The following is a 57,671-nucleotide window of genomic DNA, read 5'->3' on the forward strand; positions in this document are numbered from 1 at the left end:
GATCTTGCGGGCGCGGGCGACGATCAGCTTGTCTTCCTCGGAGAGTTCGTCCATACCGAGGATGGCGATGATGTCCTGCAGATCCTTGTAGCGCTGCAGGACGTACTGCACGTCGCGGGCGACCTTGTAATGTTCTTCGCCGACAACCTGCGGGTCGAGGATGCGGCTGGTCGAGTCGAGCGGGTCGACGGCCGGGTAGATGCCGAGCTCGGCGATCTGACGCGAAAGAACGGTGGTTGCGTCGAGATGGGCGAAGGTGGTCGCCGGCGCCGGGTCGGTGAGGTCGTCGGCCGGAACGTAGATCGCCTGGACCGAGGTGATCGAACCCTTGTTGGTGGTGGTGATACGCTCCTGCAGGGCGCCCATCTCCGTGGCCAGGGTCGGCTGGTAACCGACCGCCGAGGGGATGCGGCCAAGCAGCGCCGAAACCTCGGAACCGGCCTGGGTGAAACGGAAGATGTTGTCGATGAAGAGCAGCACGTCCTGGCCTTCTTCGTCACGGAAATATTCGGCGACGGTCAGCGCCGAAAGGGCGACGCGGGCACGGGCTCCCGGAGGCTCGTTCATCTGGCCGTAGATCAGGGCGGCCTTGTCGAGAACGCCCGAATCCTTCATCTCGTGCCAGAGGTCATTCCCTTCGCGGGTCCGCTCGCCGACCCCGGCGAAAACCGAGAAACCGCCGTGCTGCTTGGCGATGTTGTGGATCAGTTCCATGATCAGAACCGTCTTGCCGACGCCGGCGCCGCCGAACAGGCCGATCTTGCCGCCACGGGCGTAGGGAGCCAGCAGGTCGACGACCTTGATGCCGGTTTCGAACGCCTGCACGTCGACCGACTGCTCGACGAATTCGGGGGTCGGGCGGTGGATTTCCCACTCCTGTTCGGCCTCGACCGGACCGGCCTCGTCGACCGGCTCGCCGATGACGTTGAGAATGCGGCCGAGGGTCTTGCGGCCGACCGGCATGACGATCTGCTTGCCTGTATCGAGCACTTCCTGACCGCGCACCAGGCCGTCGGTGGTGTCCATGGCAATGGCGCGGACTGTGTTTTCCCCGAGATGCTGGGCGACCTCACAGACGAGGTTCCACTCCCGGTCGTCGATGGCCGGGTTGGTGATTCTCAGGGCGTGGTAGATTTCCGGCAGCTTATCCGACTCGAACTCGACGTCGACGACCGGACCGATGACCTGCGTGATTTTCCCTTTATTCATGGTGAACCGTTCCTCCGTTTTCCTATAAAAACGCTTGAATTCGCTACTTTTTCCTATTTGATCGCCTCGGCGCCGGAAATGATCTCCATCAGCTCCTTGGTTATGGCCGCCTGCCGTGCCCGGTTGTACTGCAGGGTCAGCTTGCGGATCATCTCGTTGGCGTTCTTGCTGGCGTTGTCCATGGCGCTCATCCGGGCGCCATGTTCCGACGCGACCGATTCGAGCAGCGCCCGGAAAATCTGGACCTCGACATGCTTGGGAAGAAGCTGGCTCAGCACCTCGGTCCGGTTCGGCTCGTAGATGTACTGGGCCACGTGCTGGCTTTCCTCCACCGACCGGGGCTCGACCGGCAGCAGCCGCTGAATGGTCGGAATCTGCGAAATGGCGCTGCGGAAGGCATTGTAGACCAGATAGACGGCGTCGTAGGAACCGGCCTCGTAGCCTTCGACGATCTCCTGTCCGAGCAGGGCCGCGGTCTGGTAGGTCACCTTGCCAGTGAGGTTTTCGTGCACCTTGCCGATCGGCAGTCGCCGGCTGCGCAGGAACTCGGCGCCCTTGCGGCCGATGATCATCAGCTCGTACTCTTCGTAGCCATCCGTCTTTTCGCGAATGAAGCGCTCGGCTTCCTTGGAAATGTTGGCGTTGAAGCCGCCGCAGAGGCCACGGTCAGCCGTAAAGAGCACCACCAGGGCCTTGCCGCGCCCACGATCCTGCAGCAGGGGATGGACGTCATGATCCTCCCGCGCCGCCAGGCTCGAAAGCACGTCGAGCAGCTTGTCGGCGTAGGGCCGGGCGGAAACGACGGCATCCTGGGCCCGACGCAGCTTCGCCGCCGAGACCATTTTCATGGCCTTGGTGATCTGGCTGGTGTTTTTGACCGTACCGATCCGTTTCTTTATGTCCTTGAGACTGGGCATCTATCCCACCTTAGTCGTGCGCGTTATCAGGCAACAAACTGGCCCTTGAATTCGTCGAGCGCGGCCTTGATCCGGCCCTCGAGCTCGTCGTCGATGGCCTTCTTCTCGGCCAGGTCCTTGAAGATGTCGCCGTGCCGCGTCTCGAAAAACTCCAGCATCTCCTTCTCGAAACGCTGGACCGCGGTGACCGGGTAGTCGTCGACGTAGCCGTTGTTGGCGGCGTAGATGGCGACGACCTGCTTCTCGACCGGCATCGGCTGATACTGGCCCTGCTTGAGGATCTCGACCAGGCGGGCGCCGCGGTTCAGCTGGCGCTGGGTGGCAGCGTCGAGGTCGGAACCGAACTGTGCGAAGGCCGCCATCTCGCGGTACTGGGCCAGCGCCAGGCGCAGGGTACCGGCAACCTGCTTCATCGCCTTGATCTGGGCACTGCCGCCGACGCGGGAGACCGACAGACCGACGTTGATCGCGGGACGGACACCGGAGTAGAAGAGGTCGGTCTCCAGGAAGATCTGGCCGTCGGTGATCGAGATGACGTTGGTCGGAATGTAGGCCGAAACGTCACCGGCCTGGGTTTCGATGATCGGCAGTGCGGTCAGCGACCCGGCACCGAGATCGTCGTTCAGCTTGGCGGCGCGCTCCAGCAGACGGCTGTGCAGGTAGAAGACGTCACCGGGATAGGCCTCGCGTCCGGGCGGACGGCGCAGCAGCAGCGAAAGCTGACGGTAGGCGACGGCCTGCTTGGAAAGATCGTCGTAGATGATCAGGGCGTGCTTGCCGTTGTCACGGAAATACTCGCCCATGGTAACGCCGGTGTAGGGTGAGATGAACTGCAGCGGAGCAGGGTCGGAAGCGGTCGCGGCGACAACGATGGTGTAGTCCATGGCGCCATGCTTCTTCAGCTTGTCGACCACCTGGGCCACGGTCGATCGCTTCTGGCCGATGGCGACATAGATGCAGATCATGTTCTGGCCCTTCTGGTTGATGATGGTGTCGATGGCCACCGCGGTCTTGCCGGTCTGGCGGTCACCGATGATCAGCTCGCGCTGGCCGCGGCCGATGGGAACCATCGAGTCGATCGCTTTCAGGCCGGTCTGCATCGGCTCGTGCACCGACTTGCGGGTGACGATGCCGGGCGCCTTGACCTCGACCTTGCGGAAGACGTCGCTGTCGATGTCGCCCTGGCCGTCGATCGGAATGCCGATGCCGTTGACAACGCGGCCGAGAAGACCCTCACCGACCGGAACCTGCACGATCTGCTCGGTCCGCTTGACGGTGTCACCTTCCTTGATGTGGTGGGCCTCGCCGAGAATGGCGGCGCCGACGTTGTCCTCCTCGAGGTTGAGGACCATGCCCATGGTGTTGCCGGGGAATTCAAGCAGCTCACCGGCCATGGCCTTGTCCAGGCCGTGGATACGGGCAATGCCGTCACCGACGGAGATGATGGTGCCGGTCTCGCTGACTTCAACCTCGCGACCGAAGTTCTCGATCTGCTTTCTGATGATCGCGCTGATCTCTTCTGCTCTGATTTCCATAGGACCTTCTCACCCCTTTTTTAAGGTATCTTCAATACGTTTCAGCTGAGTCTTGAGGCTGGCATCGAAGAGCCGGCCACCGATTTCGACCTGAATTCCGCCGATCAGCTCCTCGTCGACCTCGACGGTCAGCTCGATGCTCTTGCCGGTCTGCTTTTCGAGCCCGGCTTTGATCGCCTGCCGCTGCTTGTCGTCGAGTTCGGTGGCGGACACAACCCTGGCCCGCTGCACGCCCGCCAGGTCGTCGGCCAGCTGCCGATAGGTCTGGTCGATCTGGGACAGAAAGCGCAGGCGGTCCTTCTCCAGCAGCAGGCCGAGAAAGGCGCGCATCCCGTCGGAAATCTTCAGGGCGTCGACCAGGTCGGCGAGAATGGCACTCTTCTTGGCCAGCGGGAAGGTGGGGCTTTCGAGGATCAGGCGGAGAAACTCCTCGGTCGCGAAGGCCTCGCGGACTCGGGCGAGTTCCTCGCCGAACTGCTCCACCATCTTCTGCTCGGCGCCGATGCCGACCAGCGCCCGGGCGTATCGTTTCGCTATCGCACTGGTACTCAATGTAATTCTCCCACCTTCTGAATGTATTCATCCACCAGACGGGACTGGTCGTCGCGGCTGAATTTCTCGCGCAGCATCTGCTCGGCGATCTCGACGGCCATCTTCGATGCTTCCTCGCGCAAGGTCGCGCGGGCACGGGCGATCTCCAGCTCCGCCGACTTTTGGGCTTCGGCCTTGATCTTCTCGGCCATCTCCCGGGCGTTGGCCAGAATCCGCTCGCGCTCCCGTTCGCCGTCCTGGCGGATCTCCTGATAGATGGTTTCGATCTCCTTCGTAGCCTCGGCCAGCTTGCGGTCATACTCGGCAAACTTCGCTTCGGCCTCGGCCCTGACCTTCTCGGCCTCGGCCAGGCTGTCGGCGATCTTCTGCCGGCGACCGGCCAGCCCCTGCCGGAGCGGCTTGGTGACAAAATAGGCGAGAAGGCCGATGGTTACGGCAAAGTTGAGACAGCGCCAGAGAAAGTCCTTGAGCAGGACGCCGCTGTCGGCATGGTGTTCCCCGCCGGAGGCAACGGCCGTTCCGGCGCAGAGAAGCAGCAGCGCGATCGCCGCGGCCAGTTTCAACGTCGACTTCTTGTTCATCACGACAGAGACCTCCCGAGAACCTGGCTGGCGATCTGGGCGGCAATCGCTTTCGACTCGGCCGCAAGCGCCTTGCGGGCGGCCTCGGCCTCGCCCGCCACCTGGTCCTTGATCTTCTTCAGATTGCTGCTGGCCTCGTTGTGGGCAGCGGCCAGAATCTTGGCTTCCTCTTCCTGGGCGGCCTTGCGCAGGGCGGCACGCTCCTGGTTGCCCTTCAGCCGTGCCTCCTGGAGCTGCGCATCGTACTCGGCCATCTTCTCCCGAATCCGGGCTTCAAGCTCGGTGGCCCGGGCGTGCCCGCCCTCGATGCTTTCCTGACGCTCCTGCAGAACCTTTCGCAGCGGGCGATAGAGAATCAGGTTGAGGAGCACCATGAGAATGATGAAATTGACGAACTGGATGACGAGTGTCAGATCGAGACTTATCACGGGTCAACCTCTGCCTTCGGAACCTTGGTTCCTTGGTATACTGTATACAGACGATCAGGGTAATAAAAAAGTTGCCGGGCGGCAAATCAGCGCATACTAAACACAGCCCACCGACCATGTCAAGACGCTGTTTGTATTAATCGTTTCTTCTTTCGGTCTTTTCCCGGCACCCATTCGGGTCCGGTCCGGCCTGGCGGATGGACACCGACCGGGGGTCTGTATGTTAACCATCAGAAATCACTCGCTTTTTTCGGGGTCTTGCCCGGCGCGTTCCCCCATCTGCAGGGTGCTGTTGAGCAGTACGCCCTCCTCGACCACCAGCACGGGCGTCTCGATGTTCCCCTCGACCCGGGCCGGCGCCCGCAGGTCGACCTTGACCGAAGCCCTGATATTGCCCTTGAAGCGACCGGAGAGAACCAGGGTGCCAACGGTGACTTCCGCCTCGATGTCGGCCTCCCGGCCGGCGATCAGGGTGTCGCGACTGGCGATCTCACCTTTGAAGCGACCGTCGAGACGCACGATTTCGTCGAACTGCAGCTTGCCCTCGAAACAGCTGCCCGGACCGAGAAAGGCCTTGATATCGCCCTTTTCCACCGGATGATCCTTTTTCATGCCTGTCGTCCCCCTTTTCTCCCTGCGCATCTCGCCTCCACCTAGTCGACGCCGAGCAGGGCGAGAATCCGCTCCAGCTCCTCGGCGGAAAAGTAGCTGATCTCCACCTTCCCCCCCTTGCCGCGGGGCAGGATCCTGACCTGGGTTCCCAGGGCGCGCTTCAGCTCTTCCTCCAGCCGCTTCAGCTCCGGATCGACCGGGGCCGGCTCCGACTTGCTGCGCGACGGCTGGCCGAAGTTCTTGATCTTCTTGACCAGGGCCTCGCACTCACGGACCGAGAGCTTTCGGGCGACAACCTGGTCCCGGGCCTCGAGGATGTCCTCCTCGTCCTCCAGACCGAGCAGGGCGCGGGCGTGCCCCATGCTCAGTTCGCCGGCGATCACGTCGCTGCGCACCTTGCCCGGCAGCTTGAGCAGACGCAGCATGTTGGCCACCGTTGACCGTTCCCGTCCGACGCGCCTGGCCACTTCTTCCTGCGACAGATCGAAGCTCTCCATCAGATGGCGGTAGGCCTCGGCTTCCTCGATTGGATTCAGGTCTTCGCGCTGGATGTTTTCGATCAGGGCCATTTCCAGGGCCCAATCCTCGGAGACATCCTGGATCACCACCGGCACTTCCTTCAGGCCGGCCTTCTGGGCCGCCCGCCAGCGGCGTTCGCCGGCGATGATCTGATAGTGACCATCCTGCTTGCGCACCACCAGGGGCTGGATGACCCCCTTCTCCCTGATGGAGGCCACCAGTTCGGCCATCTTGGCGCCATCGAAGGTCTTGCGCGGCTGCCGGCCGTGCGGCTTCAGCTCTTCGATGGGACAGAGAAAATATTTGCTGGCACCGGCCGTTTCGTTGCCGGCCGCCTTGCCGGCGCTGCTGATCAGCGCTCCGATACCTTTGCCGAGTGCGGGTCGTTTCGCCATGGTCACACCTCCGCCTGGATGATTTCCCGGGCCAGATCGAGGTAGGCCTGCGCCCCCTTGGATGCGATGTCGTAGAGCAGAACCGGCAGGCCGTGGCTCGGTGCCTCGGACAGACGAATGTTGCGGGGAATGATGGTCTCGCAGAGCTGTTCGGGGAAATGGGTGCGGATCTCCTCGCCGACCTGGTGCGAGAGATTGTTGCGCCCGTCGAACATGGTCAGCAGGATGTGGTCGAGGGAAAGACGGGGGTTCAGCTCCTGCCGAATCAGGGAGATGGTGTTGAGCAGCTGGCTCAAACCCTCCATCGCATAGTATTCGCACTGCATCGGAATCAGCACCCGGTTGGCAGCGGTCAGGGCATTGACCGTCAGCAGGCCGAGCGACGGCGGACAGTCGATGAGAATGTAACTGAATTCATCCTCGATTTCGGCCAGCAGCGCCTTGAGCTTCTTTTCCCTGGCAATGGCCGAAACCAGCTCCACCTCGGCGCCGATCAGGTCAGGCGTCGCCGGCATCACCTGCAGATGGTCGAGCTGGGTTGGCTGCAGCAGTTCGGCGGCGGAACACTCGCCGAGCAGCCCATGGTAGACGGTCAGCTCGAGATTCTCTTTCTCCAGGCCGATTCCGCTGGTGGCGTTGCCCTGAGGGTCCATGTCGACCAGCAGAGTCTTCTTTTCCGCCGTCGCCAGTGACGCCGCCAGGTTGACCGCGGTCGTGGTCTTGCCCACGCCCCCCTTCTGATTGGCTATCGCGATGATCTGTGCCATTGAGAAACCTCTCCATCGGGCGGTTCAGGCCGCACAGGTTAGCATATTCGTTTCCGCCGTTGAAGTCTTAAAGGAGTACCCGGCCCGCCCGACGCCAGGCGTCATCCGTCGCATCTTCATGTTGCAACATATTGTTTTTACTGTTTTTTCCAAACAAGCAGCCACCTGGACGCCGCAGAGAAGGGCAAGACGAGTCCCACTTTTTTCTCCCGTACCAGTCCCGCAACCGGCAGGTCAGCCCACTCCGTTTCCCCTTCCGCGCCCTTCATGGCGATCAGGTATCCACCGTCCGCCAGCAGCGGCAGGACCAGGGGAGCGAAATCGGCTACCCGCCCGACGGCGCGAAAGATGACGCCGTCAAAGCTTCCCTGGCGCTCGGCGGCCTCGGCGAACCGCTCAAGCCGCTGCTGGACGACCTCCACCCGCCGCAACCGCAGTTGCCTGACGACCTGGCGCTGAAAGACCGCTTTTTTGCCCACCGACTCCACCGAGCAGAGCTCGATGTCGGGCCGGACGATCTTCAGCGGCAGCCCCGGCAGCCCCGCCCCCGAGCCGAAATCGAGCAGTCGCACTCCCGCGGGCAGCAAGGGCAGGGGAGTCAGGGAATCGAGCAGGTGTTTTTCCAGCGCCTGCCGCCGATCCCGAATGGCGGTCAGGTTGTGCCTGTCGTTCCAGCGCTGGAGCAGATCGAGAAATGCGATCAGACGTGGCAGCGATTCCGGTTCGACGTCCAGGCCCAGCTTCTCCAGCCCCTGCGCCAGCAGCCGCAGCTCATCCATCAACGCTCTCCCGGCGGCGCAGCAACACCGACAGCACGGCGATGGCGGCGGGGGTCACCCCGGGAATCCGCGAGGCCTGGCCGAGGGTCGCCGGCTGGTGCTTCTGCAGCTTCTCCCGCACCTCCAGCGACAGTCCGTCGATGCCGTCGTAGCGAAAATCGGCAGGAATGACCTTCTCCTCCAGCTTGCGAAAGCGGGCGACATCTTCCAGCTGGCGATCGATGTAGCCCTGGTACTTGGTGGCGATCTCCAGCTGCTCCAGCGCCTCGGACGACAGCCCGGCCAGTTCGCTGTCGATTCCTTTCAGCGATTCGATGCCGATTTCGGGCCGCCGCAACAGCTCTTCCAGGCTGAGCCCGTTTCTGAGCCCGTTCAGGCCGAGACGCTCGAGACGCTCACGATCGGACGGCGACACCCGAATCTGCTGCAGTCGGGTCCGCCCCCGCGCCACCTCCGCCATCTTCCTTTCGTAACGGCTCCAGCGCGCATCGTCGACCAGCCCCAGGTCGCGGCCGATCGGGGTCAGACGCTGGTCGGCATTGTCCTCCCGCAGCAGCAACCGGTATTCGGCACGCGAGGTAAACATGCGGTAGGGCTCCGGGGCACCGAGATTGATCAAATCGTCGATCAGCACCCCGATATAGGCCTGGTCGCGGCGCAGCACCAGCGGCGGCCGGCCGAGGACCTGCCTGGCGGCGTTGATGCCGGCCACCAGACCCTGGGCGGCGGCCTCTTCGTAGCCGGAGGTGCCGTTGATCTGTCCGGCGTTATAGAGACCGCGGATTCGCCGCACTTCGAGGGTAGGGCGCAGCTGGATCGGATCGACATAGTCGTACTCGATGGCATAGCCGGGCCGCATGATTTCGACCCGCTCGAGACCGGGAATGGTCCGCAGAAAGGCCAGCTGCACGTCCGGCGGCAACGAGGTCGAAACCCCATTGGGATAGATCTCGCCGCTGTCGGCCCCCTCCGGCTCGAGAAAGATCTGATGCCGGGTCTTGTCTGGAAAACGCACTACCTTGTCCTCGATCGAAGGACAGTAACGGGGACCGACACCCTCGATCACCCCGCTGTAGAGCGGCGACCGGTCGAGTCCTCCCCTGATGATCGCATGGGTCTCTTCACTGGTGTAGGTGATATGACAGCAGACCTGTTCCCGTTCGATCTGGTCGTTGAGAAAGGAGAAGGGACGCGGCTCCGGATCACCGGGCTGGGCTTCGAGCCGGTCAAAATCGATGGTTCTTCCGTCCAGCCGTGGCGGCGTTCCGGTCTTCAGTCGCCCCACCTGTAGACCGAGCTTCCGCAGACAGTCGGAAAGACCTTCCGACGGCGGTTCTCCGGCCCGACCGCCCGGATAGCTGTTGAGGCCGACATGGATCAGCCCCCGCATGAAGGTACCGGTGGTCAGCACCACCGCCGGGGCGCGAAATTCCAGCCCCTCACGGGTCGTCACCCCGACCACGCGTCCATCCTCGACCAACACGGCACTGACCGCGCCCTGTTTCAGATCGAGATTATCCTGTTTCTCCAGCGCCCTTTTCATGCGGGTGGCGTAGGCGTGACGGTCTGCCTGCGCCCGCGAGGCCCGCACCGCCGGCCCCTTCTTAGTATTCAGCTGTCGGAACTGGATGCCGGTTTCGTCGATGGCCAACCCCATCTCCCCACCCAGGGCATCGATCTCCCGCACCAGATGCCCCTTGGCCAGACCGCCGATGGCCGGATTGCAGGACATTTCCGCCACCGCGTCCAGGCTGAGATTGAGCAGCAGTGTCGCACACCCCATGCGGGCCGACGCCAGTGCCGCCTCACAGCCGGCATGGCCGGCGCCAACAACGATTACCTGATAGGATTTGCCGTAACTGAACATCCTGCGAACCTAAACCTTGCCCCATGAGACGAGAACAGCCACAACATGTTGTGGAAATGTTCCACGTGGAACACTACCCCTATTTACCGATACAGAACTGACTGAAAATGGTATCGAGAACGTCGTCGGGCGTGGTCTCGCCGGTGATCTCCCCCAGGGACCTGAGTGCATCCTGCAGATCGACGGCGAGAAACTCCGGACTTTCACCCTGCTCAAGGGACTGCAACAGGCGATCCAGGGCCTGACTGCAGTGCAGCAGGGCCTGGTAATGACGACTTTCATAGACCAGCAGCGACTCGCCGGCATCGCCCCTGTCGTCCCCCAGCAGCCTGCACAGAGCGTCGCCCAGGCGATCGATTCCGATATGATCACGGGCGCCAATGCTGACCCGGGGCAGTCCGGAGAGCCAGGAGGGGAGGGGAGACTGCTGCAGGTCGATCTTGTTGACAACCAGCAGGGTACGCTCGGACGGACAGAAGTCGAAAACCAGCCGGTCGTCGTCATCAATCGGCCGGCTACCGTCGACCAGAAACAGAACCAGGTCGGCAGAGCGAATCTTCTGCCGGGCCCGCTCAACCCCTTCCTTTTCGACCGGATCCTCGGTCTGACGGATACCGGCGGTATCGATCAGGCGCAGGGGAAAACCGTTGAGAACCAGGTTTTCCTCAATGGTATCGCGGGTCGTGCCGGCCCATTCCGAGACGATGGCGCGCGATTCACCGAGCATACAATTGAGCAGGGAACTCTTGCCGACGTTCGGCTTGCCGAGAATAAGCACCCGCACCCCGTCCTTGAGCATCCTCCCCGAGGTGTAGGTGGCGGCAATTTCCTCCACCTGCCGCCGCACGGCCGCGACCCGCTCGCACCACTTATCCTGGTCGGGAAGATCGATATCCTCCTCGACGAAATCGATATGGGTTTCAAGATGCGCCAGCAGCTCGACCAGGTCCTTCTTCAGAACTCGCAGCCGGCTGGAGAGCCGGCCCTCAAGCTGACCGAGAGCCGCGCGGCCGGCGGCCTCGGAACGGGCGTGGATGATGCCGGCGACAGCTTCGGCCTGGGCCAAATCGAGGCGTCCGTTGAGAAAGGCACGCAGGGTAAACTCGCCGGGCCGGGCCATAACCGCGCCCTGACGCAGACAGAGAGCGACGATCCGGCTGACGGGAAGGGGACCACCGTGACAGTGTATTTCAGCCACGTCCTCGCGGGTGAAGGTTTTCGGCGCCCGCATCAGCACGGCCATCACCTCGTCGACAACCTCGCTTCCGTCAACGGCATGGCCGTAGTAAAGGCGGTGCGACTCGAAACTGTCAAGCGGACGGGCCGGGCGGAAGATCCGGCGCAGGATCGATTCGGCCCGGTCGCCGGAAAGCCGGATGACAGCCAGCCCGCTTTCGCCCCTTGGAGTTGCCGGGGCGACAATGGTCGCATCGGTGCGCACGTCTACTTCCTCAGGCTGGAAATGCTGACCTTCTTGAGAACACCCTGTCCCTGTGAGCGTGACGTGCAGTCGGGAAATTTCTTGACCATCTGATGAATGATCTGCCGGTGTTCTGCCGGCAGCGGCTCACTGAGAACGGGACGACCGGTCTTGCGGGCCTTTTCGACCAGCTCCCGGGCCAGTCTCCTGATGTTCTCCTTCTGCCGCTGGCGAAAACGGCCACAGTCGAGCCGGAGGCGGACACCGTCGGGCAGGTACCGATCGACGATGCCGTTGACCAGATACTCGAAGCTGTCGAGGGTCAGTCCCTTCTTGCCGATGATGAGGGCATTGTGCGGCGACTCAATGATCAGAAGGTTGTCCCCTTCGTTGATGTCCAGCTGCAGTTCGTCGGCGAAACCGGCCAGCTCGAGCAGCCGGTGCAGCACGATCCGGGCCGCCGCCAGCCGGTTGCCGATCCGCAGGCGGAATTCGGCGTCTCGGCGACCGAAGAGACCGAACAGTCCCCGGCGGGCGGGAGTGACGATATCGACATCGAGATCGGTGCGCCGGCAATCGAACCGTTCTATGCCGGCCCTGACCGCGTCTTCGAGGCCGGCGCAGCGACAGCGAAATTCAAACAGGTTCTCCATCTCTCGTTCAACTGTACTGCCGCCGGATCATGTACTGCTGACCGATGGTCAGGATGTTGTTGACCAGCCAGTAGATGACCAGTCCCGACGGGAAGTTGAGGAAAAGAAAGGTAAAGACGATCGGCATCGCCATGAAGACCTTGGCCTGGGTCGGATCCATGGAAGAAGGCGTCATCTTCTGCTGGATGAACATGGTCACGCCCATGATGATCGGCGTAATGTAGTAGGGATCCTTGGCCGAAAGGTCGTTGAGCCAGAAGATGAAGGGCGCGTGGCGCAGGGCGATGTCGACCATCAACACCTTGTAGAGGGCGAAAAAGACCGGTATCTGGACCAGCATGGGCAGACAGCCGCCCATGGGATTGACCCGTTTTTCCTTGTACAGGGACATCATCTCCTTGTTCATCCGCTCCCGGTCATGGCGGAATTTCTCGCGTATCTTCTGCATCTCCGGCTGAATCTTCTGCATCTCCCGCATCGACTTGTAGCTCTTGTGGGTCAGCGGCCAGAAAATCAGCTTGATGATCACCGTCAACAGAATGATGGCCAGTCCCCAGTTGCCGGTATAGCTGTGGAAGAAATGCAGAACCACCCGCAGCGGCGCGGCGATCGGCGTAAAGAAGCCGAGATCGATCGCCTTGTCGAGCCTGTGTCCAGCCGCCTTGAGAATCTCGAAATCGAGCGGACCGAAGTAGAGACGATAGCCGAGACCGAGGCTCTGTCCGGGCGGAAGCTGCAGGTAGGGCGAAACGAAATTGTTGACGACGCTGTCGTTGCGGTAGAGGAGAACAACCTTGTCGGCCGCTTTCTCCAGCGGAACGCAAGCAGTGATAAAGTACTTGGTTTCGAACCCGGACCAGACCGGCTTGCTGTAGGTCTTGCTCTCTTTTTTCAGCGACTTGACACTGTCGGTCTCCAGCCCCTCGCCAACAAGGGTCGCCGGGCCGACGAAGCCGTAACGACTGACATTCTGGCTTTCGTCCCAGGGATGAACCAGACCGAGTGTCAGAGTCCCCTGAAGCTGTTGGCGACCCGGGTTGGCGATCCTGATTTCCAGGTCGATCAGGTACTCGTCGCCGCGAAAGGTAAAGACCTTGTCGACCGTCAGGCCACTGCCGGCATCGACATAGCGGAAAACGACCTGCTTCTGTTCGCCGGACTCGAGCACGATCGGGCCGTCGCCTTCCAGCAACTGAAAGGGTGCATCCGCCGGCAGATTGATGCTTTCACCGCCGCTGGTGACCAGACTCAGTCCAGTCTTGTCACCGGCGGCGTGCAGTACAACCGGCTCGGAATCCGGCTCGGCCTGCTGCCGGTATTGCTTGAGGGAGAAGCTGACCAGCCGGCCGCCAGAGGTGGTGAGTTTTGCCCGATAGAGGGAATTTTCAACCGTCAGCGTCCTTTCGACATAGTCGGCGGACATTCCGGCAGCGGATTTTGCAGCCGGCGGCAGAACCGGCGCCGGTACGGATGCCGGCGCCGTGTCGAGATGCTCGGCAGCAGCCTTCTGTTCGACGGCAGGAGCGGCACTCTTTTCGGAAGGCACCGGTGCCGGCGGAAAGAGAAGGTTGTAGCCGAACCAGACCACGGCCATGAGAACGAGCGCGATAATGGTATTTCTGTTTTCCATGAAGACTCCGGAACGTATCAGGGAACTGGGTCATAGCCGCCGGGATGCCAGGGATGGCATTTCGCCACGCGCCGCAGTCCGAGCAGCAGTCCCTTGGCCAGCCCGTGCCGAACCAGCGCTTCCTTGGCGTAGCAGGAACAGCTGGGATAAAAGCGGCAGACCGGCGGCTTCAGGGGAGACAGCAACCAGCGGTAGAGTTCGATGGCCAGAATCAGGATTTGCCGGAGCATGACCGCTTCAGCCTCTTCTTTTCGTAGACTTCGGGCCGCAGAAGAACCTCCAGCTCGCTGCAGACCGTGGCTAAATCGATATTCCCGGCATGCCCCTTGGCGATGATCGACAGATCGAAGCCCTTGGGCAGCTGCTGCTGACGGGTACGGAAAAACTCCCGAATCAGTCGCTTGACGCGATTGCGGGTGACGGCGCCGCCAACCCGGCGGCTGACGGTCACACCCAGCCGGACCTGTTCGTCATCCCTTTTCAGGGCAAAAACAAGAAAATGGGACGTGTGTATTATCCGTCCCATTTGCTTGCACTTGATGAAATCCCGCCGTTTCCTGAGGCGACGTTCGGCGGGAAAGCGGTTGTCGAGCTGTTCCACCAGCTCGCCCCTCTCTTTACTTCTGGGGGATGGTGACCGAAAGGACCTTCCGTCCCTTGGCGCGACGGCGACGGATGACGGCACGACCGTTCTTGGTCTGCATCCGCTTGCGAAAGCCATGGGTTCTCTTACGGCTGATACGACTCGGCTGGTAGGTACGCTTCATTTCTCCGTATCTCCTGTCTCATGAATACTCAGGCTTGCTTCAAGCAGCAAAGTGCACTTTTAACCGCAAATCAGTTTATCTGTCAAGAACTTATCGGAGTCAGACACAAGCCTGTGGAAAAAAGGGTTGCAAACGGCCTGCCCCTCTGTTAGCTTAATCTCCTGTCTGAGACTCTTTTTTTGATTGAATTTTTCCCCTTATTTCAATTAGTTACAAAGAATATCCACACCTGTTTACAGACTTGTGGATAAGTGGGCCTTGCCACTTTCCCCTCTGCCCAGCAAATCCAACCCATCAGGATACCGGTTCTCAATGAGTTCGATCTGGCAGGAAACACTGGAAAAGCTGCAGAAGGATCTCAATCCCCAGCATTTCTCCACCTGGATCAAGCCCATTCGCCTGGTCTCCATCGAACGGGACACCGTACGCATCGCGGTTCCCAACCGCTTCTTTCTGTCCTGGATCAGGGACAACTACGCCGATCTCATCCAGGAGACCCTCTCCGACATCGGCGCCGTCTCCTATCAACTGCAGATCGAAGTCGCCAGACCTGACGAGGAGAAGCAGGACGAACCGGCACCGGGCAAGGCGGCGCCGTCCATCGAAATCAAGCGGTCCGGCACCGCGGTCAATCCGGGCGTCTACAACCTGAACCGCAAGTACACCTTCGCTTCGTTCATTTCCGGCTCGTCGAACCAGTTCGCCTATGCGGCGGCCCGGGCGGTGGCCAGCAACCCGGCCACCACCTACAACCCGCTGTTCATCTACGGCGGTGTCGGCCTCGGCAAGACCCATCTCATCAACGCCATCGGCAACGCCATTTTGGAAGAGAACCCCGACATGCGAGTCTGCTACTACACGTCGGAAAAATTCATGAACGAACTCATCAACTCCCTGCGCTACGCCAAGATGGACGAGTTTCGCAAGAAATTCCGTTCCATGGACGTACTGCTGATCGACGATGTCCAGTTCATCGCCGGCAAGGAGCGGACGCAGGAGGAGTTCTTTCACACCTTCAACTCCCTCTACGAATCGCACAAGCAGATCGTCGTCACCTCCGACAAGTTTCCAAAGGAAATACCGGGACTCGAGGAACGTCTGCGCTCCCGTTTCGAATGGGGGCTGATCGCCGACATCCAGGCGCCCGACGTCGAGACCAAGCAGGCCATCCTCAAGATGAAGGCCGAGCAGAACGGCATCGATCTGCCGGAAAACGTGGCTCTTTTTCTCGCCAACTCGGTCAGCAGCAACATCCGGGAGCTCGAAGGCTATCTCGTCCGTCTCGGCGCCTACGCCAGCCTGACCTCGACTCCAATCACCCTGGCCATGGCCCGCGAGGTATTGAAGAACATCCTGGTGGAAAAACGGCGCGAACTCTCCATCGAGGAGATCCAGAAGACCGTCGCCACCCATTTCGGCATCAAGGTCAGCGACCTGAAATCGGCGAAACGTCTCAAGGCGCTGGTGCTTCCCCGCCAGGTGGCCATGTACCTGTGCCGGCAGTTGACCTCCTGCTCCTATCCGGAAATCGGGGAGAAGTTTGGTGGCAAGGACCATTCGACCATCATCCACGCCATCAAGAAGATCGAAAGCAAAATGGCCGAGGACATGCAGCTCAGCGCGACCGTCGCCTCGATCCGCTCGAGTCTGGAGAGCTGACCGGAAAACCTGTGGTTGCAGCGGAGCACAAACTGTGAACAAAGGGACAACATTCGAGCCATCCACAGAAAGGCGAAAAAAGGGGCGAGATTCTCAACAGCGCTGAAATTTTCAAACCAGTTGAAATTGCAACGGATTCAAGGCTATCAACAGCTTCAACAGGAACTATCTGTTACTACGATCCTTTTTAAGAAAAGATAGAAAAAGCTAGGTCCTGTCGACAGGAGGAGCCCATGCAGTTTTCCATCGAGCGAGAAATCTTTCTCAAGGCACTGGCCCGGGTGCAGGGCATCGTCGAAAAACGCAACACCATCCCGATTCTGTCCAATGTCCTGATCGTCGCCGAGCAGAACGAAATCGTCCTCACGGCGACGGATCTGGAAGTCGGCATGCGGGCCAGCTATCCGGCCGAGGTGAGCAAACCCGGCAAGGTGACGGTTTCGGCGCGAAAACTGTTCGAGATCATCAAGGAACTTCCCGAGGACCGGGTCAGTTTCCAGGCCAAGGAAAACTGCTGGATCGAACTGTCCTGCGGCAAGGCTCTCTTCAACATCGTCGGGCTGGCGGCGGACGAATTTCCCTACTTTCCCGAAGTCGACCAGTGTCGTTTTCTGACCCTGCCGAGCAAAGTGGTCAGCGACATGCTCGAAAAGACGGCCTTTTCCATGTCGACGGACGAGAGCAAGTACAATCTGAACGGCATTTTCTTCCAGACTCTGGATGTCGACGGTCGCCAGATGCTCCGTCTGGTCGCCACCGATGGTCACAGACTGGCCCTGGTGCAACGGGAACTGGAGGATTTTAAGAGCGAGGAGCTGGCCAAGGGGGTCATCTTCCCGAAAAAAGGGGTTCTGGAGCTGCGCAAGATCGCGGAAGAAGGGGAGAGCCGGATCGATCTCGGCTTTCTCGAGAACAACGCCATCATTCGCAAGGACACGACCACCATTGTCATGCGCCTGATAGACGGCGAATTTCCCGACTACAACCGGGTCATCCCGCAGGATCAGGAGATCAGGGCGCGCATCCCCCGGGACACGTTCTTCCATGCCCTGCGGCGCATGGCCATCCTGTCGAGCGAAAAATCGCGCGGAGTCAAGCTGTCGCTGACTGAAGGCAAGCTCGAGATTTCCTCCTCCAATCCTGAACTGGGCGATGCGCGCGAGGATTTCGAGGTCGACTATGCCGGGCAGGAGATCGCCATAGGCTTCAACGCCAGGTATCTGCTCGACATTCTGCAGGTGCAGGACGCCGACGAGATCAGCCTGCAGATCAGGGACAATATGTCTCCCGGCATGATCAGGCCCGTCGACGACGACAACTTTTTGGCGGTGGTCATGCCGATGCGGCTCTGATGGACCGCCAGCGCCGCAAACGCCGGCGAGCGACCGATCATGCGTCTTGAGCGGCTGGTCCTAGCCGGATTCAGAAACCTGGCGGAACAGGAGTTCGTGCCGGGCCCGGGCATCAACCTCATCTGGGGAAACAACGGCCAGGGAAAGACCAATCTTCTCGAAGCCGTCTACCTGCTGACGCAGCTGAAGAGCTTTCGCACCGCCCGGCTGCAGCAGCTCATCGCCTGGGACGGTGAGTCGGCACGCCTTTCGGCGCTGACGCGCAGCGGGCAGGTAGGGCACGAGCTGCGCCTGGTCCTGCACCGGGGAGAAAAGAGAGGCTTTGTCGACGGCGAGCGGGTGCGCAGTGTCGCCGATTTTCTCGGTCATCTGCAGACAGTTCTCTTCGCGCCGGAGGAGACGGCCCTGATCAGGGGAGGGCCGGCCGGCAGGAGAGCCCTGCTGGATCGGGCCATCTTTCTGACCGATCCGGCCTTTCTCCAGGTGGCCAGGGATTACCGGCGCTGTCTCGAACAGCGCAACCGTCTGCTCAAGAAGGATGTCGTCCGGGCGGAAGAGCTGCGGCCCTGGAGCGAAAGGCTGGCGGAAGCGGGCGCCCGGCTGCGCCGGGCGCGGCTCGATTTCGCCGCCCGGATCCGGCCCCACCTGGCCGAGTGCTACCGGTTCATCACCGGCGGCAAGGAGACGGCCGATCTCGCCTTCGGCCGGCAGGTGACGGCAGACGCTGCGGCCCTGCTGGAGGAGCTGGCCCGGGTCGAGGAAAGGGAGCGTCTCTGCCGCCAGACCCTGGCCGGACCGCACCGGGACGAGGTGGCGTTTTCCCTCGACGGCCGGCCGCTGCGGCACTACGGCTCACAGGGACAGCAGCGTTCCTTCATCCTGGCCTTCAAGTGTGCCCAGCTGCTCGACTACCGGCGCGAAAAGGGACATTTTCCGGTGCTGCTGCTGGACGATCTGACCAGCGAACTCGACCGGAACCGGCGCCAGGCGTTCTTCGCCTTTGTGCGCGAGAACAGTGGCCAGGTTTTTCTGACCACGACCGACAGGGAAACCTGCGTTCTGCCGGGAATGCAGGTCAACAGCTACTACGTGGAGGCGGGCCGGATCGAGCCGGACCGCCCTTGATGGGGATTTCTATGAGTGAAGAAAAACAACAGAAAGGTTACCAGGCCGACAGCATTCAGGTTCTGGAAGGTTTGGAGGCGGTCCGCAAGCGGCCCGCCATGTACATAGGCTCGACGGGATTGAACGGTCTGCATCACCTGGTCTACGAGGTGGTGGACAATTCGATCGATGAAGCTCTGGCCGGCCATTGCGACGACATTCTGGTCACTTTGCATGCCGACAGTTCCGTGACCGTGCTCGACAACGGTCGCGGCATTCCGGTCGACATACACAAGACCCAGAACAAGCCGGCAGCGGAGGTGGTCATGACGGTGCTGCACGCCGGCGGCAAGTTTGACGACAAGGGTGAGGGCGCCTACAAGGTATCGGGCGGTCTGCACGGCGTCGGCGTCTCGGTGGTGAACGCCCTGTCGAGCCATCTTGAGCTGAAGATCTGGCGGGACGGCCATGTCTGGACCCAGAGCTACGACCGGGGGGTACCGACCGGGCCGCTGACCCGGGGGGCCGAAACCAAACGCCACGGTACCAGCGTCACCTTCTGGCCCGATCCGGAAATTTTCGAAACGACCGAATTTTCCTTCGAGATTCTCTCCCGGCGGCTGCGCGAGCTGGCCTTTCTCAACGCCGGCGTCAAGATCCGCATCCAGGACGAGCGCACCGACAAGGAGCACGTGTTCCAGTACGAGGGGGGGATCATCTCCTTCGTTGAGTATCTGAACCGGGCCAAGAACGCCCTGCACCCGAAGCCGATCTACATCCGCGGGGTCAAGGACAACTGCGACATCGAAATCGCCATCCAGTACAACGACGGCTACGACGAGAAGATCTTCTCCTTCACCAACAACATCAACACCCACGAGGGGGGAACCCACCTGTCCGGTTTCAAGGCGGCCCTGACCCGGACGATGAACACCTACGCCAGCAGCAACAACCTGCTGAAAAACCTGAAGACCACCATCTCCGGCGACGATCTGCGCGAGGGGATGGCAGCGGTCATTTCGGTCAAGATCCCCAACCCGCAGTTCGAGGGCCAGACCAAGACCAAGCTGGGCAATTCCGAGGTCAAGGGCTACGTCGAGACGCTGATGAACGAGAAACTGGCGGAATTTCTCGAAGAGAATCCGACCATCGCCAGGCGGATTCTGGAGAAGGGGATTGAGGCGGCCCGGGCGCGGGAGGCGGCGCGCAAGGCGCGCGATCTGACCCGGCGCAAGGGGGCACTCGACTCCCTGGCCCTGCCGGGCAAGCTGGCCGACTGTCAGGAGAAGGACCCGGCGCTGTGCGAAATCTACCTGGTCGAGGGTGATTCGGCCGGCGGCAGCGCCAAACAGGGACGGGATCGCCGCTACCAGGCCATCTTGCCGCTGAAGGGCAAGATTCTCAATGTCGAGAAGGCCCGCTTCGACAAGATGCTGACCTCCAACGAGATCCGCACCCTGATCACCGCCATGGGGACCGGCATCGGCAAGGACGACTTCGACATCAGCAAATTGCGCTACCACCGGATCATCATCATGACCGACGCCGACGTCGACGGTTCCCACATCCGTACTCTGCTGCTCACCTTCTTCTTCCGGCAGATGCCGGAAATCGTCGAGCGGGGACATCTCTACATCGCCCAGCCGCCGCTGTACAAGGTCAAGCGCGGCAAGAAGGAGATCTACCTCAAGGACGAGATGGCATTGCAGGAGTACCTGCTGGCCGAAGGGGTCGAGGGGGTCAGCCTCGAGCTGCCGGAGATGGGGAAGACCCTGCGCGGCAAGCAGATCATTCCGACGTTGCGTCAGATCATCAGCTTCAACGCCCAGTTCGAACGCAAGGTGCAGAAGGGGATCAACCGCGAGGTGCTGCGCATCTTCGTTGAGGGCAAGATGCAGAACGGCTACGGCGATCTCGACGATCTGACGCCGGTGGCGGAGCAGCTGCGGCAGCTGGAGCCGCGCGGCGAGTACCAGGTCTTCGACGAGCCGCCACGGATTCTCTTCTCGCTCGGCAACGTGCGGGCGCGCATCGACCGCTCGACCCTCGAGCTGCTGTCGAGCCACGAGTACAAGCTGCTGCTGCAGGCCTACCGCCAGGTGGAGAACATCTGCCACCGGCAGGAAGCCAATGTCACCCTCGACGACGGCCGGGAAGAGACCTTCGACAACCGGCAGGACCTGCTCAACTTCTTCCTCGACCGCGCGCGCAAGGGGCAGTACATCCAGCGCTACAAGGGACTGGGTGAGATGAACCCGGAGCAGCTCTGGGAGACCACGATGGACCCGGAAAAGCGGGTATTGCTGCAGGTCAAGGTCGAGGACGCGGTCGAGGCGGACGAGATCTTCACCGTGCTGATGGGAGACCAGGTCGAGCCGCGCCGCGAGTTCATCGAGAACAACGCCCTGAACGTCTCGAACCTGGATATCTAGGCACAGAAAATCCGACGCGGAGGCGGAGAGAAAGAACAGCGGCCGCCGGGAAAATCCAAAAGGATGAATTTTCAGGTCTTTCGGCGTGCGCTTTCTCTTCCGCATATTGTGCGTTGCGAGGTTTTCCGGTTTTAACACCTTTCCGGAGGGAATTTCATGCTTTCCGAGCAGAATAGAGTGACAGTCAACATCGAAGACGAGATGCGCAAGTCCTACATGGACTATGCCATGAGCGTCATCATCGGACGCGCCCTGCCCGACGTGCGGGACGGCCTGAAGCCGGTCCACCGCCGGGTGCTGTTCGCCATGCACGAACTGGGCAACGACTACAACAAGCCCTACAAGAAATCGGCGCGCGTGGTCGGGGACGTCATCGGTAAGTACCATCCGCACGGCGACTCGGCGGTGTACGACACCATCGTTCGCATGGCGCAGGACTTCTCCATGCGTTACCCGCTGATCGACGGCCAGGGCAACTTCGGCTCCATCGACGGTGACTCGGCGGCGGCCATGCGTTACACCGAGGTGCGGATGAACCGGCTGGCGCACGAACTGCTGGCCGACATCGACAAGGAGACGGTCGATTTCGGACCCAACTACGACGATTCGCTGCAGGAACCGCTGGTTCTGCCCTGCCGTTTTCCCAACCTGCTGGTCAACGGCTCGGAGGGGATCGCCGTCGGCATGGCGACCAAGATTCCGCCGCACAACCTGGGCGAGGTGATCGACGGCCTGATCGCCGTGATCGACGACCCGAAGATCTCCTTCGACGAGCTGGTGGCAAAGATTCCCGGACCCGACTTTCCCACCGGCGGCTTCATTCTCGGCCGTGACGGCATCCGCGAGGCCTACCGCACCGGGCGCGGCATCGTGCAGATGCGGGCGCGGGCGATGGTGGAGAAGGACCGCCGCACCGGCCGGGAGAGCATCGTCATCACCGAAATCCCCTTCCAGGTCAACAAGGCCAGGCTGATCGAGAAGATCGCCGATCTGGTCAAGGAGAAGAAGATCGAGGGGATCAACGATCTGCGGGACGAATCGGACCGCGACGGCATGCGCATCGTCATCGAGCTGAAAAAGGACACCATTCCGCAGGTGATTCTCAACCAGCTCTACAAGATGACGGCGATGCAGTCGAGCTTCGGCATCATCATGCTGGCGATCGTCAACGGCCAGCCGCGGGTGCTTACCCTGCGCGAGGTGCTTGACAAGTTCATCGAGCACCGCAAGGAGATCGTCACCCGGCGCTGCATCTTCGAGCTGAAGAAGGCCGAGGCCCGGGCCCACATTCTCGAAGGTCTGAAGGTCGCCCTGGATAATCTGGACGAGGTGATCACCATCATCAAGGGCAGCGCCAGCCCGGCCGAGGCGAAGGAGAAGCTGATGGCCCGCTTCAAGTTCTCGGAGAAGCAGGCCCAGGCGATTCTCGACATGCGCCTGCACCGGCTGACCGGCCTGGAGCGGGACAAGATCATGGCCGAGTACCGCGACGTTCTGGCCCTGATCCAGCGGCTGAAGGAGATCCTCGCCTCCGAGGTAGAGATTCTCAAGATCATCAAGCAGGAGCTGGAGGAGATCCGCGATCGCTACGGCGACGACCGGCGTACCGAAATCGTCGAAAAATCGGGTGAGTTCTCCCTCGAGGATCTGATCGTCGAGGAAGACATGGTGGTGACGGTGTCACACGGCGGCTACATCAAGCGCAACGCCGTCTCCCTCTACCGGGCGCAGCGGCGCGGCGGCAAGGGCAAGACCGGCATGCGGCCCAAGGACGAGGACTTCGTCGAGAACATCTTCATCGCCTCGACCCATTCCTACATCCTGGTCTTCACCGACCGGGGCAAGGTCTACTGGTTGAAGGTACACGAGATTCCGCAGGGTGGCCGCGCTTCGCGCGGCAAGGCGATCGTCAACCTGATCCGCTGCGAGCCGGGAGAAAAGGTGAAGACCATCCTGCCGGTCAAGGCCTTCGAAGAAGGCAGGTACATCATCACCGCCACCGCCAACGGTATCATCAAGAAGACCGACCTGATGGCCTATTCGCATCCCCGCGCCGGCGGCATCATCGCCCTGACCATCGACGAGGACGACAGCCTGATCGCCGCCCGGCTGACTGACGGCGGCATGGACATCATCCTCGCCAGCCGCCAGGGCAAGTCGATCCGCTTTCCGGAGAGCGACGTGCGCCCCATGGGCCGCACCGCACGGGGCGTGCGCGGCATGAACCTGGAGAAGGGAGATCAGGTCATCGGCATGGAGACGGTGACCGACGCCACCAGCTCCGACCTGGTGACGGTGACGGTCAACGGCTACGGCAAGCGGACCGCCCTCGCCGAATACCGGCTGCAGAGCCGCGGCGGCAAGGGGATCATCACCATCAAGACCTCGGAGCGCAACGGCGAGGTCATCGACATCAAGCTGGTCGACGCCGAATCGGACCTGATGCTGATCACCGATCGCGGCAAGCTGCTCAGGACCCGGGTCAGTGATTTTCGCCAGATCGGACGCAATACCCAGGGGGTTCGGGTGATGGTGCTGGAAGAGGGCGAACGCATCGTCGCTGTCGCCCGACTGGCGGAGAAGGACGAGGAGGATGAGGGAACAGTCGCTGCGGAAGCTGCGCCGGAGGCTGCAGAAGGAGGAGAGGAAGCGACGGAGGAGTAACTCTCTCCGTTACCGCCGACTGCGGCGGCTGACCCTGATCCTTTCGGTTCTGTTGTTGGCGGCGGTCGCCGCCGGCTGGTTCGGCCGTGCCCCGCTGGCCGGCTGGCAGTTTCAGCAGGCGCAGCGTCTCTTTCACCGGGGAGAGCATGAAGATGCCGTGCACCGGCTCGGCTGGGTGGTGCGGATCGCGCCCGATAAGGCGCTGGCGTCCGCGGCGCGCCTGCTGAAGGCGGAAATTCTCGAGCTGCAGCTGAACCGGCCGCAGCAGGCCCTGCTCGCCTACCTGACCCTGGTGCGAGATGATCCCCGCAGCCCCCAGGCCGAAAAGGCGCTGCGGCAGGCGGCGCGGATCTACCGCAACCGCCTGCACGACTATGGCAACGCCCTGCCACTGCTGCAGCGGCTGGCCGATGCCGGCGTGGCCGATGCCGACCGCATCCGCTACCAGATCGCCGACTGCTACTTCAGGCTCGCCAACTACGAACAGGCCCGCATCGAGTTCGAAACCCTGCAGAAGCTCTATCCGCAGAGCCCCCTGCAGCCGGAAGTGAGCTACCGCATCGGCGTCGCCCTGTTGCTCGAGGGCAAGCCCGAGCGGGCCGCCGAGGTCTTCGAAAGGACGGCGAAGAGGTGGCCGGACGATCGTTTCGCCCTCGAGGCCCTGTGGTCGCTGGCCGGCATCTACGAGCGGCGCGACGAACTGGTCCGGGCCCGCCGGCTGCTCGCCGGCCTGCGCGGCCGCTATCCGCTGCCGGAGCTGCTGGAGAAACGCATCGGGCGGATAGACGACCGGATCCGGCGGAAGAAGAAGGCGATCTGACCGGCGGCACAGGACGTGATAAGATAGTTCGAAACGGCAAGGATCAGATGGACGAACGAGGTGTAACCAAATGAAGATCGGCGTGCTGGGCGGCGGCAGCTGGGGCACGACCCTGGCCAACCTGCTGGCGAAATCCGGCCACGAGGTGACGCTCTGGCTCTATGAACGGGAGCTGGCGGAGCGCCTGCCGCGAACGCGGGAGAACGATGTCTATCTTCCCGGCGTGATTCTGAACCAGAATCTGGCCTTCACCAACAGCTTCGACAAGGCGGTGTCCGGCTGCGAGATGCTGCTGTTGGTACCGCCGAGCCAAGTGCTGCGGCAGGTGTTCGCCGAAGCCTGCCGGTATCTGCCCGGGCAGGCGATCGTCGTTTCAGCCTCGAAGGGGATCGAGAACGACAGCCTGCTGCTGATGTCCGAGGTGCTGGAAGAGGTGGGGCCGGCCGGTATTCTCGAGCGCAGCGCCTTTCTTTCCGGCCCCTCCTTTGCCCGTGAGGTGGCGGCGGAAATGCCGACGGCGGTGGCGGTGGCCGCCCTGCGGCCGGCGGTGGCGACCCGGGTGCAGAAGGCGTTCAGCACCGATTATTTCCGGGTCTACACCAACAGCGACATCGTCGGCATCGAACTGGGCGGCGCGCTGAAGAACGTCATCGCCCTGGCTGCCGGCGTCTCCGACGGTCTCGGTTTCGGCCACAATACCCGGGCCGCCCTGATCACCCGCGGCCTGGCCGAAATCACCCGTCTGGCGACGGCCAAGGGGGGGCAGCCGGCGACCCTGGCCGGACTGGCCGGCATGGGGGACCTGGTACTGACCTGCACCGGCGATCTGTCGCGCAACCGCAGTGTCGGCGTCGAGCTGGGCAAAGGGCGCAGCCTGAGCGAAATTCTCGGCGGCATGCAGATGGTCGCCGAAGGGGTGAAGACCACCCTGTCCGCCTACCAGCTGGCGCGGAAACTGGAAATAGAGGCGCCCATCATCAGCCAGATGTACCAGATCCTCTACGAGGACAAGCCGGCGCGGACGGCGGTCATCGACCTGATGCAGCGGGATTTGAAAGCGGAATAGAGACACCTGAATCAGCGAACTCTCGCTGATTCAGGTACCAGGGAGGTCGACCATGCGTACGGTAGTGATTCTCTGTCTGTTGTTGCTGGCGGTACCCGCCGTCGCGGGAACCAGGGTGGTGATGAAAACCAGCATGGGAAACATCACCCTGGAGCTCGACGAGCAGAAGGCGCCGGAAACCGTGCGCAACTTTCTTGCCTATGTCGATGCCGGTTTCTACGACGGCACCGTCTTTCACCGGGTGATCGACGGCTTCATGATCCAGGGCGGCGGTTTCGACACCCGCCTCAGGCGCAAGCCGACCCGACCGCCGATCCGCAACGAGGCGGCCAACGGCCTGTCCAACCGGCGCGGCACCATCGCCATGGCGCGGACCAGCGTCATCGATTCGGCGACCAGCCAGTTTTTCATCAACCTGGTGGACAATGCCTTCCTCGACCATCGCGGCAACTCGCCGCGCACCTTCGGCTACGCCGTCTTCGGCCGGGTGGTCGAGGGAATGGATGTCGTCGACCGCATCGGCAGGACGCCGACTGTGCGCAAGAACGGCCTGTTCCAGAACCTGCCGCGCAAGCAGGTGGTGATCGAGGAGATCCGCCGTCTTCCGTGAGACGCGGGCTCTTCGGCCGGGGGGAGAGGTTGCCATGCCAGCCATACGGGTGATGACCTATCAGGTCAACGGCTGCCGGGGAAGCGACGGCAGGGTCGATCTGGAGCGGGTGCTCGACGTCATCCATGACGCGGCCCCGGATCTGGTGGCGCTGCAGCGTTTCGATGCGCCTGACGCAAAGGCCGTGGAACGACTCGCCGAGCGGCTCGGCATGTCCTGGTTCGGTGACGCCGGCGGTAATGTCATCCTCTCCTGCTATCCCCTCTCCGGGCTGCGGCCATACGACCTGGGCGGCGAAGGTTGCTGCCTGCGCGCCGACGTCGACATTCTCGGCCGGCGCCTGCACCTGTTCAATGTCTGTCTGTCGTCGCATCCCCGCATCCGCCAGGAACAGATCGGCCGCCTGCTGGGGCCCGACCTGCTGGGGCACGCCGATCTGGCCTGTCCGCTGATCGTGCTCGGGGATTTCGCCGATTGCGGCTGGGGACTGGGCAATCTCAATCTCGCCCTGGTGCTGCGCAGGGCGCGCCGGCCCCTGTGGTGTGGCACCTATCCGGCGCGCTTTCCGCTGCTCGGCCGTGACCGGGCCTATCTGCGCGGCGAGGTGCGGGTTCTGGAATCGTCAATCCCCCGCTGGGGGGTGGCCCGGCACGCCTCGACGCATCTGCCGCTGGTACTGACCCTGCAGGCGCGAGACCCTCGTGAATACCTGCGCACCAAAAGCCTGTCGCGCCGGCGGATGGAGATCGCGCCCGGTTGAACTGCCTGTGAACAAACCTGTGAATTGTGTTGATAACAGGGCCAGATTGCTGAAGGAGAGCCATGAATCGCCGCCAGACCGCCGATCTGCTCGACCGGCTCGAAGAACTCTATCCACAGGCCCGCTGCGCCCTCTGTTACCGCAACCCCTGGGAGCTGCTGGTCGCCACCATCCTCTCCGCCCAGTGCACCGATGACAGGGTCAACCGGGTGACGCCGGCCCTGTTCGCCGCCTTTCCCGGACCGGAGGCAATGGCCCGGGCCGGGCAGGACGAGGTGGAGGCGCTGATCCGCTCCACCGGCTTTTTCCGCAACAAGGCGCGCAACCTGATCGCCAGAGCCCGGGTGATTGTCGAGGAATACGGCGGCGAGGTTCCGGCCAGGCTCGACGAGCTGGTCCGGCTTCCGGGTGTGGGCCGCAAGACGGCCAACGTCGTGCTCGGCAACGCTTTCGGCATTCCCGGCATGGTGGTCGACACCCATGTCAAGCGCCTGTCACGCCGTTTCGGCTGGACCAAATCGCAGGACCCGGACCGGATCGAGAAGGATCTGTGCCGGCTCTTTCCCGCTGACCGCTGGGTGCAGACCGGCCACATCCTGATCACGCACGGCAGGGCCGTCTGCAAGGCGCCGATGCCGTTGTGCGGCGCCTGCCCGGTCAGCGACCTCTGTCCGCGCCTGGGAGTGGTCAAGAGCCGCTAGTCGCTCAGGCACCAACTCAGTTCTCTTCCAGATCGAGCTTGAAGAAGTCGCGGGCATCGGGACGGGATTCGTCCATGGCGAAGCGGGTGGGGGCGGTTCCCGGGGCGAAGGCCTCGATCACCGCGCCCGGAGTGTCCTCCGGCACCAGCAGACCGGTTTTGGGATCGATGGGACGGAACAGGATGCTGTCCGGCACCTTGAACTGGCGCACCGGGTAGTGGCTGGCTGCCTCTTTCATGAAGGCGACCCAGGCCGGAGCGGCAGCGCGGGAGCCGGTTTCGTGGTCACCGAGACTGCGTTCCTGGTCGAAGCCGGTCCAGGTCACGGCGACGAGATCGGGGATGAAGCCGACGAACCAGGCGTCCTTCAGGTCGTTGGTGGTTCCGGTCTTGCCGGCGACCGGGCGGCCGAGCGCCTTGGCCCGCCAGCCGGTGCCCTGCTGCACCACGCTCTCCATCAGATTGGTGATCAGATAGGCGGTTTCAGGGGAGATGACCCGTTCCCGCTTCTGCTGCAGCAGGCGCTGCCCCGGCCCGGCGCCGTCGGGAAAATCGGCCGGGTCGACCGAGGCGATGATACGCCCGTCGCGGTCGATGATGCGGGTGATGTAGGTCGGGGAGACGTGGATGCCGCCGTTGGCGAAGACGCAGTAGACCTTGGCCAGCTCCATCGGCGTGACCGCCGTCGAGCCGAGGGCCAGGGTCAGGTCGCGTTCGATCGGTGACTCGATGCCGAGCCGACGGGCGTAGTTGGCGGCGTAGTTGACCCCGATATCCTCCAGGATCTTGATGGTGATGATGTTGCGCGACTTGGCCAGGCCGGTGCGCAGGGAGGTCGGACCGTAGAATTTCTTGCCGTAGTTGCGCGGTTTCCACTCGGTTTCCTTGCCGGTATCCAGCTTTTCCCGGTAGATGATGGGGGTGTCGAGGATCACCGTCGCCGGCGTGTAGCCCTTGTCGAGGGCGGCGGCGTAGATCAACGGCTTCATCGCCGAGCCCGGCTGGCGGCGCGCCTGGATGGCGCGGTTGAACTGGCTTCTGGCGAAGTCGTATCCCCCGACCAGGGCCTTGACCTGGCCGCTGTGCGGATCGATGGCGACCAGGGCGCCCTGCACCTCGGGGGTCTGTTCGAGCTCGAGCTCGAGCGAACCGTCCGGCCGCACCTGTTTCACCCTCGTCTCCAGCAGCGAACCGACCGGCAGGGGAATGGCATCGCCCCAGGCTTCGTCCGGGGTCAGCAGGTAGTCTTCGCGGCTGAGCAACTTCAGCTCGCCGGCCCAGGCGAGGCCCTCGCGGGCGATCAGGCCGTGCCGGTCACCGACGGCGACCAGTAGCGCCTGGTCGTTCCAGCCGGTGAGCACCGCCTGCAGGAAGTGCCCCTGTTCAGGCGGGTTGTCGCGCAGGCGGCGGGCCTGGTCGGCGAGGAATTCGCTCGCCTCGCCTTCGCTGAGGATTTTGCCCGGCCCGCGGTAGCCGTGCCGCTTGTCGTAGTTGCGCAGGTTCTGCTGCACCGCGGCCTGGGCGGCGCGCTGCATGGCGAGATTGAGGGAGGTGTGAACCTGAAGACCCTGGGTGTAGACGGCCTTTTCGCCGTAGGTGGCGATCAGGTCGCGTCGCACCTGTTCGGTGAAGTAGGCCGCCTCGGGGACGTGCTGGCGGCTGCGCGGATGGATGGTCAGCTTTTCGGCGAAGGCCAGTTCGGCCTCTTCCTCGCTGATGTAGCCGTTTTCGACCATCCGTTTCAGCACGTAGCGCTGCCGTTCCTTGGCCCGCTGGAAGTGGCGGTAGGGGGAATAACGGCTGGGCGCCTGTGGCAGCCCGGCCAGCATGGCGCATTCGGCGAGGCTGAGGTCCTCCACGTTCTTGTCGAAGTAGTTCTCCGCCGCCGCCTGCACGCCGTGGGCGCCGTGGCCGAGATAGATCTGGTTGAGGTAGATGGACAGGATCTCCTTCTTGGAGAGCTTCTGCTCCATGCGCCAGGCGAGGATGGCCTCCTTGAACTTGCGGGAGAACTTCTTTTCCGGAGTCAGCAGCAGCGACTTGGCCACTTGCTGGGTGATGGTGCTGCCGCCCTGGACGATGCCGCCAGCCTGGATATTCTTGATGGCGGCGCGTAGAATGGAGACCAGGTCGATGCCCCGGTGCTGGAAGAACTTGGCGTCCTCGGCTGCGACGAAGGCGTTGATCAACGCGTCGGGCATCCGTTCGATGGGAACGACGACCCGGCGCTCCTTGTAGAGTTCCGCCAGCACGGAACCGTCGTCCGCCAGGATGCGGGTGATGACCGGGGGCCGGTAGTCGGCGAGGGTGTCGACCCTGGGCAGGGAGCTGGCGACCAGCAGGTAGGCGGTGACGAGGCCGGCGACGGCCAGCAGTGCGCCGCCGACGGCCAGCAGCATGATGTAGCGAACGATTTTGCGCAGCATGGAACCGGCAGGGTAAGGGTTTTTGTCGAAAAACCTGTCACTTATAGCACGCGGCCTGCCGCGGCGGCAACCTCTTTGCGGTTGCCGCATGCCGCACCTGTGCTATAGTCCTGAATCCGGATTCGCAATCTCCGTTCGGTCGTCGTTATGTCGATTGCGGGAGGCAGGAATGTCAGCAAGGTTTCGTCATACCAAGATCGTCGCCACCGTCGGGCCGGCCTGTGCCGGCAGGGAGCAGCTGCTCGCCCTGATGGAAGCGGGGGCGGATGTCTTCCGGCTCAACTTCTCCCACGGCGAGCACGAAGAGAAGGCCCTGATCATCGACCGGATCAGGGAGCTGTCGCAGCAGCGGCAGCGGGCTGTCGCCATTCTTGGCGACCTGCAGGGGCCGAAGATCCGGGTCGGGGACCTGGAAGGCGGCAGCATGCAGCTCTTTCGCGACGAAGAGGTGTGGATCACCACGGAGGATGTGCTGGGTCGCGACAACCTGATCCCGACCGGGTACGAACGGTTGCCTGGGGACGTGCGGCCGGGTGACCGCATCCTGCTCGACGACGGCCTGCTTGAGCTGCGGGTGGAGGAGGTGGCGCCGCCGAGGGTACGCTGCCGCGTCCTGGTGGGCGGCACGCTGCGCAACCGCAAGGGGATCAATCTGCCCGGGGTTAGGGTTTCGGCGCCGGCCCTGACCGAAAAGGACCGGCGCGATCTCGATTTCTGTCTCGAGCACGGCGTCGACTACGTCGCCCTGTCCTTCGTCCGCTGCGTCGACGAGGTGCTGGAGCTGAAACGGCTTGTCGGCGCCGCCGGGCCGCGAGTCATTGCCAAGATCGAAAAGCCGGAGGCGGTGGAGCACTTCGATCCGATTCTCGAGGCGGCGGACGGCATCATGGTGGCACGCGGCGATCTGGGGGTGGAAATCGATCCTGAGAAGGTGCCGCTGATCCAGAAGCGGATCATCCACCAGTGCAACCAGGCCGGCAAGCCGGTGATCACCGCCACCCAGATGCTGGAAAGCATGGTGAACAGTCCCCGGCCGACCCGGGCCGAGACCTCGGACGTGGCCAACGCCATCCTCGACGGTACTGATGCCGTCATGCTGTCGGCGGAAACCGCTTCCGGCAAGTATCCGGTGGAGGCGGTGGCGATGATGGAGCGGATCGCCCTTGACGTCGAGACCGACCCCCATCTGCGGCAGAAGATGTTCATGCCGCTGCCGGAGGTCGCCGGCTGGCGCTCCCTGCCCGAGGCGATCGCCCAGGCGGCCTGCCGGGTGGCCGAGAGTCTGGGGGCGAAGGCGATCCTTGCCTTTACCCAGACCGGCAAGACGGCGTCCCTGGTCTCCAAGTACCGGCCGGCCGTGCCCATCTATGCCGTCACCCCCTCGCAGCAGGCCCGCCGCCGGCTGGCCCTCTGCCGCGGGGTCCGTTCCCTTCGGGTCGACATCGAGGGGAGCACCGAGGCGCAGATCGACGCCGTGGAGGCCAGCGTACTCGCCTCGGGCCTGCTGCAGCGCGGCGACGTGGTGGTGATCACCATGGGCAGCCCGGTGTCCGCCCCCGGCACCACCAACCTGATGAAGGTCCACCGGCTGGGAACCGGCGATTTTTACGAGGTACACTGACATCCGGCACCGGGTGCGGGCACCTGGCTTCGGGGGAAAAGGCATTCTTCCATTGGCCTCGGGCGCCTGGTCCCGTGCCGACTTCGAGGTTTCCGATGAAAAAGAAAGCAGTTGTTCTTTACAGCGGCGGGCTCGATTCGACCACCTGCCTGGCCATCGCCCGCGACCAGGGGTTCGCGCCCCACGCCCTCAGTTTCTCCTACGGCCAGCGGCACACGGTCGAGCTGGAGAAGGCCCGCCGGTATGCCCCCCTGGTGGGCGCCGTCGAGCACCGGGTGGTCGACATCGACCTGCGCGCCTTCGGCGGCAGCGCCCTGACCGATGCGATCGAGGTGCCCAAGGACCGCCCCCTCGAGGCAGGGATTCCGGTTACCTATGTGCCGGCCCGCAACACCATCTTTCTCTCCTTCGCCCTGGCCTGGGCCGAAGTGCTCGGCGCCTTCGATATTTTCATCGGCGTCAACGCCCTCGACTATTCGGGCTATCCCGACTGCCGCCCGGACTATATCGCCGCCTGGGAGCGGCTGGCCAATCTGGCGACGGCGGCGGCGGTCGAGGGGAAGGGGCGCTACCGTATCCACGCGCCGCTGCTGCACCTGAGCAAGGCCGAGATCATCCGGCGCGGCCTTGAGCTGGGAGTCGACTACGGCCTGACCCATTCCTGCTACGATCCCGATCCGCAGGGGCGGGCCTGCGGCCGCTGCGATTCGTGCCGGCTGCGGCTGAAGGGATTCGCCGAGGCCGGGGCCGAAGATCCCGTCGCCTATCTCCGGCAGGACCAATAGGCGGCCGGCACCTGTTTTTCGCGGAGTCATCACCATGACCATGCCCGATATGCAGCAATCGCCCGATTCCCGCAATATCCCCATCGACAAGGTGGGGGTGAAGGGGATCCGCTATCCCATCGTCGTCCAGGACAAGACGCGGCAGTGGCAGCACACGGTGGCGCGGGTCAACATGTACGTCGATCTTCCCGAGCATTTCAAGGGGACGCACATGAGCCGCTTCATCGAGATTCTCAACCGCTATCACGGCGCCGTCAGCGTTGACAATCTGGAGGAGATCCTGGCCGAGATGAAGCGGAGGCTCGAATCGAGCTGCGCCCATCTCGAACTCGATTTTCCCTATTTCATCGAAAAGGCGGCGCCGGTTTCCGGCGCCAGGGGGCTGATGGAATACCAGTGCCGGATGGTCGGCAGTCTCGGCGAGCAGTTCGATTTCGTGCTCGAGGCGGCGGTTCCGGTCACCTCCCTCTGCCCCTGCTCGCGGGAGATCAGCGAGGCCGGGGCCCACAACCAGCGCAGCACCGTGCGGGTGCGCATCCGCTACCGCAAGCATGTCTGGCTCGAGGACCTGATCGCCCTGGTCGAGTCCTGCGCCAGCGCCCCGGTCTACTCTCTGCTCAAGCGCGAGGACGAGAAGGCGGTGACCGAACAGGCCTACGCCAATCCGATGTTCGTCGAGGATATCGTTCGCGAGGTGACCCGGCGCCTGCGCCAGGAGGAGAAGATCACCTGGTTCGCCGTCGAGTGCGAAAACTTCGAGTCGATCCACAATCATTCCGCCTACGCCCTGGTCGAGGACGTGCGGCCGGCGCCCGGCTGATCCACTGTGGAAAAGTCTGTGGAAATCGTGGAAAAGTCGGTAAATCCACACGGGGTTCCCAGTCCTGATGATGGATCACAGGTTCTGGGCGTCTTCGCCAAGGAGCCGCGTCCCGGGATGGTCAAGACCCGGCTCTGCCCCCCTCTGACGCCACGACAGGCCGCCGATTTCTACCGCGTCTGTCTGCTGGAGACCCTGCGTCGGGTCGGGCGGGCCGGCCGTCGCCTGGTCCTGTTCTATGCCGGCTGCCGCGACTGGTTTGCCGAGCATTGTCCCGGCTGTGAGCTGCGGCCACAGGTCGAAGGCGATCTCGGCCGGCGCATGGCCGCCGCTCTCGACTCTCTGCTCGAAAGCGGTGCCGGTGCCGCTGCCCTGATCGGCACCGACAGTCCGGATTTGCCCCTGCCGCTGATCGACCGGGCCTTCGCCGCCCTGGCAGCGCACGATGCAGTCACCATTCCCGCCGACGATGGCGGCTACGTGCTGATCGGCTGCCGCCGTCCCTGCCCGCAGCTCTTTGCCGACATTCCCTGGAGCAGTGACCAGGTGCTGGCGCTGACCCGGCGGCGGGCCACCGACGCCGGCCTGAGCTATACCGAGATCGACTGTTGGCAGGATCTCGACGACGCAGCCGCCCTGTGCCGGTTGCTGGCGCGCAGCCCCGACGGCGAAGCGGCGCGTTATCTGCGCCGCATCCGTCCGGACCTGGCCTGAGAGAGCTGTTGACCCGGGCGCAACCGCCCGATCGACCGGAAGCGGGCTGTGGTTCCGCACGTTGACTTGCCCTTTTCGATGGTCGATAATCGCACACTCCGGCATCCGCCGGGCATTTCCAGCCAGCCGGCGCAGGCCGCAAAGGAGGGATTCCTTGGAGCTGATACTCGGAGCCGGACCGGTGGTCAAACTGGTCCTGTTGATTCTCGTCTACTTTTCCGTGGTCTCCTGGGCCATCATCCTGCTCAAGTTTCGGGTTATCCGTCGCGCCATCATCGAGTCGGAGCGGTTTCTCGACTTCTTCTGGGCCAAGAAGAATTTCGAGGCGATCGGCCAGGGGCTGAAGGAGTTCTCCCATTCGCCGCTGTCTGTCCTCTTTCGCGAGGCCTACCGGGAACTGATGCGCGGTCAGCGCGGCAGCGAGGCCGGCGGAGGGCCGGTGGCGGAGCTCGGCCGGGCCGACAACGTCGCCCGCGCCCTGCGCCGCGCCACTACCAGCGAGACCCAGCGCCTGGAAAAGTACCTGACCTTTCTCGCCACCACCGGGTCGACGGCACCCTTTATCGGCCTGTTCGGCACCGTCTGGGGGATCATGGACTCCTTTCACGGCATCGGCAAGACTGGCAGCGCCTCCCTGGCGGTGGTGGCGCCCGGCATCTCCGAGGCCCTGATCGCCACCGCCATCGGCCTGGTGGCGGCCATTCCGGCGGTGGTGGCCTACAACCATTTCGTCAGCAAGGTGAACGTCCTGACCGGCGAGATGGACAACTTCTGCCAGGAATTCCTCAACATCGTGCAGCGCATGGGCCGGGACTGAGCCATGGAAGTCGGACGCCGGGAGGTCAGGGGTCGCTCCACCCTGTCGCAGATCAACGTCACCCCCTTTGTCGACGTCATGCTGGTGCTGCTGATCATCTTCATGGTGACGGCGCCGATGATGGAGACGGGCGTCGATGTCGACCTGCCGGAGGTGCAGAACGCCCCCTCCCTGGCCGGGAGGGACGATCCGCTGGTGGTGTCCGTCGCCGCCGACGGCCGGATCAGCGTCGGCAAGGTGGCCGTCCCCTCGCCGCAGAAACTGGCGCCGGTGCTGCGGCAGGTGCTGAGCGAGCGCAAGTCGAAGGAGGTCTTCCTCGAGGCCGATCGCAAGGTGCCCTACGGTCGGGTGGTGCAGGTGATGGCGGCGATCAAGGCGGCGGGGGTGGCCAGGCTCGGCATGGTGGCCGAGGAGGCTGAACGCGCAAAGTGAGTCGATCCGGGGCGGACAACAGACGCTGGCGACGGGACAGGGAGCGGCGGGAACCCCGGCTCGGCGCGATGCTGGGCGCCTCGCTGGCGCTGCACCTGGTTCTGCTGCTGCTGGTCGGCGGACACCTGCTGCCACGCCGGCATCAGCCGCGGCCCCCGGCCTACGTGGTCGACCTGGTCAACCTGCCGGTGAAGGCACCGCAGGCCGGCCGCCCGGACGGCCGGGCCAAAAAGACCGTTCGCAAGAAATCCGCGCCGTCGGCCAAAAAGCTGTCCCGGCCACGGCCGAAACCGAAACCGCGGCCGCAGCCGCAACCGAAAAAGGTCGTGACGCGCAAAAAGGCGGGGACGAAGCCGGCGGTCAAAAGGACAAGGCCGCAGGCAAAGGCAGCGGCGACCAGGCCGGCGGCCGCGAAGGCTCCTACCAGGGCCGAGCAGGAAAGGTTGGAGCGCAGGCTCGAGATGCTGCGACTGAAGCGGCAGCTCGCTGCCCTGGCGGCCAGCGACACCCGTGCCGGCGAAAATGCCCCGCTGGGCGAGGAGAAGGGACGCGGCAGCGAGCAGGGTGTCGGCTACCGGCTCTGGTTGCAGCAGGCCTACAAGGAGGCCTGGGCCCTGTCCCGCTATCAGGTGGGCCGGCTCGATCTCGAGGCCGAGGTCGAGGTGGTCTACGACGCCCGGGGCTTTCTACGGGACTACAGCTTTCGCAGGAAATCGGGCGATCGCCTGTTCGACGATTCGATCGCCCGCGCCATCCGCAGTGTCGACCGGCTGGAACCACCGCCGGGCAAGACGCTGCGGGAGACGATCGTCTTCAACCTCAAGGATCTGATGGACTGAGCCATGCGCCGACTGCTTCTGCCCATCCTGCTGCTGCTGACCATGGTCGGCAACGCCCCGGCCGCCATCGAAATCAGCGCCCCGGGGCAGCAGGAGATTCCCCTGGCACTGGTTGCCCCGCTGCCGCTGGCGGAACCGCGGCCGGCCCTGGCCGGGGAGTTCGCCCGGGTGCTGCGCGACGACCTGGTCTTTTCCGGTCTTTTCCGGCTGATCGATGCGCGCGCCTTTCTCGCCGACGCCGGCCGCATGGGGCTGGTCTCGATCGATGTCGATTTCGCCGAGTGGCGGCTGCTCGGCGCCGAAATGCTGATCAAGGGCGGCTACCGGGTGCGCGGCGAGCAGCTGATCGTCGAGGCGCGGCTGTTCGACGTCCGGGCCGGCCGGCTGCTCGACGGCCGCCGCTACGTCGGTCGCACCGGCGATGTCCGCCGCATCGCCCACGCTTTCGCCGACCAGGTGCTCAAGACCCTGACCGGTCGTTTCGGACCGTTCAGCAGCCGCATCGCCTTCATCGGTGACCAGACAGGGCACAAGGAGCTCTACCTGATGGATGTCGACGGGCACAACCCGATCCGCATCACCGCCCATCGCTCCATCGTGCTCAACCCCGATTTCTCCGCCGACGGCCGCCGCATCCTCTTCACCAGCTACCGCGACGGCAACACCAATCTCTACCAGAAGGAGATCTACACCGGCAGGGAGCGGCGCATCTCCTCCCGCAAGGGGCTCAATGTCGGAGGCCGTTTCAGCCCGGTCGACGACCGGATTGCCCTGACCCTGTCGAAGGACGGCAATCCGGAAATCTACCTGCTGTCCGCCACCGGGAAGATCGTCGAGCGGCTGACCCGGCACTGGGGGATCGATATCGACCCGAGCTGGTCGCCCGACGGCGACGAACTGGTCTTCGTCTCCAACCGGCGCGGCAATCCGCATCTCTTCATCAAGGCGCCGGGCGGCGAGGTGCGCCGCCTGACCCTCAACGGCAAGTACAATGCCACGCCCGCCTGGTCGCCGACGGGCGACCGGATCGCCTTCAGCCGCAAGGAGAACGGTGTTTTCGACATCTACACCATCCGGCCCGACGGCAGCGACGAGCGCCGCCTGACCTTCGGGCCGGGCAACAAGGAGCATCCCCGCTGGAGTCCGGACGGCCGTTTCCTGGTCTATTCCTCCGATGCCTCCGGCCGGAAGGAGATCTTCCTGATGCGTAGCGACGGCACCGGGCAGTGGAAGATTTCGCCGCCGGGCGGCAACTGCAACCATCCGGCCTGGTCGCCGCGATTCTGAGCGCGTGAAAGCCTTGTCTTTTCATTCGGTTTCTGTATAATCGAGCTGTTTTAGTCTGTCGGAACATAAGAATAGAACCCTTTTTTATTGCCGTTTGAAAGGAGTGGAACACCATGAGAACATGTGTCGTATTGCAGTGGATTGCCATGATCGCGCTGTGTTCCCTGTTGGTTGTCGGTTGCGCCAAGAAACCGGCCGTCACGGAAACCGCCCCTGAGCAGCCGGTCGAGACCCGGGTTGCCGCCGAGCAGCCCAGCGCCGTCTCCGACCAGGGAGTGAGCGAATCGGCGGTGCAGGAGCGGATGGCGGCCGATCTGGAAGCGGTTGCCAGCAAGCTGCAGCGTATTCACTTCGACTTCGACCAGTACACCCTGTCGCCCGAAGCCCGGGACATTCTGGCCGCCAACGCCGCCCTGCTGAAGGCCAATCCCGAGCTGAAAATTCGCATCGAGGGTCACTGTGACGAGCGCGGCTCCGACGAATACAACCTCGCGCTCGGCGAGCGGCGTGCCGTGGCCGCCCGCGACTACCTGGTGTCGCTCGGCGTCGCCGCAGACCGGCTGAGCACCATCAGCTACGGCGAGGAGATGCCCCTCGACCCGGCCAGCAACGAAGCCGCCTGGGCCAAGAACCGCCGGGCCGAGTTCAAGGTGGTCCGCTGAACGGACGGTCGGAGCGTCCAGGATTCGTGACGGCGGGCGCACCTTTTGTCCGTCCTGGCGGAAATGCTTCAACCGGGGGCCGCGCCGATGCGCGGCCCCTTTTTCGTTTGAGGAGTACAGAAATGATGGCACGACTCGGAATGATCGCTCTGCTGGCGAGTCTGGTTCTGGCTGGTTGCGTCAATCCCCAGCAACAACAGAAGGTCCAGAACGATCTGGCGGAAATGAAACGCCGCCTGGCCGAAAGCGAGCGGGCCGTTGTCGCCCTGCGCAAGGAGCTGGCGAAGGGCGGCGGGCAGCAGCTGGCAACCGTGGTGCGCTCCCAGGCCGATCTGCGCGCCGATTTTGACGCCTTCCGGCAGGATGTTCTCGCCCTGCAGGGGCGGGTGGAGGAGCAGCAGGCCGGCGGAAAACGGTTTGAGGCCGAGCTGGCGGCGTTGCGCGACGAACTGCAGTTCAAGGTGAAGGCCCTGGAAGAGCGCCTGGCGGCCCTGGAGGCGCGCAAACCGGCGCCGGCGCCAGCGCCGCAGACCCTTTCCCCGGAGGATCTCTATCAGCAGGGGCTCGACGCTATCCGCTCGGGGCAGGATTTCGCCGCCGGGCGCAAGGCCCTGCAGGACTTCCTCAAGCGCTATCCGGACCATCACCTGGCGGTCAACGCCACCTACTGGATCGGCGAGGCCTGGTACGGCGAGAAGAAGTACGAGAACGCCATCCTGCAGTTTCAGGACGTGATCGAAAAGTACGGCGACCACCCGAAGGTGGCCGCCGCCCTGCTCAAGCAGGGGCTGGCCTTTCGCGCCCTGAAGGACGAGGCCAATGCCGAGGTGATCTGGCGCAAGCTGGTGGAGCGTTTTCCCGATTCGCCGGAAGCGGCCAAGGCGAGGGCGTGGCTGAAGAAGTAATCTTTCGCCACGATGGCAAGCAGAGGAAAGGCGGGCGGCCCGGACAGGGCCGGCCGCCTTTTTTTCAGGCGTCTTCCGCCAGCCGGCGGAAGGCCGCCAGTACGTCGTTCTGGCTGAGAATGCCGAGCAGTCGATCCGGCTCGTCCGGGTCGACCACCGGAAAGTAGCTGACGTCCCGGTGTCGGTGAAAGAGATCGAGCACTTCGCGCAGCGACTGGTCCGGCGCCACGGTCAGTCGAACGCCGGTGATCAGGTCGCTGGCGACCACCAGTCTGGCCAGGTCGGGCTCGAACAGCAGGTTGCGGATCTCGGTATAGGCGATCATGCCGATGAAGCGATTTTCGCCATCGACCACCGGGAATCGGTCGTAACTGCTGTGGGCCACCAGCCGCAGCAGCTCGTGGTAGCCGGTGTCGTTGTGGATGGTTTCCACGTTCTGACGCATGATGTGACGCACCAGGATGTCCCCCGGATCGCTCACCTGGTGTCCGGCCGGCAGGCCAAGCGAAGCGCGAAAATGGTGCACCACGCTGTGCAGCCCCTCCAGGGTGCCCTGTGGCGCCTGCTTCTGCAGCAGCGACAGCAGGGGCACTTCGCCGGAGTGGACCAGTCCGTGGCGGACCGCCAGCGGACCGAAGATCTCGAAGATGACCACGGCGCCGAGAACCACCGTCTGCACCAGCTGGCCGCCCTGCGGCCAGCTTTCGGCCAGGCCGTTGGCCAGCCCGATGGCTACACCTGCCTGCGCCAGCAGGGTCATGCCGATCCAGCGCCGTTCCCGCGGTCCGAAGCGGCCGAGCCGGGCGCCGATCCAGGCACCGGCGACTTTTCCGCCGCTGCGCGCCAGCACGTAGACCAGACCGAGCAGGCCGATGTGGCCCAGGGTTTCGAGGTGCAGGTTGGCGCCGGCGAGAACGAAAAAGACCACATAGAGGGGATAGTCGATCTGGCGCAGCGATTCGAGCAGCCGGTGCCAGCGGGGCGAGCTGTTGGCCAGGGTGATGCCGAGCACCAGACTGGCCAGCAGGCTGTCCAGCCGCAGGGCTTCGCTGACCGCCACGCAGGTGGCGACGCCGCCGAGCAGCAGAATCTTGTATTCGCTGCGCAGCTCGAGTCGCTGGGTCCAGACCGACAGAACGAAGCCGAAGATGCCGCCGATGGCGATCGGCCCGAACAGGCGGGCGACGAGCAGCAGCCAGTCGCCGGTGCCATGGATCAGCAGATGCTCGGCGGCGACGAAGAGGATGACCGAGGCCAGGTTGTTCATGCCGACCAGGGTGAGCAGGGTGTTGGTCACCGGCCCGCTGGCTTCGTATTCGCGGATGACCATCAGGGTGGCGGCCGGCGCCGTGGCCATGGCGATCAGGCCAAGCAGCAGGGCGAGAAAGAGCGAGGTCTGCCCCAGGGTCAGGCCGGGGACCGTGACCTGCAGCAGCTGGTTGACCAGCAGGGTGCCGAGGGCGACGGCGAAAAAGGTTGTGGCGTTTTCACCCAGGGAAAAGAGAACGATCCGCCGGCGGTAGCGGCGAAGCAGATCGGTGCGGAACTGGCCGCCGATGTTGACCATGATGATCGCCAGGGCCAGATTGCTCACCACCGCCAGTTCGCCCAGGGCATCGCTGGAAATCAGCTCTGGAAGACCGCTGATCCCGGCGAAGGAGGGACCGGCGAACAGGCCGGCGAGCAGGTAGCCGGTGACCCGCGGCAGACGCAGTTTCGCCGCCAGTCTGCCGCCGACAAGGGCGCCGAAGAGAATGACCGCCAGGGCGGTGAAGAGATGAAGATAGAGCATGGATGCCTAGGTCTCGGGGCGCCCCCGAGGCCGGTCGGTCGGCCGGAGGTCGCAGGTTGTCGTCCTTTTGCCAAGGATAACAGAGTGTTGCCGCAAGGCCAGTCTTTTCACGCTGTCGTCTCGGCGACAACCTCGCGGATGGCGCCGGTCAGGACGGCCAGGTCTTCCGCAATCATGACATAGGGCGGCATGACGTAGACCAGCCGGCCGAAGGGGCGGACCCAGACGCCGCGTTCGACGAAAGCGGGCACGATGTCGCGCATGACGACCGGCGAGCGCAGCTCGACGACCCCGATGCCGCCGAGTACGCGTACATCGGCTACCTGTGGCAATTCGCGACAGGGGGCCAGCCCTGCTTCCAGGCCGGCCTGCAGGCGCCGGATGCGCTCTTGCCAGGGGCTGGCCAGCAGCAGGCGGATGCTGGCCGAGGCGACGGCGCAGGCCAGAGGATTGGCCATGAAGGTCGGACCGTGCATGAAGACGCCCGGTTCGCCGCCGGAGATGGTTTCAGCCACCCGCGAGGTGGCCAGGGTGGCGGCCAGGGTCATGTAGCCGCCGGTCAGCGCCTTGCCGAGGCAGAGGATGTCGGGACTGATGCCGGCATGTTCGCAGGCGAACAGCCGGCCGGTGCGGCCGAAGCCGGTGGCGATCTCGTCGGCGATCAACAGCAGATCGAAGCGGTCACAGATGCGGCGCACCCGCCGCAGGTATTCCGGCGCGTAGAAACGCATGCCGCCGGCCCCCTGGACGATTGGTTCGAGAATGATCGCCGCCAGTTCGTCCCGATGCCGCTCGGCGAGCTCTTCCAGCCGCTGAACGTCGCTGTCGTCCCATTCGGAGTCGAAGCGGCACCTTGGCGCCGGCGCGAAGAGGTGGCGGGGCAGGATGCCGGACCAGATGCCGTGCATGCCGGTATCCGGGTCGCAGACCGCCATGGCGCCGAAGGTGTCGCCGTGGTAGCCGTTGCGGATGGTGAGCAGCCGGTGCTTTTCCGGTTTTCCCCGGCTGTACCAGTATTGCAGCGCCATCTTGATGGCGACCTCCACCGCCACCGAGCCGGAATCGGCGAAGAAGACATGCTGCAGCGGCTCCGGCGTCAGCTCGACCAGCAGTCGGGCCAGCTCGACCGCCGGCGGATGGGTCAGGCCGCCGAACATCACGTGCGCCATCTTTTTAAGCTGCGCTTCGGCGGCAGCGTTCAGTTCCGGCACGTTGTAGCCGTGGATCACCGACCACCAGGAGGCCATGCCGTCGATCAGTTCGCGGCCGTCAGCCAGCGTCAGCCGCACACCCGAGGCACTGATCACCGGGTAGAGCGGCAGGTCACTGTTCATGGCGGCGTAGGGATGCCAGATGTGGTGGCGATCGAATGCGAGCCAGGGTGGCGTGGACATAGGTGATCAACCTCCTTGGGGCAGGCGTTGCAGGCAGTATACGTGAATTCAATGCCTCGCGGAAGGTTCCCGATGGAAGACTCAGCGTCGGGTTGTTGCCGTCGTTGCCCGCTTTCGGCAGAGAAAGGCGCTGTGCTTTCGCTGGGCGTAGACCGGTTCGCAGCTGAAGGGATGGCGGCGGGTAAAGGGCTCAATATTCCCCTTGCTGACAACGACGAACAATTCGTCCCGATCGGCCAGAAAACGCCGCAGATCCCTGTCGTCGGCAAGATACCAGGGGCGATAGCTCGCCTCGGACTGGAACTGTGTTTCACGTTGCGGGCCGAATGCAGTGACGACCAGCTTGTTGCGATAAAAGGAGAGCGAGGGCAGAAACCCCTGGTAGACCAGCACGTCAAGGTTGCGTTGCGGGTCAAGCCGGTTGAGCGTCATGGCCATCTGTTCATAGCCGCGCATCTGCGGTCCGGCGATGCCGACCCCCCAGATGCCGATTGTGGAAAAGAACAGCAGGAATCCGGCCAGCCAGCCCCAGTAACCATTTGCTGTACGTTGTCGCCAAGCCATGGTGAGCAGACTTCCGGTGATCAGCGCGGCGGCCAGCAACTCGGGCTTTACCCCGGTCAGGGGCGGGTAGAACCAGCCGGCGCCGGCGAGGGCCGGGACGACGGGCACCAGGGCGAGAACCGCCAGTGCACGCAGCCGCGACATGGGGAACTGTTCGGTGACCGCCGCGGTCAGCACCGCTGCCATGCCGTAAAAGGGCAGTACATAGGTGGCGTGTTTGCCCTTGGCCAGGGAGAAGACCAGCAGGGGCGCGCCGATATAGACCAGGGCGGTTCTGAGCCGTGGCGCCAGTTGCCGCCAGTTGCCGAGTCCGCGAATGAAGAACAGGCTGTAGGGGAAGAAGGTGGCCGGGAAAATGTAGAAGAAATACCAGGGCGGCCGATAGCGGTGAAAGCGATCGGTCATGACGCGGTCGACGGTCTGGACCTTGAGGAAGTAATAGAGCAATCCTGGATTCCTGGTTACCACCAGCAGATACCAGGGCAGAGCGACCAGGACGAAGACGGCGGTCGCCAGGGCCGTCTCCCGCCAGCTGAACAGCCGCCGGTGATCCCGGTCCCAGAGCTTGGCCAGCAGCGCCGGGAGCAGGGTGAACAGCAGGATGATCGGTCCCTTGGTGAAAAAACCGAGACCCAGAAACAGACCGTAGCCCAGGGCGTTGCACCAGTGCCGTCGGCCGTACAGTTGCCGAAACAGGTAATACTGGGCGGCGAGGGTGAAGCAGGTCAGGTAGATTTCGGTGGAAGCCAGCCTGGAAACGGTCAGAAACATCAGTGAGGTGCCGAAGCACAGGGTGGCGATAAGGGCCGTTTTCTGCTCTTTGAGGAACAGTCGGGCAAGACGGTAAAGAAACCAGACAGCGACAACCGCAGCCAGCACGCCGAAAAAACGGGCGCCGAAATCATTCATGCCGAACAGCTTGAAGCCAGCGGCGACGGCCCAATAGGCCAGGGGAGGCTTGTGAAAATGCTTGATGCCGTTGTAGTACGGCTCGAGCCAGTTGCCACTGACGACCATCTCGCGGGCAATTTCGGCATAGCGCGCCTCGGTACTCTCCATCAGTGGCATGGAGCCGGCCGGGAGCAGCAACAGGACGGCATAGCCGCATAACAACAGTAACAGGAAACGGTTACTGATCGTTTTGGGCATTTTTCTGTTTTTCCCTGCGTTCTCTGGCGATCAGATACAGGTTGCGCAAATAGATGCTGAAACCGGTCGACTGGCCGACGATAAAGACCAGGTCGCGGCGGATAATGGCGTAGACCAGCAGCAGGCTGCTTCCGCCAAGACTGAAATACCAGAACGCGGTTGGAATCAGGCTGCGCTTGTGTTTTTCCGAATAGAGCCACTGCACCAGAAAACGCATGAAAAAGAGCGCTTGTCCGGTGAATCCGAGAACCAGAATCGCGCCTTCGCTTTTAGACATGCCGTTCCCCGATCTCGATTTTCAGATGGCGTTTTTGCATCCAGCGAACAGCTATGACGTCGTAAAAGCCTTCGATGCCGCGCCGCAGGTTGGTGTATTTCGAAGTTCCGTACAGCCGGGGGCGGTGATTGACCTTGATCTCCTTGATTCGGGCGCCTTCCAGGCGCATCAGGGTGGGCAAGAAGCGGTGCAGGCCATGAAACATCTTGATCCGTTTGAGCATATCGGCGCGCATCACCTTGAGAGAGCAGCCGGTATCGTGGATGTTTTCGTTGGTCAGCCAGTTGCGAAAACCGTTGCCGATGCGACTGGCGATTTTTTTCGACAGTGAGTCCTGTCGCTGGTGGCGCCAGCCGATCACCATGTCGTATTCGCCATAGTAGCGCAGCATCTCCGGCAGGTCGGCGGGGTCGTTCTGCAGGTCGGCGTCCATGGTGACGATGATGTCTCCATCGGCGGCCTGAAAGCCGGCATAGAGCGCTGCCGATTGTCCACTGTTGCGGGCCAGGTGAAGGTAGCCGATTTGCGGATGGCGCGCCGCCAGGTCGCGGATGAGATCGAGGCTGCCGTCGGTGCTGCCGTCATCGATAAACAGCAGCTGGAAGTCGACGTTGAGGTGAGCGGTCACGCGGGCAATCTGTTCCCAGAGTTGCGGTAGATTTTCTTCCTCGTTGTAGACGGGAATGACAAAGGAAATTTTGTTCATCTGATCCCCCGCAAATTCAAATCAATAAATGATTCCAAGGTGTTCTTTGTCCGGTCGCAGCCTGCTTTAACAGCTTGTCGCTAGTGAACGATAACACACTTTGTTCTGCCCGGTGCGTTTCGCGCCGAGAAATCCGGTATCGACCATGTCGCTGCGTGCGGAGATACTCCCGGTCAACGATAATGCCTGAATGTAAACAGCTCATAAGCGCTCTGATAGATGGCGGCGGCGAGGTCGAACAGTTGTGGATCGTCTGCAAGCTTTCGTTGGGTGTTCGTGACCCAGTCGTACTGATAGAGCGCTGCCGTCTTGTGCAGGCCGAGTACAACCATCCGGTCATCGACTAACATGGCGACGTCGTGGTTGTGGTTGAGCAGCAGCGGATGCTGTTGGAGGAGGTCGCCTTGCTGATGGAGGACATCAATGCCATAGAAGGGGGCTGTGTAATCAAGCCCGAGCAAGCCGAGGACCGTGGGGGCGATGTCGATCTGGCCGATGGGGGCATCCACCTGCCCAGCTTCCAGGTGTTTTGGGGCGTAAAAGAGGAGAGGTATGTGGTAGTTTGCGATCGGCACATCGGCGCGGCCCCTGAGACGGGCACAGTGGTCGGCGACAATTACGAACAGGGTGTTGTCGAACCATGAATGGTTCTTGGCTTTCTGCAGAAAGTGGCCGAGGGCGTAATCAGCATAGCGTACCCCGGCACCGCGCCCTCCGCCTTTGGCAGGGATACCCGGGATGCCATTGGGAAAGGTGTAAGGGCGATGATTGGAGGTTGACATGATGATGGAAAAGAAAGGTTTGTTCTTTTTGGCCTGTTGGTCGAAGTAGTCAAGGGCGTGGTTGAACAGATCGCCGTCGGCAACCCCCCAGATATTGGCGAAGGAGGGGTTGGGGATATCGGTCCGGTCGCTGATGGCGAAGCCGTTGCTGCTGAAGAAGTGGTTCATGTTGTCGAAGGTGCCATAACCACCGTAGAGGAAACTCACCTGGTAGCCGTGCTGTTTCATGACCTTGCCCCAGTTGGCGATATTTTCGCTGCCAGGACGTTTGACGATAGCCTCGCTGGGGATCGGAGGAAAGGAACAGCTGATCGCCTCCAGGCCACGGACGGTGCGGGTGCCGGATGCGTAGGCGCGAGTAAAGAACAGGCTCTTCCGGGCCAGCCGGTCGATATTGGGGGTCAGCCTGTCCGGATTGCCGAACAGTCCAGTGAATGAACCGCTGAGGGATTCCTCGACCACCACCACGACGTTCAGCAGGCCGAGGCCGTCGCCGCGACCCGGATGCCTGCGATTGAGGTTGTCGAGTTTGTCGTCGACGAATTTGCCATCCCCCTTGAGTTGGGTGCGGGTCAGTACAAAAGCCTGTTCTTTGGGCAGGGTGCGATAGTAGACGTCATAGTTGAGCTGGTTGGTGTGAAAGGCCTTGAACAGGCTGCTGATGCCGTTGTGTGTCAGCTCCTTGGTAACCCGGTTGGTGGAAAAATCCAAACTGTCGGTCGAGAACCAAAGGGCCGGCAACAGCAGTGTCAGGTGGCAGGCGATGACCACCATCCGACGACGCCGGGAGCAGGGCTTGCTGAAGGCCGAACGTATTTGGGGCCAGAGTTTGCAGGTCAGCAACATTGCCAGGATACCGTCGATCAACAGGAACCGGAGAATCGGGTAGGATTCCCAGATGTTGATCAGCACCTCGCGGGGATAGATCAGGTAATCGACGGCGACAAGGTTGAAACGGGCATTGAATTCGTCGAAAAAGAAAAATTCGACCTGGGCAAGGTAGATGAGCCCGAACAGGCTGAGGTAGACGATGAAGGCAAACAGTCGCTGGTGCCGGCGACTGCGGGCCAGACGGTCAGGCATAACCCCCAGGTAGATACTGGCCGGCAGGTTGAGAAAGACCAGGACAACCAAATCGTTGAAAAATCCAACCAGCAGGATAGCGGGCAGCGCGACCCAGCCGACCTCACCCGTTGGGCCGAAAACTTTCCACAAGACCAACCGCAACAGTGCCGACAAAAGCAGATAGAAGAGTGAGAGGTTCAGCAGGGGTTTGAAGCGGACAACAAAGAAACGGTACGACATGCGGCACCTTCCCGAGATCGATGGAGGATTTTGGGAAGAGGACCTCGCAAGTTGTCTGCCATAAGTGATATAGCCGTGATTTCAGCTGGTTGGCGCTTTGCTTGTTGCTTTTGTGTATAAAAATTAGTACGTGATGGTGGAGGTTGTCCGGGAAGAGGGCCAGGAATTTTTACGTGTCGCCCAGATGATATTTTTTCAGTTTGTACTGCAGGTTGCTGCGGCTGATGCCAAGCCTTCTGGCCGCCTGTGCCTGGATGCCGCGGGCCTCGATCAGGGCATTGTGGATAGCGGCTTTCTCGGCTTTTTCAAGGAAGTCCCGCAGCGATTCGCCAGCCGTGATTGCAGGCATCGACCGGTCTGTTTTTACAGTGCAACCATCCGCATCGGCAAACAATTCGGCCGGCAGATCGTCCGGTTCCAACTGGGATCCGTTACAGAACAGCAGAGCGCGCTCGATAGTGTTGCGCAACTCACGGATGTTCCCAGGCCAGTGGTAATTTTTTAACAGTTCCATGGCCGTGGGTGAAATCCCCGTTACGTTGTGATTCAGATCCGCTGCCAGGTTCTGTAAAAAATACTGGGCCAGCAGCGGGATGTCCGCGATCCGTTCACGCAAGGGTGGCACGACCAGTTCAACGACATTCAATCGATAGTAGAGGTCTTCGCGAAAGGTTCCTGCGGCAACCATTGCGCGCAGGTCGCGGTTGCTGGCGGTAATGAGACGCACATCGGCCTGCAATTCAATTGTTCCGCCGACCCGGCGAAAAGATTTTTCCTGCAGAAAGCGGAGCAATTTGGGTTGCATGACCAATGGCAGTTCACCGATCTCATCAAGAAACAGGCTACCTCCGTCGGCCATTTCCACCAGCCCCTTTTTGCGCTCGGTTGCTCCTGTGAAAGCCCCGCGCTCATGTCCAAAAAGTTCACTTTCCAACAAATTCTCGGGAAATGTTGCACAGTTGACGACAACCCAGGGGCCATTGTTTCGATGGCTGAAACGGTGGATAGTACGGGCGACAAGTTCCTTGCCGACGCCGCTCTCGCCACAGATCAGAACCGGACTTGGGGCTGGCGCGATGCGGGCGATCTGTTCTTGCAGCTGACGGACGCTGGGACTTTCGCCGACCAGTTCCCGGCCGTATGACTTTTCCAGTTGGCGTCTCAGTGCCTGATTTTCGATCTGGATACGGAAATGTTCCAGGGCCTGGCGGATGACCAGCAGCACTTCGTCGTTGTTGAACGGCTTCAAAAGGTAATCGTGGACACCGGCCTTGAGGGCCTTGAGAGCCGTTTCCACCGTGGCATAGGCGGTCATCAGGATAAACGGCAGATTCCCGTAGTGGTCAACCACGTTGCGGTAAAATTCCAGGCCATCCATCTGCGGCATCTTCAGGTCGGAGAGAATCAGTGCAACACCTTCCCGCGAAAGCAGTTCGAGGGCTGCAAAGGGGTTCTCAGCCAGGCTCACCCGATAACCGGCATCCCGCAACAGTTCGCCCAGAACCAGGCGGTAGTTTTTTTCATCCTCAACGATCAGGATGTGGTTCATCGTCGTGCTCCTCTAGCGGCAGGCTGATGGTGAAAACGCTCCCACGATTAGGGGTGCTGGAAAAATGGAGTTCCCCTCCTTGGGCTTCAATTAACTTGTGGGCGTTGGCCAGGCCCAATCCAGTTCCCTTGTCACGTGTGGTGAAGAACGGATTGAAAATTTTATCGTGCAATTTCGGATCTATCCCGTGGCCTGTGTCGGCGACTTGAAGGAGAGCTTTGGCCGGAGTCTGATCCAGGCTGATAGTAATTTCCTGTCCGGGGCTGCAGGCTTGAACTGCGTTCAGAAGCAGATTCAACAACACTTGTCGCAGCATGTCGCCGTCGGCTCTGGCCGTGACGGTGTTGGGTGTGTTGAGCCGCAATGTTACCCCGGCCTGTTCGGTGACCTGCTGAAAACCGTCTGCTGTTCTGGCGACCAATTCTTTGAGATCACAGGGTTGCAGGTTGGGGTGCGTATCGCGACCGAAGGCAAGAAAATCGTTGATCAACTTGTTCAGCCGAGTCGATTCTTCTCGAATAATATTTAGCAATTCTTCGGTGTTATGGCCGATTTGTTTTCGGTTCTGTAACAGTTGAGCTGTGCTGGTTATGATACCGAGTGGATTGCGGATTTCGTGAGCTATCCCGGCAGCCATTTCGCCCAGCGCAGCCAGTCGATCGCGGCGTCTGAGCTGTTGCTCGGCGGTGGAAAGTTGAGCCAGGGTTCGGGACAATTCGTTTTTCTGTATCGATAGTTCACGATTGAGATCCTGTTGCCGCTGCAGTTGGTTGCGAGCTTCGCTGGAGAGGGTTTGCACCAATAGCCCGACAAAAAGGTAGGTAACGCAGATCAGGACGAATTCCGGAAATTCAACCCAGAAGTCGCTGGCAATGATAAAACCTTCAGGCAGCAGAAGAAAGTAGGCCAAGCCGGCTACAGTTGCCACCAGAGTCGTTCCGGCAAGACTGAGCCGACTGGCGGCCATGACAATAGGCAGCAAAGAGACGAACCAGAAGAGGCTTTCTTCGTCGGGGCGGGTTGTTGCCCAGAGCAGGAAAGAGCATAGAAGAAGGTAACAGCCTAAATGTATCCAGGCCTGCAGCGGTGATCGGTAAGGACGACTGCCGAGTAAAATAGTCGAGGCAAGATGATAGGCCACCAGCAGGACGAAGGAGAGGCTGACCCAGAAAGGGTCCAACCCCGAAGAAAAACAGAGCAGCAGCAATAAAAGGAGGCCAAGCATGCCGATCTGGCCCCAGACGATGGTTTTGGTATGATTGAACGCGGTCATGAATTTTCGCTCAATTTGGGGGAGGGGTTCATTGCCGTCGCAGAGTGTGGAGCATGTTCCACAAAAGACAAGCATAGAAGCTGCGGCGATGGCAAACAAGGCCTGTTTCGGTTCTCTCCGTGATCAGATTGACTAATTGCAACGTGAGTCATTTGGGGCAGGGCCGCCCAAGATCCAATATGTTGAAGCAGCCGTATTTGGTATGTTGGTGAAACTTCGCACTTAAAGCGATATCGACTGTGGAGGCGACATGTCCGAGCTGATTCCGCGTTACAGGCATCCCGATTTCAGTCGGCCCGAGCTCGTTTCGGCGCCGGTGGTGCGTACCGAACCGGCGCCGGCCGACGGTGTGGTGCCGCGCAACTTTCACGGCACCTCCAACCACCCCGAATACGTCCACCTCGGCGGTGGCCGCTGGGTTCTCGCTCCCGAAAGCCGCATGGATTCGGTGCTGATATTCGACGGCGGGCGGCTGGAAGTGGTGGAGCCGCGCCGGGTGAAAAAGGGGCAGCAGGTAGTGGTCGGCCGGACCGAAAACGGGGAGGAGGGCATCTATGTCCACACCGACGGTTTCGTCTCGGCGGAACAGGAGGCGACCGACAAGTTCGTCTTCCGCTCCCGCGGCACCCGCGAGACCCCCTTTTCCCGCAGCTACGACGAGCTCTACCAGGTGCTGCGGCACGACCGGGACCATGGCTACATCGTTTGGGTGCTCGGCCCGGCCGTCGCCTTCGACCAGGACAGCCGCGCCGCCATGCAGGGGCTGATCGAGGCCGGCTACTGCCACGCCCTGCTGGCCGGCAACGCCCTGGCCACCCACGACCTCGAGGGGGCCTATTTCCGTACCGGCCTGGGGCAGAACATCTATTCCCAGGAGCTGCAGCCCCTCGGCCACTACAACCATCTCGACATTCTCAACGAGGTGCGGCGGGCCGGTTCCATCGCCGCCGCCATCGAGCAGCTGAAGATCGAGGATGGCATCATCTATGCCTGCGAGAAAAAGCGGGTGCCCTATGTGCTGGCCGGCTCCATCCGGGACGACGGACCGCTGCCGGAGGTGATCGCCGACGTCTATCAGGCGCAGGACGCCATGCGGGTGCACGCCCGGCGGGCAACCACCGTCATGGCTCTGGCTACCCAGCTGCATTCCATCGCCTTCGGCAACATGGTGCCGAGCTATCGGATCGAGGAGGACGGCAGCGTGCGGCCGGTCTTCTTCTACATCGTCGACATGACCGAGTTTTCCGCCGACAAGCTGGCCAACCGCGGTTCGGCCCAGGCGCAGGCGATTCTGACCAACGTTCAGGATTTCATGGTCAATCTCTGGAACAACCTGAAGGAGGGATGATGGCCGGTCGCCGGGTGCAGATCATCGGCGTGCCCATGGACCTGGGTCAGAGCCAGCGCGGCGTCGATCTGGGCCCGGGCGCCCTGCGGTACGCCGGTCTGGCCACCGAGCTGCGCCGTCTCGGCCACGAGGTGGTCGACGCCGGCAACCTGCCGGTGCCGGTGCGCGACAGCCTTGATCCCGCCGATCCCGGACGCTACCGGAAGGCGATTCGCCAGGTCTGCGACATGCTCTACCGCACCTGCCTGCAGGCCCGGAAGGATGGCCGGATGCCGGTGGTGCTCGGCGGCGACCATTCCCTCGCCATGGGGTCGGTGGCCGGTTCGAGCGACGCCGGTCGGGTCGGGCTGCTCTGGATCGACGCCCACGGCGATTTCAACACGCCGGCTTCGTCACTGTCCGGCAACGTGCATGGCATGCCCCTGGCGGCGCTGCTCGGCGAGGGGGATCCGGAGCTGGTCGGCATCGGCGGTTCGCGGAAGAGGCTGCGCGCCGAGGATGTGGTGTTGCTCGGTGTCCGCGACCTCGATCCGGCGGAAAGGGAGCGCCTCCGCGCCAGCGGCATCTGTGCCCTGACCATGCGCGATATCGACGAGCGGGGCATGGGACAGGTCATGTGCGAGGCGCTGGACCGGCTGGCCGGCTATGACCGGCTGCATGTCAGTCTCGATGTCGACGCCATCGATCCCCGCGAGGCGCCGGGGGTCGGCACGCCGGTGCCCGGCGGCCTCAGTTACCGCGAGGCGCAGCTGGTGATGGAGATGATCGCCGATACCGGCCGCCTGGCCGCCCTCGACATTGTCGAGATCAATCCCATTCTCGATGACCGCAACCGTACCGCCCGGCTGGCGGTCTCCCTGACCGCCTCGCTGTTCGGCAAGCGGATTCTCTGAGCGGGCCGGGCGCCTTTTTTCTTGACAGCATGTCCCCGGTCACCGTATTGCTTTGCCGACATTGTGCATAGCTGTCCACCGGTGCCCGCGAGGGCCCCCGGACCGACCCCGGTCGGGCCGGGGAGGGAAGTGGGGTGCAAATCCCCCGCGGACCCGCCGCTGTGAGCGAGGACGAAGGGCCAAAGGCCACTGATCCGTACCGGATCGGGAAGGCGGCCCGGAGGATGATTCGCGAGCCAGAAGACCTGCCGGTATGGACGCCCCCACGACAACCTCCTCGGGAACGGGAGGGTGGGCAAAGCGGTCCTTCGAAAACGAGAAGCCCGCGCACTCCGCAGGGAGGCGCGGGCTTCTGTCGTTTTGGCGCCTCTTGATGCCTGCTGCCGTTTTCGGGGACAACCCGTGCAGAAGGAGGCAAGAGATGAAACGACGTGGGCTCGCCCTTGTTCTCGGATTGATGGCGTGGGTCGCCGTACCGGCAGCCGGCTTCGCCGTGGTACTGGACCCGGTGGTGGTCACCGCCACCCGCAGTGCCCAGCCGAAGTCGCAGCTGGCGGCCTCGGTGACGGTGATCACTGCCGACCAGATCGCCGCCACCGGCGCCACCCGCCTGGACGAGGTGCTGCGCGACGCCGTCGGTCTGCAGATCACCAGCAGCGGACCGGCCGGCGCCATCGCCACCCCCAGCATCCGCGGCTCGGAAGGCGCTCAGGTGCTGGTGCTGCTTGACGGCATCCGGCTCAATTCGCCGCAAAGCGGCCAGTTCAACCTGAGCAACCTGCCGGTGGCGCTGGACGAGATCGAGCGGATCGAGGTGCTGCGCGGCCCCGCCTCGGCCCTCTACGGCACCAGTGCCCTGGGCGGGGTCATCCAGATCTTCACCCGCGAGCCGGAGAGCGAGCCGCAGACCAGCCTGAGCTGGAGCGAGGGCCGCTTCGACAGCCGCAGTATCAGCCTGTCGACCTCGGCCAGAAAAGAGGGCGTGCGCTATCGGCTGGCCGCCGGTCTGGACCGCTCCCGGGGCTACCGGACCAATTCCGACCTGGAGCAGGGCAACCTGAACGGCATGCTCGGTTTTGAGCTGGGTGGCGGCTATGATCTGCGGCTGTCCGCCTTCCACCTGGACAAGGAGAACGGGGTGCCGGGCTCCACCTCCTGGCCCAGTCCCCGGGCACGCCAGCAGGACAAGAACACCCTGGCCGACCTGAGCCTGAGCGGTCCGGCCGGTCCGATTGAACTCACTGTTCGCGGCAGTTACGAGCGGCGACGCAACGATTACCAGGACCCGGGAGCCTGGACGCCGGTCGACGACACCCACATCGTCGAAACCTACGGCAGCGAGCTGACGGCAGGCTGGAACGGCGGTCCTGGCAGCCTGCTGGTCGGCGGCGACGTCTATCGTGACCGGCTCGATTCCACCGCCAGCGGCAGGCAACAGGAGGACCGCTGGTCCCTGTTCGGTCAATACGAGCTCCAGGCGGCCACATGGGTCAAGCTGCTGCTGGGGCTGCGCTACGACGCCCACTCCGATTTTCGCAACGAATGGAGCCCCCGGGCCGCGGCGCTCTTCAGTTTGACCGAAAGTGCCCGGCTGCGGGCCTCGGTCAGCCGGGCGTTCCGGGCGCCGACCCTCAACGACCGCTACTGGCCGACGACCAGCTTCGCCAGGGGGAACCCTGACCTGGATCCGGAAACCGCCTGGGAATACGAGCTGGCCCTCGATCAGGGACTGGGCGAGCGGGGCAATCTCTCCCTGGCAGTCTTCCGGCGTGACGCCAGGGACCTGATCGACTGGCGCATGGACAGCAGTTTCGTCTGGAGTCCGGTCAACGTCAACGAGGCCCGGATCTGGGGCGCCGAGGCGGAGCTCGACCTGCAGCTGCACGAGCAGCTCAAGGCCGGCGCCAACTACACCTATCTCTACCCGAAGGATCGCGCCACGGACCGTTTTCTCGACAACCGGACCCGACACCAGGCCCATCTCTACCTGGAGGCCGGCCCGGTGCGGGAGGCCCGCCTGCGGCTCGACGGCCGCTACCTCAAGTATTATGGCGCCTCGCGCGCCACCGGCGGTTTCGTGGTGCTGGATGCCAGCCTTTCCCGCCCCTTCGTGCTCGACAACGGCGTTACCTTCGATGCCAGGATCACGGTGAAAAACCTGCTCGACAGAAGATACGAGGAGAATCCGGGCTATCCGATGCCGCCGCGTCAGCTGTTTGCGGGGGTGACGGCCTATTTCTGAGCAGAGCGGCCGATAAGCATCCGCCTGCTGCGTTGCTCCCGCCTTCAGTCGCTGCGGAGTAGCTGCCGCTACACCTCACTCCTTCAGGCGAGAGACGCCTTGCATGCGAATACTTCTCGACCGCCTTGGAGGGTTCGTGGGGGGGAATTAAGTAAGGCGCATGGCGGGTGCTCCCGCCGGTTTTGTGACATTTTGCGCCTCCCTCCGTTTCTGCGTACAATGATCCCCCCGGCAGTCTGCCGGGGGGAATCCGAGGTTTTCCGTGAAGCGTATCGTCCTTGTCAGCCTGCTGATCTGTTGTCTGCTGTCGCCAGTGGCGGCCCGGGCCGCGGTCTGGACCGATGCCGTGGGGCGCCGGGTCGAACTGCCGGATCAACCGCGGCGCATCGTTTCGCTGGTGCCGGCGGTGACCGAGATCCTTTTCGCTCTCGGTCTCGATGAGCGGATCGCCGGGGTCACCCGCTTCTGCGACTGGCCCGAGGCGGCGCGGAGCAAGCCGAAGGTCGGAGGCTACGCCAATCCCAGTCTCGAGGCGGTGCTGCAGCGGCAGCCCGACCTGGTTTTCGTCTCGGCCGATGTCGCCGGCCCGAACCTGCTGGCGCGGATGGAGCGGCTCGGCCTGAAGGTCTATGTCGTCTATCCGCGCGGCCTTGACGAAACCCTGGCCATGATCCGCGCTGTCGGCCGGGTGACCGGCCGGGCGGCCGCCGGCGAGGAGCTGGCCGGCGAGCTGGCTGCCACCGTGGCGCGGGTGAGGAACGCGGTGGCCGGGAAGTCCCGGCCAAGAGTTCTGTTCTGCGTCATGATGCAGCCGCTGACCGTGGCCGGTCCCGAAACCCTGGTCGGCGACCTGATCGAGGCGGCCGGCGGCGTCAATGTGGTTTCCGCCGGCGTCAGCCGCTATCCGACCTGGGGAAGCGAGGCGCTGCTGCTCGCCGACCCGGACGTGATCGTGGTTTCGCCGCATCCGGGCACCCCCGATCCCGCCGGCCTCTTCTCCGCCTGGCCGGAACTGACGGCGGTGAAGACCGGCCGCATCGTCAGCATCAATCCCGACTGGGTCCATCGTCCGGGGCCGCGTCTCGGGCGCGGTCTGGTCGCTCTGGCCGCGGCCTTCCACGGCATCGATCCCGTTTCCTTGCAGGCGGAGGTGCAGCCGTGAATCTGCGATCCCCCCGTGGTTGGCTGCCGCTGCTGCTGGTCGCCCTGGGCCTGGCCCTGCTGCTGTCTCTGGTTGCCGGCACGCGAGCCCTTTCTCCGGCCGAGCTGCTGGCGGTGCTGCTGGGCCGTCCGGCATCTCCGACCCTGGCCGCCATCGTACTGAAGATCCGCCTGCCCCGGGCGTTGCTGGCGGCCCTGGTCGGCAGCGCTCTCGGGGCTTCCGGAAGTGCCTTTCAGGCGGTGCTGCGCAATCCCCTGGCCGATCCCTACATTCTCGGTGTCTCCGGCGGCGCCGCGCTGGGGGCGGTGGCGGCTCTGACTCTTGGCTTTTCGTCTCCCCTGCTGCTGCCGGCAGCAGCCTTTGCCGGCGCCGCCGGCGCCCTGCTGCTGGTCTACTGGGTCGCCCAGGCGCATAGCGGCTCGCCGCACACCCTGATTCTTTCCGGGGTCATGGTCGGCAGCCTGGCCTCGGCACTGCTGCTCTTTCTGCTCTGGATGGCGCCCGCCGATCCGGTGCGGACGGCGGTCTTCTGGCTGGCCGGCAATCTTGCCCTGGCCGATCCCGGCTGGTTGCCCTGGGCCGCGCTCTGGGTTGGTGCCGCTTTCTGCGCCCTCTGGGTCCAGTGCGGAGCCCTCGACCTGCTGACCCAGGGGGAAGAGACCGCTGCCGATCTCGGTCTCGAGGTCGGCCGGGCGCGGCTGCTGCTGTTCGCCGCCGCCGGAGGGCTGACCGCCGCCGCGGTGGCCATGGCCGGGCTGGTCGGTTTTGTCGGCCTGACCGTCCCCCATGTAGCGCGGCTGTTCTGGGGCGCCTCGCATCGCCTTCTGTTGCCGGCCTCGGCTCTGCTCGGGGCGGTCTTTCTGCTGCTGGCGGACACCCTGTCGCGCACCCTGCTGGCGCCGGCGGAAATTCCGGTCGGGGTGGTCACCGCCCTGATCGGCGCGCCCTTCTTTCTTTTTCTTCTGCGCCGCCGACAAGGAGGTGGGGAATGATCCGGGTCGAGCGGCTGCACTTTGCCTACGGCCGGCAGCCGGTGCTGCGCGGCCTCGATCTGGAGGTCGGGCCGGGGGAGATTCTCGCCGTGCTCGGTCCCAACGGCTGCGGCAAGTCGACCCTGCTGCGCCTGTTGCGCGGGGTTCTCGAGCCGGCGGCGGGACGGGTGCTCTGGCAGGGGCGGGAGGCCTGCCGGCTGGGGCGCCGGGCGATGGCCCGGCTGGCGGCGGTGGTCCCCCAGTCGCCGCAGGTTCCCTTTCCCTACCCGGTACGGGAGCTGGTGGCGATGGGCCGTTTCGCCCGCCGTGCCGGATTTTTCGGCGCGACCCAGGCCGACCGGAGGGCGGTGGAGAAGGCGATGGCGCTGACCGACACCCTGCAGCTGGCTGAACGTCAGGTCACCGACCTGAGCGGTGGCGAGTTGCAGCGGGTGCTGCTGGCGCGCGCCCTGGCCCAACAGTCGCCGGTGTTGCTGCTCGACGAGGCGACCAGTCAGCTCGACCTCGATCACCGGCTGGAGATCGCCGAGCTGCTGGTACGCCTCAACCGGGAGCAGGGGACGACGGTGATCCAGGTCTCCCACGACCTCGACCTGGCAGCCGAAACCTCCCACCGTATCCTGCTGCTGGCCGGGGACGGGATGCCGGTGGCGCTCGGAACGCCGGTCGAGGTCTTTACTTCGGCCAACCTGCGCCGGGCCTTCCGGGTCGAGGTGAAGGTCGAGCGCAATCCCTACACCGGCGCGCCGCGCGCCTATCCGGTCGGACGCGGCAGGGGGGATGGCGGTGGACTGCCGCGGGTGCATCTGCTCTGCGGCGGAGGCAGCGGCGGCGAACTGCTGCGCCGGCTGCATCTGGCCGGTGCCGAGATCAGCGTCGGTCCGCTCAACCGGGGGGATTCCGACCAGGAACTGGCGGCGGCGATCGGGCTGGAGACGGTGCTGGTGGAGTCCTTCTGTCCGGTTTCGGAACCGGCCCTGCAGGCGGCCGGCGAACTCTGCCGGCGGGCGGGGGCGCTGGTGGTGGCGCCGACGGTCTGGGGCCCCGGCAACCTGGCGGTGCTCGAAATCGCCCGCCAGGCCGTGGAACGGCGGATACCGGTGTTGCTGGTCGATCCCCGCGCCGACCGGGACTATA

Annotated in this window: 52 protein-coding genes and 1 riboswitch (2 of these 53 only partly in view); of the genes, 26 read left to right on the forward strand and 26 right to left on the reverse strand. The window is 63.1% G+C overall.

Annotated elements, in window-relative coordinates:
* The 17 genes from atpD to rpmH all read right to left on the reverse strand — a co-directional run.
* On the reverse strand, nucleotides 1-1,209 hold the 5' portion of the coding sequence (atpD, locus tag EDC39_RS10295; protein ID WP_148896297.1) for a F0F1 ATP synthase subunit beta. It extends 198 nt beyond the left edge of the window; only the first 1,209 of its 1,407 coding nucleotides appear in the window; it begins with the start codon at nucleotides 1,207-1,209; its stop codon lies off the left edge, out of view.
* Nucleotides 1,210-1,262: 53 nt separating this feature from the next.
* Complete coding sequence (atpG, locus tag EDC39_RS10300) at nucleotides 1,263-2,126, reverse strand: ATP synthase F1 subunit gamma (protein ID WP_148896298.1); 864 nt, start codon at nucleotides 2,124-2,126, stop codon at nucleotides 1,263-1,265.
* Between the two features lie 26 nt (nucleotides 2,127-2,152).
* On the reverse strand, nucleotides 2,153-3,661 hold the full coding sequence (gene atpA, locus EDC39_RS10305; protein ID WP_148896299.1) for a F0F1 ATP synthase subunit alpha: 1,509 nt from the start codon (nucleotides 3,659-3,661) through the stop codon (nucleotides 2,153-2,155).
* Between the two features lie 9 nt (nucleotides 3,662-3,670).
* Nucleotides 3,671-4,213, reverse strand: a complete 543-nt coding sequence (gene atpH, locus EDC39_RS10310) for an ATP synthase F1 subunit delta (protein WP_148896300.1) — start codon at nucleotides 4,211-4,213, stop codon at nucleotides 3,671-3,673.
* A complete protein-coding gene (atpF, locus tag EDC39_RS10315; RefSeq protein ID WP_148896301.1) occupies nucleotides 4,210-4,794 on the reverse strand; it encodes a F0F1 ATP synthase subunit B in 585 nt (194 codons plus the stop codon). The genes atpH and atpF overlap by 4 nt, the downstream gene beginning before the upstream one ends.
* Entirely contained in the window at nucleotides 4,794-5,222 is a 429-nt protein-coding gene (locus tag EDC39_RS10320; RefSeq protein ID WP_148896302.1) for an ATP synthase F0 subunit B, read from the reverse strand. The genes atpF and EDC39_RS10320 overlap by 1 nt, the downstream gene beginning before the upstream one ends.
* A 237-nt stretch (nucleotides 5,223-5,459) precedes the next feature.
* Nucleotides 5,460-5,864 carry a bactofilin family protein gene (locus EDC39_RS10325; protein ID WP_148896303.1) on the reverse strand — a complete coding sequence of 135 codons (405 nt, stop codon included), beginning with the start codon at nucleotides 5,862-5,864 and terminating at the stop codon, nucleotides 5,460-5,462.
* Between the two features lie 11 nt (nucleotides 5,865-5,875).
* Nucleotides 5,876-6,748: a ParB/RepB/Spo0J family partition protein gene (locus tag EDC39_RS10330; RefSeq protein WP_148896304.1), complete on the reverse strand. Its 873-nt coding sequence runs from the start codon at nucleotides 6,746-6,748 to the stop codon at nucleotides 5,876-5,878.
* A 2-nt stretch (nucleotides 6,749-6,750) separates the two neighbouring features.
* Nucleotides 6,751-7,515, reverse strand: coding sequence for a ParA family protein (locus tag EDC39_RS10335; protein WP_148896305.1), 765 nt, complete (start codon nucleotides 7,513-7,515; stop codon nucleotides 6,751-6,753).
* Nucleotides 7,516-7,652: 137 nt separating this feature from the next.
* Nucleotides 7,653-8,294, reverse strand: a complete 642-nt coding sequence (rsmG, locus tag EDC39_RS10340) for a 16S rRNA (guanine(527)-N(7))-methyltransferase RsmG (RefSeq protein ID WP_148896306.1) — start codon at nucleotides 8,292-8,294, stop codon at nucleotides 7,653-7,655.
* Nucleotides 8,287-10,161, reverse strand: a complete 1,875-nt coding sequence (gene mnmG / locus EDC39_RS10345; protein ID WP_148896307.1) for a tRNA uridine-5-carboxymethylaminomethyl(34) synthesis enzyme MnmG — start codon at nucleotides 10,159-10,161, stop codon at nucleotides 8,287-8,289. Before mnmG ends, rsmG begins: the two co-directional genes overlap by 8 nt.
* Nucleotides 10,162-10,240: 79 nt before the next feature.
* Nucleotides 10,241-11,602, reverse strand: a complete 1,362-nt coding sequence (gene mnmE / locus EDC39_RS10350) for a tRNA uridine-5-carboxymethylaminomethyl(34) synthesis GTPase MnmE (RefSeq protein ID WP_148896308.1) — start codon at nucleotides 11,600-11,602, stop codon at nucleotides 10,241-10,243.
* Nucleotides 11,603-11,604: 2 nt separating this feature from the next.
* Nucleotides 11,605-12,234: a R3H domain-containing nucleic acid-binding protein gene (locus EDC39_RS10355; RefSeq protein WP_148896309.1), complete on the reverse strand. Its 630-nt coding sequence runs from the start codon at nucleotides 12,232-12,234 to the stop codon at nucleotides 11,605-11,607.
* A 7-nt stretch (nucleotides 12,235-12,241) separates the two neighbouring features.
* The gene (gene yidC, locus EDC39_RS10360) at nucleotides 12,242-13,864 is read right to left on the reverse strand and encodes a membrane protein insertase YidC (protein WP_148896310.1); all 1,623 of its coding nucleotides are present in this window, start codon (nucleotides 13,862-13,864) and stop codon (nucleotides 12,242-12,244) included.
* Nucleotides 13,865-13,881: 17 nt separating this feature from the next.
* The gene (yidD, locus tag EDC39_RS10365) at nucleotides 13,882-14,094 is read right to left on the reverse strand and encodes a membrane protein insertion efficiency factor YidD (RefSeq protein ID WP_148896311.1); all 213 of its coding nucleotides are present in this window, start codon (nucleotides 14,092-14,094) and stop codon (nucleotides 13,882-13,884) included.
* Nucleotides 14,076-14,465, reverse strand: coding sequence for a ribonuclease P protein component (gene rnpA / locus EDC39_RS10370; protein ID WP_187426751.1), 390 nt, complete (start codon nucleotides 14,463-14,465; stop codon nucleotides 14,076-14,078). Before rnpA ends, yidD begins: the two co-directional genes overlap by 19 nt.
* Nucleotides 14,466-14,481: 16 nt before the next feature.
* Complete coding sequence (gene rpmH / locus EDC39_RS10375; RefSeq protein WP_148896313.1) at nucleotides 14,482-14,631, reverse strand: 50S ribosomal protein L34; 150 nt, start codon at nucleotides 14,629-14,631, stop codon at nucleotides 14,482-14,484.
* Nucleotides 14,632-14,943: 312 nt separating this feature from the next.
* Here rpmH and dnaA point away from each other — a divergent pair, with 312 nt between their 5' ends.
* The 10 genes from dnaA (at nucleotide 14,944) to nth (ending at nucleotide 27,799) form a co-directional block, all read left to right on the forward strand.
* On the forward strand, nucleotides 14,944-16,290 hold the full coding sequence (gene dnaA / locus EDC39_RS10380) for a chromosomal replication initiator protein DnaA (RefSeq protein ID WP_148896314.1): 1,347 nt from the start codon (nucleotides 14,944-14,946) through the stop codon (nucleotides 16,288-16,290).
* A gap of 233 nt (nucleotides 16,291-16,523) precedes the next feature.
* Entirely contained in the window at nucleotides 16,524-17,642 is a 1,119-nt protein-coding gene (gene dnaN, locus EDC39_RS10385) for a DNA polymerase III subunit beta (RefSeq protein WP_148896315.1), read from the forward strand.
* Between the two features lie 39 nt (nucleotides 17,643-17,681).
* Nucleotides 17,682-18,767, forward strand: coding sequence for a DNA replication/repair protein RecF (recF, locus tag EDC39_RS10390; RefSeq protein WP_148896316.1), 1,086 nt, complete (start codon nucleotides 17,682-17,684; stop codon nucleotides 18,765-18,767).
* 11 nt (nucleotides 18,768-18,778) lie between these two features.
* Nucleotides 18,779-21,178, forward strand: coding sequence for a DNA topoisomerase (ATP-hydrolyzing) subunit B (gene gyrB, locus EDC39_RS10395; RefSeq protein WP_148896317.1), 2,400 nt, complete (start codon nucleotides 18,779-18,781; stop codon nucleotides 21,176-21,178).
* A gap of 156 nt (nucleotides 21,179-21,334) precedes the next feature.
* Nucleotides 21,335-23,842, forward strand: a complete 2,508-nt coding sequence (gene gyrA / locus EDC39_RS10400) for a DNA gyrase subunit A (RefSeq protein ID WP_148896318.1) — start codon at nucleotides 21,335-21,337, stop codon at nucleotides 23,840-23,842.
* Nucleotides 23,772-24,662: a tetratricopeptide repeat protein gene (locus EDC39_RS10405; protein WP_148896319.1), complete on the forward strand. Its 891-nt coding sequence runs from the start codon at nucleotides 23,772-23,774 to the stop codon at nucleotides 24,660-24,662. The genes gyrA and EDC39_RS10405 overlap by 71 nt, the downstream gene beginning before the upstream one ends.
* A 70-nt stretch (nucleotides 24,663-24,732) precedes the next feature.
* Nucleotides 24,733-25,728, forward strand: a complete 996-nt coding sequence (locus tag EDC39_RS10410; protein WP_148896320.1) for an NAD(P)H-dependent glycerol-3-phosphate dehydrogenase — start codon at nucleotides 24,733-24,735, stop codon at nucleotides 25,726-25,728.
* 52 nt (nucleotides 25,729-25,780) lie between these two features.
* Complete coding sequence (locus EDC39_RS10415) at nucleotides 25,781-26,338, forward strand: peptidylprolyl isomerase (protein WP_148896321.1); 558 nt, start codon at nucleotides 25,781-25,783, stop codon at nucleotides 26,336-26,338.
* Between the two features lie 34 nt (nucleotides 26,339-26,372).
* Nucleotides 26,373-27,098, forward strand: coding sequence for an endonuclease/exonuclease/phosphatase family protein (locus tag EDC39_RS10420; RefSeq protein ID WP_148896322.1), 726 nt, complete (start codon nucleotides 26,373-26,375; stop codon nucleotides 27,096-27,098).
* A 62-nt stretch (nucleotides 27,099-27,160) separates the two neighbouring features.
* Entirely contained in the window at nucleotides 27,161-27,799 is a 639-nt protein-coding gene (nth, locus tag EDC39_RS10425) for an endonuclease III (protein WP_148896323.1), read from the forward strand.
* Between the two features lie 16 nt (nucleotides 27,800-27,815).
* On the opposite strand, the gene EDC39_RS10430 is transcribed toward nth, so the two are convergent.
* On the reverse strand, nucleotides 27,816-30,224 hold the full coding sequence (locus EDC39_RS10430; protein WP_148896324.1) for a penicillin-binding protein 1A: 2,409 nt from the start codon (nucleotides 30,222-30,224) through the stop codon (nucleotides 27,816-27,818).
* Nucleotides 30,225-30,393: 169 nt separating this feature from the next.
* On the opposite strand from EDC39_RS10430, the gene pyk reads away from it, so the two are divergent.
* The 10 genes from pyk to ybgF all read left to right on the forward strand — a co-directional run bounded on the left by pyk (nucleotide 30,394) and on the right by ybgF (nucleotide 39,106).
* Complete coding sequence (gene pyk, locus EDC39_RS10435) at nucleotides 30,394-31,845, forward strand: pyruvate kinase (protein WP_148896325.1); 1,452 nt, start codon at nucleotides 30,394-30,396, stop codon at nucleotides 31,843-31,845.
* 95 nt (nucleotides 31,846-31,940) lie between these two features.
* Entirely contained in the window at nucleotides 31,941-32,630 is a 690-nt protein-coding gene (gene queC / locus EDC39_RS10440) for a 7-cyano-7-deazaguanine synthase QueC (protein ID WP_148896326.1), read from the forward strand.
* A 40-nt stretch (nucleotides 32,631-32,670) separates the two neighbouring features.
* Complete coding sequence (gene folE2 / locus EDC39_RS10445) at nucleotides 32,671-33,450, forward strand: GTP cyclohydrolase FolE2 (protein WP_148896360.1); 780 nt, start codon at nucleotides 32,671-32,673, stop codon at nucleotides 33,448-33,450.
* Between the two features lie 18 nt (nucleotides 33,451-33,468).
* Entirely contained in the window at nucleotides 33,469-34,164 is a 696-nt protein-coding gene (locus EDC39_RS10450; RefSeq protein ID WP_222862869.1) for a TIGR04282 family arsenosugar biosynthesis glycosyltransferase, read from the forward strand.
* 154 nt (nucleotides 34,165-34,318) lie between these two features.
* Nucleotides 34,319-34,981, forward strand: coding sequence for a protein TolQ (tolQ, locus tag EDC39_RS10455; RefSeq protein ID WP_148896328.1), 663 nt, complete (start codon nucleotides 34,319-34,321; stop codon nucleotides 34,979-34,981).
* Nucleotides 34,982-34,984: 3 nt separating this feature from the next.
* Nucleotides 34,985-35,413: a protein TolR gene (gene tolR / locus EDC39_RS10460; RefSeq protein ID WP_148896329.1), complete on the forward strand. Its 429-nt coding sequence runs from the start codon at nucleotides 34,985-34,987 to the stop codon at nucleotides 35,411-35,413.
* Entirely contained in the window at nucleotides 35,410-36,252 is an 843-nt protein-coding gene (locus EDC39_RS10465; RefSeq protein ID WP_148896330.1) for a TonB C-terminal domain-containing protein, read from the forward strand. Before tolR ends, EDC39_RS10465 begins: the two co-directional genes overlap by 4 nt.
* A 3-nt stretch (nucleotides 36,253-36,255) precedes the next feature.
* On the forward strand, nucleotides 36,256-37,539 hold the full coding sequence (tolB, locus tag EDC39_RS10470; protein ID WP_148896331.1) for a Tol-Pal system beta propeller repeat protein TolB: 1,284 nt from the start codon (nucleotides 36,256-36,258) through the stop codon (nucleotides 37,537-37,539).
* 113 nt (nucleotides 37,540-37,652) lie between these two features.
* A complete protein-coding gene (gene pal / locus EDC39_RS10475; RefSeq protein ID WP_148896332.1) occupies nucleotides 37,653-38,201 on the forward strand; it encodes a peptidoglycan-associated lipoprotein Pal in 549 nt (182 codons plus the stop codon).
* Nucleotides 38,202-38,323: 122 nt separating this feature from the next.
* Nucleotides 38,324-39,106, forward strand: a complete 783-nt coding sequence (gene ybgF / locus EDC39_RS10480) for a tol-pal system protein YbgF (protein WP_148896333.1) — start codon at nucleotides 38,324-38,326, stop codon at nucleotides 39,104-39,106.
* 64 nt (nucleotides 39,107-39,170) lie between these two features.
* On the opposite strand, the gene EDC39_RS10485 is transcribed toward ybgF, so the two are convergent.
* The 8 genes from EDC39_RS10485 to EDC39_RS10520 form a co-directional block, all read right to left on the reverse strand.
* On the reverse strand, nucleotides 39,171-40,898 hold the full coding sequence (locus EDC39_RS10485) for a cation:proton antiporter domain-containing protein (RefSeq protein ID WP_148896334.1): 1,728 nt from the start codon (nucleotides 40,896-40,898) through the stop codon (nucleotides 39,171-39,173).
* Nucleotides 40,899-41,005: 107 nt separating this feature from the next.
* A complete protein-coding gene (gene bioA / locus EDC39_RS10490; RefSeq protein WP_148896335.1) occupies nucleotides 41,006-42,292 on the reverse strand; it encodes an adenosylmethionine--8-amino-7-oxononanoate transaminase in 1,287 nt (428 codons plus the stop codon).
* Nucleotides 42,293-42,373: 81 nt separating this feature from the next.
* Nucleotides 42,374-44,005 carry an ArnT family glycosyltransferase gene (locus EDC39_RS10495; protein ID WP_148896336.1) on the reverse strand — a complete coding sequence of 544 codons (1,632 nt, stop codon included), beginning with the start codon at nucleotides 44,003-44,005 and terminating at the stop codon, nucleotides 42,374-42,376.
* Nucleotides 43,986-44,282: a lipid-A-disaccharide synthase N-terminal domain-containing protein gene (locus tag EDC39_RS10500; RefSeq protein WP_148896337.1), complete on the reverse strand. Its 297-nt coding sequence runs from the start codon at nucleotides 44,280-44,282 to the stop codon at nucleotides 43,986-43,988. The genes EDC39_RS10495 and EDC39_RS10500 overlap by 20 nt, the downstream gene beginning before the upstream one ends.
* Nucleotides 44,275-44,988 (reverse strand): glycosyltransferase family 2 protein, encoded by a 714-nt coding sequence (locus EDC39_RS10505; protein WP_148896338.1) that lies wholly within the window; start codon nucleotides 44,986-44,988, stop codon nucleotides 44,275-44,277. Before EDC39_RS10505 ends, EDC39_RS10500 begins: the two co-directional genes overlap by 8 nt.
* Before the next feature lie 173 nt (nucleotides 44,989-45,161).
* Entirely contained in the window at nucleotides 45,162-47,009 is a 1,848-nt protein-coding gene (locus EDC39_RS10510) for an LTA synthase family protein (protein ID WP_187426745.1), read from the reverse strand.
* Nucleotides 47,010-47,244: 235 nt separating this feature from the next.
* On the reverse strand, nucleotides 47,245-48,624 hold the full coding sequence (locus EDC39_RS10515) for a sigma-54-dependent transcriptional regulator (protein ID WP_148896340.1): 1,380 nt from the start codon (nucleotides 48,622-48,624) through the stop codon (nucleotides 47,245-47,247).
* Complete coding sequence (locus tag EDC39_RS10520) at nucleotides 48,602-49,897, reverse strand: ATP-binding protein (RefSeq protein WP_187426746.1); 1,296 nt, start codon at nucleotides 49,895-49,897, stop codon at nucleotides 48,602-48,604. The genes EDC39_RS10515 and EDC39_RS10520 overlap by 23 nt, the downstream gene beginning before the upstream one ends.
* Before the next feature lie 250 nt (nucleotides 49,898-50,147).
* On the opposite strand from EDC39_RS10520, the gene EDC39_RS10525 reads away from it, so the two are divergent.
* From EDC39_RS10525 to EDC39_RS10550, 6 genes are all read left to right on the forward strand, one after another.
* Nucleotides 50,148-51,245, forward strand: a complete 1,098-nt coding sequence (locus EDC39_RS10525) for a putative NPN-dependent ornithine cyclodeaminase (RefSeq protein ID WP_148896342.1) — start codon at nucleotides 50,148-50,150, stop codon at nucleotides 51,243-51,245.
* Nucleotides 51,245-52,138, forward strand: coding sequence for an arginase (gene rocF, locus EDC39_RS10530; RefSeq protein ID WP_246140235.1), 894 nt, complete (start codon nucleotides 51,245-51,247; stop codon nucleotides 52,136-52,138). Before EDC39_RS10525 ends, rocF begins: the two co-directional genes overlap by 1 nt.
* Before the next feature lie 64 nt (nucleotides 52,139-52,202).
* Nucleotides 52,203-52,405, forward strand: a riboswitch (cobalamin riboswitch).
* Between the two features lie 154 nt (nucleotides 52,406-52,559).
* Nucleotides 52,560-54,380 (forward strand): TonB-dependent receptor plug domain-containing protein, encoded by a 1,821-nt coding sequence (locus EDC39_RS10535; RefSeq protein ID WP_187426747.1) that lies wholly within the window; start codon nucleotides 52,560-52,562, stop codon nucleotides 54,378-54,380.
* Nucleotides 54,381-54,642: 262 nt separating this feature from the next.
* Entirely contained in the window at nucleotides 54,643-55,542 is a 900-nt protein-coding gene (locus EDC39_RS10540) for an ABC transporter substrate-binding protein (RefSeq protein ID WP_148896345.1), read from the forward strand.
* The gene (locus EDC39_RS10545) at nucleotides 55,539-56,534 is read left to right on the forward strand and encodes a FecCD family ABC transporter permease (RefSeq protein WP_222862870.1); all 996 of its coding nucleotides are present in this window, start codon (nucleotides 55,539-55,541) and stop codon (nucleotides 56,532-56,534) included. Before EDC39_RS10540 ends, EDC39_RS10545 begins: the two co-directional genes overlap by 4 nt.
* Nucleotides 56,531-57,671: the 5' portion of an ABC transporter ATP-binding protein gene (locus EDC39_RS10550; protein ID WP_148896346.1), read on the forward strand. The gene runs 104 nt beyond the window's last position; only the first 1,141 of its 1,245 coding nucleotides appear in the window; the start codon lies at nucleotides 56,531-56,533; the stop codon falls past the right edge of the window. Before EDC39_RS10545 ends, EDC39_RS10550 begins: the two co-directional genes overlap by 4 nt.

Source organism: Geothermobacter ehrlichii (assembly GCF_008124615.1).
In the GTDB taxonomy this organism is placed as follows: Bacteria; Desulfobacterota; Desulfuromonadia; order Desulfuromonadales; family Geothermobacteraceae; genus Geothermobacter; species Geothermobacter ehrlichii.

Coding starts and splice junctions, on each gene's coding strand:
- atpG (WP_148896298.1), bottom strand. CDS start 2,126: ATGCCCAGTCTCAAGGACATAAAGAAACGGATCGGTACGGTCAAAAAC.
- atpA (WP_148896299.1), bottom strand. CDS start 3,661: ATGGAAATCAGAGCAGAAGAGATCAGCGCGATCATCAGAAAGCAGATC.
- atpF (WP_148896301.1), bottom strand. CDS start 4,794: ATGAACAAGAAGTCGACGTTGAAACTGGCCGCGGCGATCGCGCTGCTG.
- EDC39_RS10325 (WP_148896303.1), bottom strand. CDS start 5,864: ATGCGCAGGGAGAAAAGGGGGACGACAGGCATGAAAAAGGATCATCCG.
- EDC39_RS10330 (WP_148896304.1), bottom strand. CDS start 6,748: ATGGCGAAACGACCCGCACTCGGCAAAGGTATCGGAGCGCTGATCAGC.
- EDC39_RS10335 (WP_148896305.1), bottom strand. CDS start 7,515: ATGGCACAGATCATCGCGATAGCCAATCAGAAGGGGGGCGTGGGCAAG.
- rsmG (WP_148896306.1), bottom strand. CDS start 8,294: ATGGATGAGCTGCGGCTGCTGGCGCAGGGGCTGGAGAAGCTGGGCCTG.
- mnmG (WP_148896307.1), bottom strand. CDS start 10,161: ATGTTCAGTTACGGCAAATCCTATCAGGTAATCGTTGTTGGCGCCGGC.
- EDC39_RS10355 (WP_148896309.1), bottom strand. CDS start 12,234: ATGGAGAACCTGTTTGAATTTCGCTGTCGCTGCGCCGGCCTCGAAGAC.
- yidC (WP_148896310.1), bottom strand. CDS start 13,864: ATGGAAAACAGAAATACCATTATCGCGCTCGTTCTCATGGCCGTGGTC.
- yidD (WP_148896311.1), bottom strand. CDS start 14,094: ATGCTCCGGCAAATCCTGATTCTGGCCATCGAACTCTACCGCTGGTTG.
- rpmH (WP_148896313.1), bottom strand. CDS start 14,631: ATGAAGCGTACCTACCAGCCGAGTCGTATCAGCCGTAAGAGAACCCAT.
- dnaA (WP_148896314.1), top strand. CDS start 14,944: ATGAGTTCGATCTGGCAGGAAACACTGGAAAAGCTGCAGAAGGATCTC.
- dnaN (WP_148896315.1), top strand. CDS start 16,524: ATGCAGTTTTCCATCGAGCGAGAAATCTTTCTCAAGGCACTGGCCCGG.
- recF (WP_148896316.1), top strand. CDS start 17,682: ATGCGTCTTGAGCGGCTGGTCCTAGCCGGATTCAGAAACCTGGCGGAA.
- gyrB (WP_148896317.1), top strand. CDS start 18,779: ATGAGTGAAGAAAAACAACAGAAAGGTTACCAGGCCGACAGCATTCAG.
- gyrA (WP_148896318.1), top strand. CDS start 21,335: ATGCTTTCCGAGCAGAATAGAGTGACAGTCAACATCGAAGACGAGATG.
- EDC39_RS10405 (WP_148896319.1), top strand. CDS start 23,772: ATGAGGGAACAGTCGCTGCGGAAGCTGCGCCGGAGGCTGCAGAAGGAG.
- EDC39_RS10410 (WP_148896320.1), top strand. CDS start 24,733: ATGAAGATCGGCGTGCTGGGCGGCGGCAGCTGGGGCACGACCCTGGCC.
- EDC39_RS10415 (WP_148896321.1), top strand. CDS start 25,781: ATGCGTACGGTAGTGATTCTCTGTCTGTTGTTGCTGGCGGTACCCGCC.
- EDC39_RS10420 (WP_148896322.1), top strand. CDS start 26,373: ATGCCAGCCATACGGGTGATGACCTATCAGGTCAACGGCTGCCGGGGA.
- nth (WP_148896323.1), top strand. CDS start 27,161: ATGAATCGCCGCCAGACCGCCGATCTGCTCGACCGGCTCGAAGAACTC.
- EDC39_RS10430 (WP_148896324.1), bottom strand. CDS start 30,224: ATGCTGCGCAAAATCGTTCGCTACATCATGCTGCTGGCCGTCGGCGGC.
- pyk (WP_148896325.1), top strand. CDS start 30,394: ATGTCAGCAAGGTTTCGTCATACCAAGATCGTCGCCACCGTCGGGCCG.
- queC (WP_148896326.1), top strand. CDS start 31,941: ATGAAAAAGAAAGCAGTTGTTCTTTACAGCGGCGGGCTCGATTCGACC.
- folE2 (WP_148896360.1), top strand. CDS start 32,671: ATGCCCGATATGCAGCAATCGCCCGATTCCCGCAATATCCCCATCGAC.
- tolR (WP_148896329.1), top strand. CDS start 34,985: ATGGAAGTCGGACGCCGGGAGGTCAGGGGTCGCTCCACCCTGTCGCAG.
- tolB (WP_148896331.1), top strand. CDS start 36,256: ATGCGCCGACTGCTTCTGCCCATCCTGCTGCTGCTGACCATGGTCGGC.
- pal (WP_148896332.1), top strand. CDS start 37,653: ATGAGAACATGTGTCGTATTGCAGTGGATTGCCATGATCGCGCTGTGT.
- ybgF (WP_148896333.1), top strand. CDS start 38,324: ATGATGGCACGACTCGGAATGATCGCTCTGCTGGCGAGTCTGGTTCTG.
- EDC39_RS10485 (WP_148896334.1), bottom strand. CDS start 40,898: ATGCTCTATCTTCATCTCTTCACCGCCCTGGCGGTCATTCTCTTCGGC.
- bioA (WP_148896335.1), bottom strand. CDS start 42,292: ATGTCCACGCCACCCTGGCTCGCATTCGATCGCCACCACATCTGGCAT.
- EDC39_RS10495 (WP_148896336.1), bottom strand. CDS start 44,005: ATGCCCAAAACGATCAGTAACCGTTTCCTGTTACTGTTGTTATGCGGC.
- EDC39_RS10500 (WP_148896337.1), bottom strand. CDS start 44,282: ATGTCTAAAAGCGAAGGCGCGATTCTGGTTCTCGGATTCACCGGACAA.
- EDC39_RS10505 (WP_148896338.1), bottom strand. CDS start 44,988: ATGAACAAAATTTCCTTTGTCATTCCCGTCTACAACGAGGAAGAAAAT.
- EDC39_RS10515 (WP_148896340.1), bottom strand. CDS start 48,624: ATGAACCACATCCTGATCGTTGAGGATGAAAAAAACTACCGCCTGGTT.
- EDC39_RS10520 (WP_187426746.1), bottom strand. CDS start 49,897: ATGACCGCGTTCAATCATACCAAAACCATCGTCTGGGGCCAGATCGGC.
- EDC39_RS10525 (WP_148896342.1), top strand. CDS start 50,148: ATGTCCGAGCTGATTCCGCGTTACAGGCATCCCGATTTCAGTCGGCCC.
- rocF (WP_246140235.1), top strand. CDS start 51,245: ATGGCCGGTCGCCGGGTGCAGATCATCGGCGTGCCCATGGACCTGGGT.
- EDC39_RS10535 (WP_187426747.1), top strand. CDS start 52,560: ATGAAACGACGTGGGCTCGCCCTTGTTCTCGGATTGATGGCGTGGGTC.